This window comes from Tetragenococcus muriaticus DSM 15685, assembly GCF_000423785.1.
GTDB classification, from domain to species: Bacteria; Bacillota; Bacilli; order Lactobacillales; family Enterococcaceae; genus Tetragenococcus; species Tetragenococcus muriaticus.
This window is the reverse complement of the sequence record NZ_KE384091.1, coordinates 1-42,866: the sequence shown is the minus strand read 5'-3', so window position 1 is coordinate 42,866 and position 42,866 is coordinate 1. Positions and strand designations below refer to the sequence as shown.

The 42,866-nt window shown below is 37.6% G+C and carries 35 protein-coding genes and 4 pseudogenes; 7 read left to right on the top strand and 32 right to left on the bottom strand.

Annotated features, from left to right (window positions below; all coding sequences use genetic code 11):
• Positions 1 to 173 precede the first annotated feature (173 nt).
• The 8 genes from iadA to G577_RS0110560 all read right to left on the bottom strand — a co-directional run bounded on the left by iadA (position 174) and on the right by G577_RS0110560 (position 8,799).
• Complete coding sequence (gene iadA / locus G577_RS0110595; RefSeq protein WP_028791135.1) at positions 174 to 1,355, bottom strand: beta-aspartyl-peptidase; 1,182 nt, start codon at positions 1,353 to 1,355, stop codon at positions 174 to 176.
• Between the two features lie 12 nt (positions 1,356 to 1,367).
• Positions 1,368 to 3,092, bottom strand: a complete 1,725-nt coding sequence (yfcC, locus tag G577_RS0110590) for a putative basic amino acid antiporter YfcC (protein ID WP_028791134.1) — start codon at positions 3,090 to 3,092, stop codon at positions 1,368 to 1,370.
• Between the two features lie 216 nt (positions 3,093 to 3,308).
• The gene (locus G577_RS0110585) at positions 3,309 to 4,481 is read right to left on the bottom strand and encodes a hypothetical protein (RefSeq protein WP_028791133.1); all 1,173 of its coding nucleotides are present in this window, start codon (positions 4,479 to 4,481) and stop codon (positions 3,309 to 3,311) included.
• Positions 4,482 to 4,661: 180 nt separating this feature from the next.
• Positions 4,662 to 5,828, bottom strand: a complete 1,167-nt coding sequence (locus G577_RS0110580; RefSeq protein ID WP_028791132.1) for a metal-dependent hydrolase family protein — start codon at positions 5,826 to 5,828, stop codon at positions 4,662 to 4,664.
• A 112-nt stretch (positions 5,829 to 5,940) separates the two neighbouring features.
• Positions 5,941 to 6,507 carry a hypothetical protein gene (locus G577_RS0110575; protein WP_028791131.1) on the bottom strand — a complete coding sequence of 189 codons (567 nt, stop codon included), beginning with the start codon at positions 6,505 to 6,507 and terminating at the stop codon, positions 5,941 to 5,943.
• An 83-nt stretch (positions 6,508 to 6,590) separates the two neighbouring features.
• The gene (rsmA, locus tag G577_RS0110570; RefSeq protein ID WP_028791130.1) at positions 6,591 to 7,472 is read right to left on the bottom strand and encodes a 16S rRNA (adenine(1518)-N(6)/adenine(1519)-N(6))-dimethyltransferase RsmA; all 882 of its coding nucleotides are present in this window, start codon (positions 7,470 to 7,472) and stop codon (positions 6,591 to 6,593) included.
• Complete coding sequence (rnmV, locus tag G577_RS0110565) at positions 7,469 to 8,032, bottom strand: ribonuclease M5 (protein WP_028791129.1); 564 nt, start codon at positions 8,030 to 8,032, stop codon at positions 7,469 to 7,471. The genes rsmA and rnmV overlap by 4 nt, the downstream gene beginning before the upstream one ends.
• The gene (locus G577_RS0110560; RefSeq protein WP_028791128.1) at positions 8,029 to 8,799 is read right to left on the bottom strand and encodes a TatD family hydrolase; all 771 of its coding nucleotides are present in this window, start codon (positions 8,797 to 8,799) and stop codon (positions 8,029 to 8,031) included. The genes rnmV and G577_RS0110560 overlap by 4 nt, the downstream gene beginning before the upstream one ends.
• Positions 8,800 to 9,053: 254 nt before the next feature.
• Here G577_RS0110560 and G577_RS0110550 point away from each other — a divergent pair, with 254 nt between their 5' ends.
• Positions 9,054 to 9,926, top strand: coding sequence for a metallophosphoesterase (locus tag G577_RS0110550; RefSeq protein ID WP_028791127.1), 873 nt, complete (start codon positions 9,054 to 9,056; stop codon positions 9,924 to 9,926).
• Between the two features lie 40 nt (positions 9,927 to 9,966).
• Here the strand turns inward: G577_RS0110550 and G577_RS12610 are convergent, their stop codons facing one another.
• The 4 genes from G577_RS12610 to G577_RS0110525 form a co-directional block, all read right to left on the bottom strand.
• Entirely contained in the window at positions 9,967 to 11,727 is a 1,761-nt protein-coding gene (locus tag G577_RS12610) for a metal ABC transporter permease subunit (RefSeq protein ID WP_081675773.1), read from the bottom strand.
• A complete protein-coding gene (locus G577_RS0110540) occupies positions 11,720 to 12,451 on the bottom strand; it encodes a metal ABC transporter ATP-binding protein (protein ID WP_028791126.1) in 732 nt (243 codons plus the stop codon). The genes G577_RS12610 and G577_RS0110540 overlap by 8 nt, the downstream gene beginning before the upstream one ends.
• 215 nt (positions 12,452 to 12,666) lie before the next feature.
• Positions 12,667 to 13,998: a DUF438 domain-containing protein gene (locus G577_RS0110530; protein ID WP_028791125.1), complete on the bottom strand. Its 1,332-nt coding sequence runs from the start codon at positions 13,996 to 13,998 to the stop codon at positions 12,667 to 12,669.
• A 2-nt stretch (positions 13,999 to 14,000) separates the two neighbouring features.
• Complete coding sequence (locus G577_RS0110525) at positions 14,001 to 14,228, bottom strand: DUF1858 domain-containing protein (protein WP_028791124.1); 228 nt, start codon at positions 14,226 to 14,228, stop codon at positions 14,001 to 14,003.
• A 166-nt stretch (positions 14,229 to 14,394) separates the two neighbouring features.
• Here G577_RS0110525 and G577_RS0110520 point away from each other — a divergent pair.
• A pseudogene (locus tag G577_RS0110520) lies at positions 14,395 to 14,634 on the top strand (FAD-binding protein); the annotation flags it as partial.
• A 388-nt stretch (positions 14,635 to 15,022) separates the two neighbouring features.
• Here G577_RS0110520 and G577_RS0110515 read toward each other — a convergent pair.
• The 3 genes and pseudogenes from G577_RS0110515 to G577_RS11550 all read right to left on the bottom strand — a co-directional run bounded on the left by G577_RS0110515 (position 15,023) and on the right by G577_RS11550 (position 18,134).
• A complete protein-coding gene (locus tag G577_RS0110515; protein WP_028791122.1) occupies positions 15,023 to 15,856 on the bottom strand; it encodes a sugar phosphate isomerase/epimerase family protein in 834 nt (277 codons plus the stop codon).
• A gap of 30 nt (positions 15,857 to 15,886) precedes the next feature.
• Positions 15,887 to 17,203 carry an APC family permease gene (locus G577_RS0110510; RefSeq protein ID WP_028791121.1) on the bottom strand — a complete coding sequence of 439 codons (1,317 nt, stop codon included), beginning with the start codon at positions 17,201 to 17,203 and terminating at the stop codon, positions 15,887 to 15,889.
• Positions 17,204 to 17,300: 97 nt separating this feature from the next.
• A pseudogene (locus G577_RS11550) lies at positions 17,301 to 18,134 on the bottom strand (aldo/keto reductase).
• Between the two features lie 104 nt (positions 18,135 to 18,238).
• On the opposite strand from G577_RS11550, the gene G577_RS0110500 reads away from it, so the two are divergent.
• The 3 genes from G577_RS0110500 to G577_RS0110490 are packed head-to-tail and all read left to right on the top strand — an operon-like array spanning position 18,239 to position 20,722.
• The gene (locus tag G577_RS0110500; RefSeq protein ID WP_028791120.1) at positions 18,239 to 19,105 is read left to right on the top strand and encodes a fructosamine kinase family protein; all 867 of its coding nucleotides are present in this window, start codon (positions 18,239 to 18,241) and stop codon (positions 19,103 to 19,105) included.
• A gap of 20 nt (positions 19,106 to 19,125) precedes the next feature.
• Positions 19,126 to 19,917, top strand: a complete 792-nt coding sequence (locus G577_RS0110495) for an SDR family NAD(P)-dependent oxidoreductase (protein WP_028791119.1) — start codon at positions 19,126 to 19,128, stop codon at positions 19,915 to 19,917.
• Positions 19,918 to 19,939: 22 nt separating this feature from the next.
• The gene (locus G577_RS0110490; protein WP_028791118.1) at positions 19,940 to 20,722 is read left to right on the top strand and encodes a PHP domain-containing protein; all 783 of its coding nucleotides are present in this window, start codon (positions 19,940 to 19,942) and stop codon (positions 20,720 to 20,722) included.
• A gap of 38 nt (positions 20,723 to 20,760) precedes the next feature.
• Here G577_RS0110490 and G577_RS12310 read toward each other — a convergent pair whose 3' ends face one another.
• Entirely contained in the window at positions 20,761 to 20,928 is a 168-nt protein-coding gene (locus G577_RS12310) for a hypothetical protein (protein ID WP_156096338.1), read from the bottom strand.
• Positions 20,929 to 21,062: 134 nt separating this feature from the next.
• Between G577_RS12310 and G577_RS11665 the strand changes: the two genes are divergently transcribed.
• Positions 21,063 to 22,100: a plasmid pRiA4b ORF-3 family protein gene (locus tag G577_RS11665; protein WP_028791117.1), complete on the top strand. Its 1,038-nt coding sequence runs from the start codon at positions 21,063 to 21,065 to the stop codon at positions 22,098 to 22,100.
• A gap of 180 nt (positions 22,101 to 22,280) precedes the next feature.
• Here G577_RS11665 and G577_RS0110475 read toward each other — a convergent pair whose 3' ends face one another.
• The 15 genes and pseudogenes from G577_RS0110475 to G577_RS11540 form a co-directional block, all read right to left on the bottom strand.
• Positions 22,281 to 23,237, bottom strand: a complete 957-nt coding sequence (locus G577_RS0110475; RefSeq protein ID WP_028791116.1) for a DHH family phosphoesterase — start codon at positions 23,235 to 23,237, stop codon at positions 22,281 to 22,283.
• 22 nt (positions 23,238 to 23,259) lie between these two features.
• Positions 23,260 to 24,591 (bottom strand): DRTGG domain-containing protein, encoded by a 1,332-nt coding sequence (locus tag G577_RS0110470; RefSeq protein WP_028791115.1) that lies wholly within the window; start codon positions 24,589 to 24,591, stop codon positions 23,260 to 23,262.
• Positions 24,592 to 24,597: 6 nt separating this feature from the next.
• Entirely contained in the window at positions 24,598 to 25,281 is a 684-nt protein-coding gene (locus G577_RS0110465; RefSeq protein WP_028791114.1) for a metal-dependent hydrolase, read from the bottom strand.
• A 130-nt stretch (positions 25,282 to 25,411) separates the two neighbouring features.
• Positions 25,412 to 26,113, bottom strand: coding sequence for a glucosamine-6-phosphate deaminase (gene nagB, locus G577_RS0110460; RefSeq protein WP_028791113.1), 702 nt, complete (start codon positions 26,111 to 26,113; stop codon positions 25,412 to 25,414).
• Between the two features lie 76 nt (positions 26,114 to 26,189).
• Complete coding sequence (locus tag G577_RS0110455; RefSeq protein ID WP_028791112.1) at positions 26,190 to 27,332, bottom strand: mannitol-1-phosphate 5-dehydrogenase; 1,143 nt, start codon at positions 27,330 to 27,332, stop codon at positions 26,190 to 26,192.
• Entirely contained in the window at positions 27,329 to 27,775 is a 447-nt protein-coding gene (locus tag G577_RS0110450; RefSeq protein ID WP_028791111.1) for a PTS mannitol transporter subunit IIA, read from the bottom strand. Before G577_RS0110450 ends, G577_RS0110455 begins: the two co-directional genes overlap by 4 nt.
• A 3-nt stretch (positions 27,776 to 27,778) precedes the next feature.
• Positions 27,779 to 29,854, bottom strand: coding sequence for a BglG family transcription antiterminator (locus G577_RS0110445; RefSeq protein ID WP_244869468.1), 2,076 nt, complete (start codon positions 29,852 to 29,854; stop codon positions 27,779 to 27,781).
• Positions 29,855 to 30,005: 151 nt separating this feature from the next.
• Positions 30,006 to 31,799, bottom strand: coding sequence for a PTS mannitol transporter subunit IIBC (locus tag G577_RS0110440; RefSeq protein WP_028791109.1), 1,794 nt, complete (start codon positions 31,797 to 31,799; stop codon positions 30,006 to 30,008).
• Between the two features lie 562 nt (positions 31,800 to 32,361).
• On the bottom strand, positions 32,362 to 34,035 hold the full coding sequence (locus tag G577_RS0110435; protein ID WP_425314965.1) for a ribonuclease J: 1,674 nt from the start codon (positions 34,033 to 34,035) through the stop codon (positions 32,362 to 32,364).
• Positions 34,036 to 34,289: 254 nt separating this feature from the next.
• Positions 34,290 to 34,559, bottom strand: a complete 270-nt coding sequence (rpsN, locus tag G577_RS0110430) for a 30S ribosomal protein S14 (protein WP_028791107.1) — start codon at positions 34,557 to 34,559, stop codon at positions 34,290 to 34,292.
• 247 nt (positions 34,560 to 34,806) lie between these two features.
• Positions 34,807 to 35,304 carry a nucleoside 2-deoxyribosyltransferase gene (locus G577_RS0110425; protein WP_028791106.1) on the bottom strand — a complete coding sequence of 166 codons (498 nt, stop codon included), beginning with the start codon at positions 35,302 to 35,304 and terminating at the stop codon, positions 34,807 to 34,809.
• Entirely contained in the window at positions 35,297 to 35,938 is a 642-nt protein-coding gene (locus G577_RS0110420; RefSeq protein WP_028791105.1) for a deoxynucleoside kinase, read from the bottom strand. The genes G577_RS0110425 and G577_RS0110420 overlap by 8 nt, the downstream gene beginning before the upstream one ends.
• 475 nt (positions 35,939 to 36,413) lie before the next feature.
• Complete coding sequence (gene rplS, locus G577_RS0110415) at positions 36,414 to 36,767, bottom strand: 50S ribosomal protein L19 (protein ID WP_028791104.1); 354 nt, start codon at positions 36,765 to 36,767, stop codon at positions 36,414 to 36,416.
• A 129-nt stretch (positions 36,768 to 36,896) separates the two neighbouring features.
• A complete protein-coding gene (locus tag G577_RS0110410; RefSeq protein ID WP_028791103.1) occupies positions 36,897 to 37,949 on the bottom strand; it encodes an aspartate-semialdehyde dehydrogenase in 1,053 nt (350 codons plus the stop codon).
• A 314-nt stretch (positions 37,950 to 38,263) separates the two neighbouring features.
• A pseudogene (locus G577_RS11540) lies at positions 38,264 to 40,024 on the bottom strand (glycoside hydrolase family 13 protein).
• A gap of 240 nt (positions 40,025 to 40,264) precedes the next feature.
• Here G577_RS11540 and G577_RS0110400 point away from each other — a divergent pair.
• A complete protein-coding gene (locus tag G577_RS0110400) occupies positions 40,265 to 42,607 on the top strand; it encodes an ABC transporter ATP-binding protein/permease (protein ID WP_028791102.1) in 2,343 nt (780 codons plus the stop codon).
• Between the two features lie 85 nt (positions 42,608 to 42,692).
• On the opposite strand, the pseudogene G577_RS12670 reads toward G577_RS0110400, so the two are convergent.
• Positions 42,693 to 42,866: pseudogene (locus G577_RS12670) on the bottom strand (group II intron reverse transcriptase/maturase); the annotation flags it as partial.

The window sequence follows — 42,866 nt, the reverse complement described above, 5'->3', positions numbered from 1 at the left end:
AGGACATAGATCCACCTGAGTTATGTCCTGAATTCAGTTTCAGGACATAGGTCCGCCTGAGTTATGTCCTGAGTTCAGTTTCAGGACATAGATCCACTTGAGTTATGTCCTGAATTGAATTTCAGGACATAGATTCGCCTGAGTTATGTCCTGAATTGTAATTCAGTAAAATCTTAACTTTTTTCAAATGTTCCCCATTTGACTGCTTGACCATTTTGAACCATGGTTTCTCCTTTGGCAATGGCACTATCAATGGATAAGTCCTTTTCGTCAAGTAATACTAAATCAGCGTCAAATCCTGCTTGCAAATGTCCTTTGTTAGAAAACTTCAATAGCTTGGCTGGCGTACTAGTAATAGCACGTAAAGCAATTTCTAAAGGAATGTTTTCCTTTTGCACACTTTCTTGTACACCAACTAGAAGTGATTTAGAACTTCCGACGCCCATTTGAACAAAGTTATTATTTTCATCAAAAATTGGTAGACTTCCTTGCCCATCCGAAGTCATAGTGATGCAATCTGGAGCTAGCCCTTCATCAATCACTTGCTTTAAGCACTGGCGAAAAGGAATAGAACCGTCTAATTCATAGGTTTGATCTGGATTTTCACTTCCTGTGATATCAAAAATGCCACCTGCTTTAGCAAAAGCAATCGCTTCGTCCAATAACTCTTGATTTCTCTCGCAATGGGTAGGATAGAAGTTACTGACGGGAATATCGGTTTCTTCTAAAGCTTGTCGAATAAAAGATAGTCGCGCTTTCCCTGGACCTACGTGAATATTGGTCACGCCTGCTTTTCCTGCCAGCAATCCGCCAACACGAGCATCCGCAACTGCATGACTAAATTCAGCAACTGATGGCGCGCCATTACGATGATCGGCAATCGCAATCTCTCCAATACCTATCACTTTATCAATGGCCATGATGTCTTTTATAACAGAATCGGTAATAGTATTCACCGGCAAACGATAACTACCTACATACATATAAGTACTTACCCCTTCGGTTTCCAAAGCGCGTGCTTTACTCAACAAAGCCATATCATCGCGACCAACACTATCTGTGCCTAATACGCCCACAACGGTAGTAACGCCAGCTGTTGTTAACTGGCTTAATTGTACTTCGGGCGTGCGATTGTGAAAGCCATTTTCCCCACCACCACCTAATAGATGAAAGTGGCTATCAATAAAGCCGGGTACCGCGATTTTCCCATGTCCATCCATTTCTTCCATATCAACACCCGTGATTGAAACGTCCAAGTGATCTTCAATAGCAATAATTTTATCATTAATAAGTAAAATATCTTTAATCCCTTGATATTCCGGAGCATAAGTTGGAATTTGTCTAATAACTTTCATTTTCCATCTCCTTTACTGATAACCAATAATAACGGCGCCAATGACAAAGGCACTTCCAATGAGGAATAAAAAGCCTTGCATTTTAATTTGGAATTTTGCCCACTGGCTCCAATCCATGTGAGCTACGCCCAAGACACCAATTAAACTAGCAGAAACTGGGGTAAAGGCATCAACAAAACCAGCGCCTAATTGGAAACATAAAACGGCAACTTGGCGAGTAACTCCAGCTAAATCAGCAAGTGGGGCCATAATTGGCATTGTCAAAGCAGCTTGTCCTGAGTTAGAAGTAACAACTAAGTTAAATAAGCTTTGGAAAATGTACATAAACCAAGCAGCGATCATAGAAGGTACGCCAGATAACAATTCCCCTACACTGTGTAAAATTGTATTTAATGCTGAATAACTGTCCGCATCAGAGCCGCCTAAAACTAACAAAATCCCTTGAGCCATACCTACAACAGCAGCAGTTGGCGCTAAATCAGCAACACCGTCTTGAAACGCGTTAGCAACGTCATTGATACGCATATTATTTACCCGCAAAATCACTGCGATAGCACCTGCACCTAACCCGATCACAAAAAATTGCGAAGCCATTTCCGGAATGGTAAATCCTTGAGCCATGACCCCATACACGATCCAACCCAATCCGATAAGTAGTTCTAACAAAATCACTTTGTGGCCTAAAGTAAAGGGACGTTCTTCTTCTGTTTGATTCGCTAAATTCTCCCGGAAGAAACCATCTGACTTATAGGTGATTGATTTTGTCGGATTTGCTTTAATTTTTCGCGCATAGCGTACAGTGTAACCACAAGAAAGCAATGTAATAACGACCCACATAATTATACGAAATCCAGCGCCTGATAAAGCTGGCAAACCAGCAATTCCTTGGGCAATCGCAATACTAAAAGGACTCATCCAAGACGTGGCGTTTCCGATCTCAGCCGCAGCAATCGTAATAGTAACTGCGGTAATCGAATCATACCCCAAGGCGATGGTAAAGGGAACAATGATAATCGAAAAAGCGATCACTTCCTCAGAGGCTCCAAATGTTGCTCCCATAAAGGAAAAAGCTACAAAGATCAAAGGAATCGCTAAATCCTGCATACCTCGAGCATTACGCAAAAAAGCATAGATGCCAGCGTCGATCGCTCCGGTTTTCATAATAATACCAAAAGCCCCACCGACAACCAAAAGCATCGCCACAATACCGATGGCAGCACTAAAGCGATCGCCTTCGACTAAGCCTTCAAATAAATAATTGAAGACACCAAAGCCATAATGGTCTTCTGTCCCCCATACGTTTGCTGTTTTACTCAAATTTTCTGAAGTATCATAAATACTTTCACCATAAAGGTCATACAGATTTTCTTCAGATAACCCGATTTCAGCTAATTGATTTAGTGAAAGTGTCTGATTTTCATCTAAAACTTGTGTCAGATCCTCTTCTTCCACTTGAAGACTGGCTAGTGTTTCCTCATCTTGTGATAAATCCTCTAGCTCCGTACGTAGCGTTTCTTGTTCTAAGGGATGCATATAACGGAATGAATCTTGTTGTAAAACTTCTTGGGTTTCCGTGCCTCCGTCGCCTGTCTCATACTCTACTTCTTCTGTACTAAATTTCCCAGCTGGTACCACCAGGGTCAAAAGCCAAGCAACCAACACAATGCCAAAAATGATGACATACGTATGCGGCATCTGTAGCCCCTTTTTCTCTTGAGTCTCTACCTCTTCTTGCATAATTATTTACTCCATTTTTTTTTACAACCATATGATACGCTCCTTCCTCCTGATTTTCAATCATTTTTTAATTAAATTTCATGAAAACAATGTATAATCATGTGTTTATATGTATAAATATAATAACAGTCGACATAAAACATCCGCAGAAATTCATTTTAGCTCATAATTTCTGCGGAGAAAGGTTTTTGTTCTATTTTTAAACAAAGCTCTTTATTAAAGTACTCTAAGAAGAATCGAAGCGATCAAGATTGAAGCAATCGATACGGTAGCAAAACCTCCTACCAACATTTTAGGCATCATATGTTCTAATAAATAATTGCGTTGTTTCTCATCGCTTGTCAAATGATGAATCACTTCTGAAGTTAAAATATAATCTGACGGAAAACCGCATAATGCCGTTAAAGAAGTCGCAAAAGCCATAGGCGTACTCATTTTCATCGTTTTTGCTAAAAGTGTTGAAGCACCAAACATTCCTAAAACACCCAAAAGAAGTAAAAGTAGGGCTTGGATAATGATGCCTTGCAAGATCTCAGGTGTTACGGTGTTTAATTGGGAAAAGATATAGGCCATTAAACCATACATTAACCAATTGAAAACTCTGGCTTGATTTAACACATTTTTTTCTAAAAATCCGATTTGATGCGCTATAACACCCAACACTAGCGCACAAATACTCGAGTCGATCGCTTCATTGGTCAACTGTGACAGTCCCATTGCCAGCAAAGCAACAAAAGCAACTTTGGCTAAAACAAAGGCACTTGTTTTGTATTGACTTGAAACTTTGATAAATTTTGGAGACTGCTTCGTTTCTTGTTGACCTTTTTCCTCTACACCCACTTGAACGCTTGGGTCATATGTTTTTAACAAACGTTGTCCTTCTTTTTTTAGCATAAGCGAAGTCAGTGGGTAGCCAACAAAACTTTGCAGGATATACATGGCAACTGGTAAAGCCAAATACATCGTTAACCCTTCTGTTTGCAAGCCTTCTGTCATCAAAGCAGTGGAAACCACGCCCCCGATTAAAGGAGGGATGGTCGCTGCAACTGTATGCCAATCATATAAAATGACCCCGAGAATCATAGTTAAGATAGAAGCCCCCAACGCTCCTGTTAGAGCAATAGCAACAGCTCGCCATTGATCTGCAAGTTGTCTGATATCCATCATTGTTCCCAAATGAACTAATAGTACGGGAACGATAATGGCAATAAACTCATCGCCAAAAGATGCTTGCACTGCAATATCTTCAGGTAAAAATGTCCAAAATCCTATAATAAATAAAATGGCTGAGATAAAAATGGATGGAATGTAGGCTTTTGAAAACGTTGAAACCCATTCTCCAATAAAAATAAATACCATAACAATCAAAAAAGCGATTAGATACTCCATAACATCCCTCCTGTATTTAAAAAATATTAAATCAAATAAACTAAAAAGTAAACCTTTTTTGGAAATTTTCTTAAAATTATCTATATTCTTTTTATTCTGATTTTGAATCAGAAGGATGCTATAAAAAAATCATGCAAGTATTAGCGCTAAAACTAATACTTGCATGATTATAATTCCTATTTATTTTACTTTCTTTCCTTTTTTATACACCGATTTTTCAGCTTGTAAGGCTTTAATATTTTCTAATGGATTATCATCTAAAATAATGAAATCGGCTAGTTTATCGGCCTCGATTGTACCGGTTTGCTTTTCAATTTGTAATAGATTTGCTGCATTGATCGTTGCTGCTTGTAATGCCTGTAAATTCGTCACACCAGCATTGACCATTAATTCCATCTCAATGGAAGAGTTTTGATCAAAATTATTAAACGCAGTGCCCGAATCTGTCCCCATAGCTAACGGAACGCCTGCTTGAGCGGCATTTCCTATGCTTTGGCTATGTGCTTCTGATAATTCTAGCGATTTTCTCACCATAAATTCAGGTAGTTGGTTAGCTTCTTGAATCATAGCCCAAGGCGCCGCTAACGTCGGCACGATATACGTTCCTCTTTGTAAAAACATCGCAATTGTTTCTTCATCTAAATAAACAGCATGTTCAATGGAATCTACACCTGCACGAAGCGCATTCTGTATGCCTTCGGTCCCTTGAGCGTGCGCATTTGCGGTCCGTCCTTTGTGATGAGCTTCTTCTACTGCCGCCTGTAATTCAGACTCTGTTAGTTGTATATCATGAGGGGTCTCTCCATCAAAAGAAACGCCGCCAGTAGCCATTAGTTTGATGTTGCCCACGCCTTTTTTCAATAAAAACCGAGCGTATTTTCTAACTTCGTCGACGCCATCAACTTCATAACTTCCTTCACTAAAATGACCGCCTGTCATTGCTAATGGGTTCCCCGAAGCCATAATTCCTGGTGCAAGGAACTCCCCCTTGCGTTCAAGCGCTGATAATTCAATATCTACCTCGGCTACTGAACCAACATCACGAATATAAGTTACACCATCAGATAATAATTTCTGTAAATTTGTCAATGCTAGAAAAGTCGAGGTAGGTGCTGTCGAATCGGGCGAACCTAACTGAGCAATTTGAGAATAAGGATCCGCCACGATGTGAGTATGCGCGTTAATCATTCCTGGCATTACATATTTACCCGCAAGATCAATGGTTTGATCTACCGCTTCTTCTTGTGTAAAGTTGCCTGTCTGATCGTCTACTACAAAATCGAAAGCCTCGAAACTTTCATTTTTCCCCGTAAATACTTTTGCATTTTTAAATAGTGTCTTTGTCATACCTTTATCAATCTTCTTTCTTTACATTTAAAGAAGTGGTAAACCTAATTTTTCTAAATGTAAAGTTTATTTCGAAATTTTCGAAAAATTACATTTATTTGCAAATAAGCTCTTATTTCCATTCTTTCGCCTTTTTAAATACTGGAATATCATACACTTTACTAAGTGGGTTGGCGACAAAAAAGGCAATATTATAGTCAATGAAGCTATGGATGACACCTCCTACGCCGATAAAACCAAACAAGGCTGTCATCATCGAACCGTCATAACTTACTTGTGCGCTTCCTCCTAAAAGGAAAAAGGCGGCTACTACCAACATTTCAATTGTTGCATGGATAAAGGCGATAACAATATTATACAATTGAAATTTTGGGGGCTGTTTTACAATGTTTGGCCATTTTTGTAAATACCAAGCCCCTAAGACGGCAAAGACTAAGTGGGACAAAGCTCGTAATGCAATAATAAAAGGCGCCGTCAACAAAAAACCAAAGGCCGCTCCTAAAGCCACAACGGTTACCACTCGTGGAGAAAAAAACATCGCAACAAATAAAGGCACATGACTAGCTAAGGTAAAAGACGCCGGACCAATGATAATACTTGGCATGACAACAGGAATTAATACGCCTACAGCAATCAACAAAGCAGAAAGTGTTAGTTGTTGTACAGAATTTCTTTTCATTTACAATCTCCTTTTTGGGGCAAAGTAACTTATATTGAGCTTAGTTTAGCGATAAAAGCACGAGCTGTCAAGACAACTCGTGCTCATTTATTTTCTTCCATTGTATTACTTAATTGAGCAAATTCTTCTAGCGATAATGTTTCCCCACGACGAGAGGGATCGATTTCTGCTTGAGTTAAACTCGTTTGCAACCAAGATTTCATCGCTGGATCTTTGCCATAATGATGTTGTAAGTTATTCCAAAGCGTTTTTCTTCGTAATTGAAAAGCACTCCTGATCAGCTCAAAAAAAGCTTGCTCATTTGATACCCGGACTTTAGGGTAAGAGCGGCGCGTTAATTTTAAGATAGCAGAATCCACATTTGGCTGCGGAACAAAAACGGTTTTAGGTACAATAAAAGAAATCTCTGTTTCCATATAATATTGGACCGCAATAGACAACGAACCGTAAGCTTTTGTCCCCGGCTCAGCATTAATGCGCTCGGCAACTTCTTTTTGGACCATCACAATCATTTCAGCTACGGGCAGTGCTGATTCTAAAAAATGCATCATAATCGGCGTAGTAATATAGTAAGGGAGATTAGCTACCACTTTAATAGGTAGTTGTTGGGTAAAATTCTCTTGGCTTATTTGTACTAAATCCGTCTGCAAAACATCCTGATTGCGTATCATTACATTCGTATATTCCTGTAAGGTATCGGCTAAAATAGGCAACAAACGTCCATCGATCTCAAAAGCCAGCACTTGTGCCGCGTTTTGTACCAAATGTTCGGTTAAAGCACCGATTCCTGGCCCTACTTCAATGACGTTACTCGTTGGTGTGATACCTGCTACTTCCACAATCTTGTGTAAAATATTAGGTTCAGTTAAAAAATTTTGTCCTAGGCTTTTTTTCAAGGTAAAACCATGACGAGCTAAAATTTCTCTTGTTCTTGCCGGTACTGCAATTTCTCTTTTATCTTTCACAAATTTTCCTCCACATGACCCATAGCTTTTTCCAGCGCTTCTGGTGTGATACGAAACATCGCTAAACGTTTTTCCAATTGTTTGCCATTAGTATAGCCAATCCGCAGTTCATCTCCCAGTAGTTCTCGGCGTCTTTTGGCTTGTGAGCCGTAAATCAACCCATAGTTCAGTAACGTTTGCCGAGAGATTTTCGCTAAGTCATTTTCTACAGCAGGAGTCACGACTTGTTCTAAAGCCGTTAATATCGCTTCATCGCTAGCATGTTCAACCCCTAAACTAGCATATTTTTTCTTGCCGCGAGCTTGATGACGCGGTAAAAATGCATGCTTTGCATCCGGCACTTCTTCCATGATGATTTTGCGAATTTTCTCTCCAGAATAATCAGGATCTGTAAAAACGATGACGCCTCGTCTTTCTTGGGCATGAATAATACGTTCGATAATTTCTTCGTTAATGGCCGAACCAATCGTTTCAATCGTATCTACTGACAATACTTCCTGCAAGCGTCGGGTATCTTCTTTGCCTTCAACGACAATAATTTCTTCTACTTTTTCTTTCATTGTTCAATACCAAATAAGCGATGGGCATTTGCTGTCGTTTGTCTAGCAACCTCTTCTACGCTTAGTCCTTTTAACTCCGCAATTTTTTCTACAACATAGCGCGTATATCCCGGTTCGTTTTGCTTTCCACGGTAAGGAACTGGGGCTAGATAAGGTGCGTCCGTCTCTACTAACATCCGATCAAACGGCATTTTTTGCGCAGCTTCTTGCACATCCGTTGTTTTTTTGAAAGTTACAACGCCACTATAAGATAGGTGCATCCCAAGATCCAAAAAGCGTTGTGCCCACTCGTAATCGCCATTAAAACTATGCATAATTCCGCCAATATCATGAATTTTTTCATCTTTTAAAATACGGTAAGTATCTTCCATAGCGTCTCGATTGTGGACACTAAAGGGCAAATTCATTTCACGTGCAATAGCAATTTGGCGACGGAAGATTTTTTCTTGCGTTTCTTTTGGATCGTCCATCCAATGAAAGTCTAATCCCGTTTCTCCTAAAGCGACCACTTTTTCTTTGCTTAATTCGTTTTGTAAATATTTTTCCACTTCTGAAGTATAACTGCCAGCTTCAGTAGGATGCCAGCCGACGATACTATAAATATTGTCATACTCTTGGCTTAGTTGTTGTGTTTTTTCTATTGTAGGGTAATCAAATCCCACAACAGCCATTTCGCTTACGCCCAATTCTTGCGCATGCTTTATGGTTTCTGCTTCTTTATTCGCAAATTCTTCCGCATTTAAATGTGTATGTGTATCAAAAATCACACAGATTTCCTCCTTTTTCGGATAGGCATTTACTATTTCTTTTTTCATAATGTTATTTTCGGATAATCCTTTGGCTTTTTCTTATCCGCTCAAGAGTAAAACTCCTTATACATCCTAGCATATTTTTCCAATTTTTAGAACTCAGAGTTTTCCAACAAAGAAAGTTTTCTCTTTTGTTCGATTGCATTTTTTCCCTAATTCCACTATCATTTTGTATAGTATATCCACGTTAAAAAGTAAAGGTGACCTATTCAATGTACATTATTTTGGGGGCTATTGTCCTCCTTCTTTTTGCTCTACTCTTTTACATGGTCTTGATTGAACCACGTCGTTTAAAAGAAAAGCACTATCTTATCAAAAAAAATAAACAAAAAGTGCTGGACATCTCTCGAGCTTTTGATCTTTATGAAAAAGAAGCTAACCTCGTGATTTGTCATTTAAGTGACTTTCATTTTTCTCGCAGCTTTAAACCACGGCGCATCAATCGGATCATCCGTTCTATTATGAATGTTTCCCCAGACTTAATTGTTTTTACGGGGGATTTAATTGATAATTATGAAAAATGGCCTGCAAAAGAAACGCAACGTCTTATCGAAAAACTTAAAAAAATGACAGCACCTATGGGCAAAATCGCGATTTTGGGGAGTCATGACTACCGAAGTAAAGGGGATAATTTTGTCAAAGCCATTTTAACAGAGAGCGATTTTACCGTTTTAGAAAACGAGGAAATCTTTGGTTCCAATGATGACGTTTCTATCAATATTGCCGGAATGGACGATACCCTAATGGGAAATCCTCAATTTCAATTTGAGCGAACCTTAGCTCAGTGGCATTTACTTTTAGTTCATGAACCAGATAGCGTGTTAAATATGGAAGACGTGCAACATTTTGACTTAGTTTTAGCAGGACATGGCCATGGCGGTCAGGTACGTTTTCCTTTTATTTTTTATAAAATTCGCGGCTCTCTCACGTATACGCATGGTTTATATCTCTTAGCTAAAAAAACATTGCTTTCGATTAGTAATGGCGTTGGTATGTCGATGCTGCCTCTACGTTTCGGTGTGCCACCTGAAGTTATTTATTATCATTTAAATAAACAACCTACAGCAACAAAAGCAAAAAAATAAATTCCATGAGACCCGTACTTCTGATCTCATGGAATTCTTTTTATTCTTGCGTTAATCCTTCATGAATTCTGTCAATATTCCATTTCATCATTGCATAGTAGCTATCTCCTTCTTCACCGGATTCAGCGACCGAATCGGTAAAGATCTCTGAATAGATAGGGATACCAGAATCTTGCGATACACTTTGCATTGAGCTAGGATTGACACTCGTTTCAACAAATAAGGATTGCACATTTGTATCATTGAGTTGATCAACCACTCTTGTTGTTTGTTCTGGCGTTCCTTCTTCTTCGGTATTAATTTCCCAAATGTAAGTGGCAGGAACATCGTAAGCTTGCGAGAAGTATTTAAATGCCCCTTCGCTAGTGACCAGTAGCTTTTCATCTTCAGGAATATCGTTAAATTTGTCTTTAGCTTCTTGGTCCAAATCTTCTAACTCATCTAGATAATTATTTAAGTTTTCTTCATAATAATCCGCGTTTTCTGGATCTTTTTCACTAAGTTGTTCTTCAATATTTTCTGCATACGTCATGCCATTTTCCAGACTCATCCAAGCATGTGGGTCTTGTTGCCCTTCGTCTTCGCCTTCTTCTAGATAAAGCGGATCAACTCCTTGACTTACAGCAAAGTAATCTTCGCCTTCTTCTTTATCTGCATTATCCATCAAGTTATTAAACCAAGCATTCCCGCCTGTTTCTAAATTCAAACCATTATAAAAGACCAGGTCCGCTTCTGTCGATGTTTCAACATCTTCAGGCAAGGGTTCATAATCGTGAGGGTCTCTACCTACAGGAACAATACTGTGTAAGTTAATCCGATCCCCAGCAATTTCTTCTGTCATATCATTGAGAATGGAATTGGTTACCACCACATCTAATTGGTCCTCTTCTTCTCCACTTGATTGCTGTTGCGCGTATAACCCGATACCTCCAGCAAATAAAGCCGCGATTGCAGCAGCGATAAAGTAGCCCTTTTTCCCGTGCTTAAGACGTTGCCTTGGTGATAAGAAGAAACCAATAACAAACATAAAGGTGGCTGTTAATACAATACTCGACCCTGCTGCAATATTAAAGCTATAACCGATAAATAGCCCTATGACTGAGGAAAGACCTCCGAGAATGGCAGAGATCACAATCATTCGTTTCAAGTGCTTCGTGTAAAGATAGGCTGTGGCTGCTGGTGTAACTAAAAGAGCGACAATCAAAATGGTCCCAACACTTTGCATAGCTGTTACAGAAACTAAGGTTAATAGAATCATTAACAAATAATGATAGACTTGCACGCGCATGCCAAAAGCTTTGGCCATATTCACATCAAAGGACGTAATCAGCAATGGACGATAAAAGAGAATAATAAGTGCAATCACTAAAATGGCAATACCAATCGTCAACCATTTATCGACGTCTTGTACAGCCAATACGTTCCCAAATAAAATATGGAATAAATCCGTTGAACTATTGGCAATACCAATTAAAATAACACCCAGTGCCAAAAAGGAACTAAAAGTAATCCCAATAGCAGTATCACTTTTAATGGTACTATTTTGCGAAATATATGTGATTAATATGGAAGCTAAAACCCCAAATACGACTGCCCCAGCAAAATAATGAACCCCCAGAATAAAAGAAAGAGCCACTCCGGGTAATACCGCGTGGGAAATCGCATCTCCCATCAAAGACATGCCTCTTAGAATAATAAAACAACCAATGGCTCCGGCTACAACACCAATAGCAATTGATGTAATCAGCGCATTTTGTAAAAAGTGGTAGTCCGCTAATCCATTAATAAATTCACTAATCATTTAAACGACCCCCTTCAACAAAAATAGCGTCGCCAAAAGCTTTTTGTAAATTCGCTTTGGTAAAAACTTCATCTATAGGGCCTTGAGCGATCAATTGTTTATTCAAGATGACTAGTTCATCAAAATATCTTTCAACTTTGCTTAGGTCATGATGAACAATGAATATTTCTTTGCCTCTTTTTTTAAAATCATCCAGTAAATCCATAATAATTTGTTCGCTCGTTGCATCAATCCCAACAAAGGGTTCATCTAAGAAGATAAGCGAAGCATCTTGTACAAAGGTACGTGCAATTAAAATACGTTGAAATTGCCCGCCAGATAGTTCGCCAATTTGATGATCTCTATAATCTTCCATTTTTACAAGTGACAATGCATGATCTACTTTTTGCCAATCCTCTTTAGTAATTCGTTGGTAAAAACGCTTTTTTGGATACAAGCCCAGCGAGACACATTCACCTACTGTAATTGGAAAAGAGTAATCAATATCATTTTTTTGCTCAACATAAGCGACTTCTTTTTTCTTTTTTTCCAACGGTTGCCCATCGACTGTAGTCGATCCACTGCCTTCCATTAGGTGTAATGCAGCTTTGATAAATGTGGACTTCCCAGCACCATTTGGGCCAATAATGCCGATAATTGCTGGCTCTTCGACAGTAAAACTTACGTCTTCTACCGCTTTATTAACGCCATCATAGCTAGCAGATATTTTATCAAACGATATCATTATATCCTCCCTATGCCCTTTGTTTTAGGTTCGCCTAATTTTATTTTCGAAGCCATTATATTATGTTCTTTTATTTTATGCAATAGAAAAAACTCACTTATCTCCATCACACCTCGTCAGAAAAGGGGGGCTATTTTTTGGCATACCTAGTATTTTTTAAATAAAAAAGTACGTATGAAGCTCTGATAAGAAACTCCTACGTACTATCTTTACATTTAATCTTTCGTAAATCCTTCAAGCAAACGGTTTTGTCCACTAATTTTTTGAATATCTGTGATGTCTTGCGTCACTTCTAAACACCCAAGATATTGATCTTCTGAGTTTTTTAGAGCAAAATAACGAATATAAATTTTACGTTCGTTAATATCAAACCAAAAATCAGCGGTGTCATTGATGCCTGCATGAAAGTCTTCTAATATTTTTTCGACCATATGCATACTTTTGGGTGGGTGACAATTGACTACTTCACGACCAATAATTGATTTCGTTCGGGGGAATACACGATGTTTTCCTTCTGAGAAAAAACGAACGTGATCATTGTGATCGACAAATGTTAGATCTACGGGTAAGACTTCAAAAATAGCTAATAGTTGATCGAGTTGTAAAATTCCGGTAGGTAGCACCACAGAATCTTTTGACTCAATATTTTGCCAATCGTAGCTTTCCTCCATCTCGTACGTCTTTTCATTAGCTAACCCTTCAGCAATCCCTTCTGTCGTTTCTTTTGCTTGTTGGATAGCCTCTTGTCTTTGAGGTTCTCGTTCTTTTTCTTTCGCATAATCGCTTGGTCCAGCTTTCCAAAGCGGCGGTTCTGGAATATAAGCAAAACCGATATCATAGCTGTCTTCTGCGATATTTTCCCAGTCCCTTAGACTAAAAACATCTAAAGTCATAGGAATCATGATCTCTTCTTCTTTAAATATCATTTCTTCAATTTCATTTTTGCTTGCTTCCCATTTTTCAAAAAGTGGATTAAATGCGGCACGTGGATTTTTAATATAAGTCAGTAACTCTTTTATCAGTCCTCGTACCTCATCGTCAACGCCCCACATCACTTGTGGCGGAGCCGTTATTCCATATTTTTCCATATAAGAAAAAATCAATGTTTCTTTACGTGTATAATGCGTGTCAATTTGTTTAAGATCTTCAATAGCAGCAGTTAATCGTGGCTTTTTCTGCCAGTCCCCGTTTTGAATTTTTTTCATCAAATCATCGATTTCATCCGTAACAAGAGACTGTAATACTTGGTTTTCTAGCTTCAAGGTATGTACTGGATGTCCAGACTGTCCGTAAGCTTCTTCTGAGTTGTGGATCTCATTGATCGAACCTTTAAAAACAGAAACATGGATATTGCATAATTTTTGGATTTCTTCTGCTTTTAACCCGCCTTGAATCAAAGACTTCTCCGCAGCAGTAATCTCTGTAACATCTACACCATCAAATTCTTCGTTAAATAATCGCTTAGCCTCTTCAAATGAACCTTCTTCGTGTAGCATAGATAAAATTTCTACAATACGCTGCTTCCGCTCTTCCTTTGTTCGCGCCATGTTTAATCTACTCCTTTAACCTCAAACCCGTGCGCCTCAAACGCTGCAATTACCTTTTCTAACGGGATCTTTTTCATTTTTGCTCCTTTAGGAATTGTCATGTAGCGCCCTGCAGTTTGCAACATTCCGGGTTTATTAATATCTGAAAAGCCTAGTTCTGTCATAATTTCTTTTGTCACAGGATATTCTTTCACTAAACTAGCGACACTTTGGGTCAAATCAATTTCCATTTCACTCACTCCTAATTAAGAATGATTCTCAGTTAATAATATTATACCTTAATTTGTATGATTATTCACTACTTCGATTAATCATTTTTATTTCAAATTTTTTCGTCTCCAAAAAAACAGAAAAAATACAAATTTATATATGTTTTTAACTTGTGATATTTTATACTTTTATGCCATAAAAATTGCCCCAGGAATCCACCATACAATGGGCGGTGTAAAAATTAATACGGATACAGAAGTCCTTGATGAAGATGAACAAGCAGTCTCAGGACTTTATGCTGCTGGTGAATTGACAGGCGGTCTACACGGGAATAATCGTATTGGTGGCAATGCAGTGGCAGATATCATCATCTTTGGTCGACAAGCTGGTACACAAGCAACAAAATTTGCTCAAGAAAATAACTAAAATGAGAAGTCCTTTTTACTGTTGCTACTCAATAGTAACTTTTATTGAGGAAAGGTTTCTTATTTCGTTATTCATTATTTGAATATTGAGGAGAGATTTTCGATTTCGTTATTCAATATTTAAATATTGAGGAATGGATTGCCAATCTTTTCCTCAATACTTTAGAAAATATAACTTATTCTGCTGTTAAATGAACATAAAGCAAGGTTTCGTTCATTTATCCCATGCTATTGAATAAAGATTTCTTATTTCGTTATTCATTATTTGATTATTGAGGAAAGGTAAAGAGAATCTCTATTCAATATAGGCGAAAAAAAATAGCAAGTACAAACCAACATTTTTCCAGAAGAGCTGCCCCCTTGGAATATGTTCTTTGTACTTGCTATTTTTATATTATATCTATCCATTGATTTTCTAATACTTTTGCCGTTTGCTCATAAGTGTAATTAGCTGTCGTTTCGATTCCCTCATTCAATAACTCATCGTTTACGACTTCAATGCCAATAAGTGCTGGTTGTACGTCTGCTTTTCTCACCATCGTGATAAAAGTTGCTAAATCAATCGCACCATCGCCAGGCGCTAATCGGTCATGCATAGCCTCATCGCGTAAAATGGCAGAAGCGTAGGGACGTTGGTAAGCGTCATTAAGTTGTATTGCAACGATATATCGCGCGTCTTCTGCGGTTAGTTCGGAGAAAGTTTGACTAGCTCTAAACCAATGCCAAGCGTCTAGTAAAATCCCTACATTTGATGCTTGCGATTGTTGGATTAATTCTTTCGCTGTAGCAAAGTCAGGAATTCCGCTGTAAGGCATAGGTTCGACGGCTATTATCAAGTCTTGCGCTCTAGCACACAACTGCGCAAGTTTTTCGGCAATTACAGTCAGAGGATCCACTTCCATCAATGCCACATTTACATGTTCTACGCCAAATAAATGACACATATGAAAACAGATTTGCTCTTTAAATTTTTCTTCATAAGAGCGCTCCTCTGCCGCCCAAGCTTGAATACACTCGACTTCTGTCACTTTTATTTGATATTTTTCTAATAGTTGTAAAAAATCTTCATCTGTCAGGCCGGTAGCTAAGGCGTCAGCGTAGGCCTCTGCTGTAAGGCCTACTCCTTCATAGCCCGCATTAGCTGCCGCGCTTATCCTTTCTTCAAATGAACAATTAGCACCTAATGTTAAAGAACTAATCGTTAATGGGATTTCTGTTGACATGAAATCGCTCCTTTTGTTTAAGCAAACCAACTACTTTTTCTTTTTCATGTAAAAATAAATCGGAACACCTATCGCTGTGACACCAATTCCTGTAAAGGCTAAACCTGGTGTAGTAATTAAAGTCATGATTAAAATAAAACCGCCGCCTAGCATCGCAATTAATGGAACGATGGGATACAAAGGGACTTTATAAGGACGTGGCATATCTGGCGCTCGTTTTCGTAAAATAAAAACAGCCAAGAAAAGTAACATGCTAAAGGACCACATCACAAAAATTAACATGTCTGTTAGTACATCAAAGGTTCCTAAAGTCATCATGATACAAGCAATGACTAATTGGACAATGACAGAAATATACGGAATTTTGGTTTTATTAGAGATTTTCTTAAAGTATTTACTAAAAGGAAATTCATCATTTAATGCTAAAGCAAATGACACCCGACTTCCGGTCATTGTATATCCGTTTAAGGCACCATAAACAGAAATTAAAATCCCCAGTGTCACAATTTTACCGCCCATATTTCCAAATAAATTATAAGCTACATCCGAAGAAGCATTTAAATTTCCGGCAATTTGTTCGGCAGGTAAAGTTTTTAAATAAACAAAATTAATCACCCAGTAAACCACTGTGACCGAACCTAAGCCTAAGATGATGGCTTTGGGTAAATCTTTTTCCGGATGTTTCATTTCTCCAGCGATATTGCCGACATTTAGCCAACCATCATAAGCAAATAAAGTAGCTAGTAGTGCCGCGCTAAATCCTTGTGCCCAAGAATTATCCCCACCGATACTTAAATCTGTAATTCCAACTTCCACTTGACCTGGTTGAATGAGACCTGCAACCACGATGACCAATATAGGTAAAAGTTTGATAAATAAGGTAAGAGATTGCACATTTGAAGCAATTTTAGTTCCCAATAAATTAATCCCTGTCACACTGACCGCGGTAATCATAGCCAGTGGCACTAAGATTCGGTCATTTAGTTGAAAAAGATGAGTGAACTGCGTCGCAAAGATAATGCTTAGTGCTGCAATATTGGCTGGAAAATAAATGATCGTTTGTGCCCAACCTAGCAAAAAAGAAGGCAATTTCCCATACGTTTCTTCAATATAACGTATAGGGCCGCCTGTTTTAGGGATAGCTGTCGCAAGTTCAGCGACAGTTAGTCCTCCACAAATGGTTAAAAAACCAGCGAATAGCCACGCAAATAAAGTCAGTCCTGCTGATTGGGTATGAGATACGACTGCAGCTGCCTTAAAAAAGACCCCTGCGCCAATGACAGTCCCCATAACTGTGGATAAAGCTCCGGAAAAGGATATTTCTTTTTTCAATGAATTATCAGCCAAATAAACGCTCCTTTATTATGTATTTTGAGAATTGTCGCTTCTCATTATAATTATTCACAGCAAAAAAGAAAGAGAAAAAACTCTTTCTTTTGCTTACTTAAAATTCTTCATATACCGCTGGATCCTGATCATTGGTGCGCCCATTTTCTTTGGTTAAACCATTGATTATTTCCATATCTTCTTTACTTAACTCAAAATCAAATATAGCAAAATTATCGAGTTGTCGCAAGTAATGTGAAGCTTTTGGAATTGGTAATACACCTAGTTGTACTTGCCAACGTAAAATCACTTGGGCAATGCTTCTATGATGTTTATCGGCGATTTTTTGTATGGTTTCATTTTGCAAAATTTGCGAAGCACGGCCTAGCGGGCTCCACGCTTGTGTAAGAATGCCTTTAGAACGATCAAATTCTCGTTGTTTTTGTTGATTAAATTCCGGATGCAATTCCACTTGATTGATCACAGGTAAAACGCCCGTTTCCTTTTCCAACTGATCAATATGTTCAGGTAAAAAGTTACTAACACCAATGGAGCGAACTAAACCTGTTTTTTGCGCATCAACAAGTGCTTGCCAAGCTTCAACGTATTGTCCTTGTTTAGGATTAGGTCAATGAATTAAATATAAATCAATATAGTCTAAATTTAAGCGAGCGACCGATTCTTCAATGGTTCTAAGGGCTGATTGGTAAGAATGATAGCGACCTGGAAGCTTAGAAGCCACTGTAATTTGGTCGCGCGGCACACTACTATTTTTAATTGCTCGTCCTACAGCTCCTTCATTTTCATAATTAAAAGCTGTATCAAGCAAACGATAACCAACATGTAAAGCTTGTTCCATCAAGCGAGTGCCTTGAGCCCCGTTTAATTTATAAGTACCAAAACCGATTTTGGGAATGCTAAACCCATCGGATAATTCATAAATTTCGTTCATATCTATTCCTCCTCAATAAAAGGATACCATATTTTTCAAGCAGGTGGTTTTTATTCGCATTCTTTTCCAACTCCTTGTTATAATAAAAAGTGGAGGTGGACAAAATGTTAAATAAACAATGGGCAGAAGAGTTGCCAGTCGATGGTATTCAAAAAATTCGCCCCGTAGCCGGTGGCGATGTCAATCAAGCTTATCAAGTGCAAACCTCAGAGGGTCCGTATTTTTTGTTAACACAACCGAACCGTTCCGCTGATTTTTATCAAGGTGAAATCGCTGGTTTAGAAGCTTTGGAAAACGCTGGTGTGACTGCACCACGCGTTATTGGAAGTGGTCAAATTGATGGCGATGCTTATCTTTTAATCACCTTTTTACATCAAGGCAGAGGTAGCGGCAGCCAAAGGGATTTGGGAAAATTAGTTGCGAACATGCACCAACATTACAGTCCAAATGGCAAATTTGGCTTTGATAAACCTTCAACTAGCTCTGATATCACCTATAGTAATGAGTGGAGTGATACTTGGCGTGAATTATTTGTCGATGAAAGAATGGACGAATTAGCTGATAAGTTGATACAAAATGGTTCATGGAACAAAAAAGACGAAGAGCAATATCAAAATGTGCGAGAAATAATGAATGAAGAACTAAAGAACCATCAAAGCAAGCCTTCCTTACTTCATGGAGACTTATGGGGAGGAAATCATATGTTTTTAACCGATGGAACTCCAGCTTTATTTGACCCGAACGCACTTTATGGAGATCGTGAGTTTGACTTAGGCTGCAGTTTGGTATTTCACGCATTTAGTGATGAATTCTATCGAGCTTATCAAGAGGCTTATCCGCTTGATCCAGGGTATGAAAAAAGGTTAAACTTCTACAGTTTATATCTTCTAATGATTCATCAATATAAGTTTGGTCCTATCTACGCAGGTGGCGTCAACCGTACAATGAATGAAATCATAGCAAATGCATAATCAAGAAAGGATGATAAAACATGGATCTAAATTTAGCAAATAAAACCGTTCTCATCACAGGTGGCGGTTCTGGCATCGGTTTAGCTACTGCTAAAGCATTAAATGAAGAAGAAGCAACCACTGTATTATTTGATAAAAAATTCGATCAATTTCATGAAGCAGAATTTACTAACCCACAACTCGTAAAAACAGTGACAGGCGATGTGCGTCAACCAGATGAGCTTGCCCAATTACATCAAGAACTAAAAGAGCAACAACTAACTTTTGATATTTTAATTCATTGCGCTGGAATTACTGGTACACAAGGTGACTTTTCCGACATTTCACTAGAGGATTGGCAAGAAGTATTTGATATCAATCTTTTCGGTGCGGTGAATACAACAAAAGAATTCCTTAGTGACTTACGTGAAAATCATTGGGGTCGCGTTCTCTTTTTATCTTCTGAAGATGCATTACAACCTTACGATGACGAAATTCCTTATTGTGCTACGAAAGCAGGTTTGTTAGCCTTATCTAAAGGACTAGCTAAAACACTGGGGCCAGAAGGAATTACTGCAAATGCGGTTTCTCCTGCTTTTATCAATACACCAATGACCGATAAAATGATGCAAAATCGAGCAGATGAGTTAAATGTTTCTTTTGACGAAGCTATTCAATCTTTCTTAAAAGAAAGAAGACCTTTTATGACTAGTTCTCGTCGCGGCTATCCAGAAGAAGTGGCTAATGTTATTACCTTTTTATGCTCAGAAAAAGCCAATTTTGTCAATGGCGCTAATTACCGGGTAGACCACAATTCAGTAGGCACCATTTAATTGTAACTAGGAGGAACTTACGATGAAGTATTATGACCAGCACTTACACACTTTTTTATCTTTTGATTCACAGGAAATTTTCGAAAATTATTTATTAAACAATCCGGCTTATTTTGTAGCGACCGACCATTTCGACTTGCATAACCCAGGCGACAATTTTCAAGATGACATCCCTGACTATGAAAAATTAACACAAAAAATTAACGAACTAAAAGCCAATTACCCTACAACATTTTTAAAGGGCGTGGAAATTGGCGTTGTTCCTGGTCAAGAAAAACAAATCAATGATTATCTCGCCCAAAACCCCTATGACTTAAAATTGTTAAGTATCCATCAAAATGGAAAATTTGATTATATAGATGATGTGGTTCTAAAAAAAGATAAATATGATGTGGCAAAAATGTATTTTGATGAAATGTCAAAAGTTCTAGGTACTTTTGACAACGCGCAAATCTTAACTCATTTTGAATATGGCTTACGCCGTCTTGATTTTACTCCCCAAGAGCTAGAAGAACATTTTGAAAAAGAGCTTACTCAGATTCTTAAAAAAGTCATTCAAAAAGAAATGGCACTAGAATTGAATGCTAAAAGTTTCGGTTATTATCAAAATGCCAATCTTTATCGTTATGTTATTCCTTTGTATAAAAGTCTTGGCGGGAAATTTTTCACTCTTGGTTCTGACGCTCACCAATCAGAAGACTATCAGGCCCTCTTTCCTGAAATGGCAGGTCTTTTAAAAGAGTTCGGCGTGAATTTTTTGGTTACCTTCCAAAAAAACGACCGCTTTCTTACCGAATTGCCTTAAAGTTAATAAAAGCAGGAAGTCGAAACTTCCTGCTTTTTTTATTTATCTTCTATTTTTTCCTCGTCGATTTTTTCAGGGTCAACTATGTCTTTTTCTGCAGCTTCTTTTTGTGCTTCTTTGAATACTTTTTCTTTTTCGTCCTTATACTCACTTTGACGTTGGGCATAGACTTCTTCTTTTGTTTGTTCTTTCTTATCCTCTGCCATGAAAATCCCTCCTCCTTTTAATTTGGGGACTAACTCTATCTTTACTATAAAGAATTTTTCTCCATTTGTAAATTATGACAACTTAAAAGCATTATCTGTTATAATAAAAGAAATTCTGAAAGGATGTGTCCTTAATGGCTAAAATCGATGATCTAATTGATAAGTACTTTCAAACCAAACAGGATGAACTTAACGACTATACTGAAAATATTGATAACCCCGCTGAACTGGTTAAGATGTTATTAGAATTTACTGATAGCATGGAAAAACCTCAAGATTTTGCGGATCTTAAACTACTGGAACAATTTTATTTAAAACATTTACCCGCCGAAACTTTAGTTTTTGCCGATGAAGTATTAGCGATTCATGAGGTTATTCTAGATTTTTATCAATTTATGCAAGAAAATAATTTCTTAACTAAAAAAGACTATCTTAATGCATTATCCTTTTTACAAAAGAATAAACATACTTTTCTTAGTAAAATGATGGATGAACAAGTTTGGTCAAGAGAAAAAAAGAAACGAATGGACGAAATGAACCAAGAAATGATAGATTCATTGCCACCTGAAATGAACGATTTTTTTCAAGGGTTAAATAATATGTTTAATCAAGAAGAGGAGAAACAATCAACTGATAATGTGATCGATTTTCCTTCAGATTACCAAGAGCCCAAGTCTTACGCTATCCAATTGCGTGTCGATTTAACTGGTTATAAGCCACCTATCTGGCGACGTGTCCTCGTTCCTTTTGATTATACTTTAGATGATTTACATGAGGTCATTCAAAATAGTTTTGAGTGGGAAAATGAACATTTATATCAATTTATGATTAAGGGCCAATTTTATCAGCCTGACACGGGCTTCATAGATGATTTTGGGGAATTTCCTCCTCAAGATACAGCTTCTATGACACTCGGCGAAGTTTTTATTTTCAATAAATCTATCGATTATATCTATGATTTTGGCGATGATTGGCAACATAAAGTGAAACTAGAAAAAGTGATTCCTTATAATGAGTTATCAAGTGCTTCGTCAAAATTAACAGGACCTGAACAATTACCCATTTGTCTTACCGGTCGACAAGATGCACCCTTGGAAGATTCCAGAGGAGAGGAAGCTTTCGCGTCTTTTGATTTAGACAAAATTAATAAACGATTATCAGAGTTAAGCTAAGAAAATAGCTGAGCGGGATGCTCAGCTATTTTTAGCTTTATAATTTTCTAGCGTTACTTTGTTAATCCAACTCTAGTTTTGTTACTTTCTAGAGCTTCTTTGTACGGCTTCCCTTCTTTTTAACATTCAGTACAAAAAATCCTGTATCCCTTACGATCAAATAAGGATACAGGTTTTTTGTTAATTATTTGCAGGAAAATCAATGCAGGCTTTTTGAATTTCTTCATAAAGCTTTTGCGCTTCTTCTAAATCTCTTACATTAGCGCCACTAGCTAAATCGTGGCCACCACCATGATAACGTTTAGCAATACCGTTAATTGCGGGGCCTTTAGAACGCATACGTACACGATAATATCCTTCAGGTTGTTGAACAAAAATTGCCCATGCCAATACATTTTCAATAGTGCCTGGCAAAGGAACGACTCCTGATGTTTGGGCATCAGAAACACCATAGTTTTCTAACATCTCTGTACTAAATGTTACATAAGCAGCTCCCGAAGGATCGATTTGCAAGTTTTCATAAACATAGCCAGATAGGCGCGCTACATTTCTTGAAATTTGTTCAATTTGTCGATTTAAAGCAGCATAGTCAAAGCCAAAGTCGATCAAATCAGCAGCAATTCGTAAGGTATGAGGCGAAGACGCCGGATACAAAAAACGTCCTGTATCTCCTACAATGCCAGCATATAACAAACGGGCCGCTTCTTTGGTCATATGTAACTCCTCAGGGAATAACTGCCAAAATTCTGCAATGATTTCACTGCAACTTGAAGCGGCAGCTTGTACCCACATTAAGTCTCCATAAGGCTCTTCATTCGGATGATGATCAATCTTAATTAATTTATCCCCCATTGCAAATCGCTCATCACTAATACGAGGAGCATTTGCTGTATCTGTCACAATTACTAAAGCTCCTTGATAAGTTGCATCGTCCACTTCTTGCATATGTGCTAAATAACCAAGACCTTCAGTGGCTCCACCAACTTGATAAATATTTTTTTCGGGAAAGCTAGCACGTAAAAGCTCAGCTAAGCCAACTTGTGAGCCAATAGCATCTGGGTCAGGCCGTTGATGGCGGTGGATAATAATTGTTTCATAAGCCTTAATTTCAGCTAAAATATTTGCTTGTACACTCATCTAGGTTCTCCTCTTTATTAAATTATGGACGTTCCATCACTTGGCAAACCACAATGGCCTTAGCTACCAAGGAATTTTCGATAAATACATTCACGTCTAATTTAGCGGAACGTCTACCCAATTCTAAAATTTGTGGCTGCAATTGTAATTGACTTTCAAGTTGGATCAAATGGAAATAATGTAAGTTCACTTGTTCAATCCAAGCATTGCGTCGATTATTTGCCACCATCACACGTTTCGTCACATTGGCGATGACTTCATTTAAAACGCCAAAAGAAATTGTGCCGAGTTCGTCCACCATTTGTGGAGTAACACTAAACGAAAATTGCGGAGCCGCTAATTTATTTCCTTCGAAATCTTGTTCAGCAGATTGAATTTCTCCTGTAATTTGATCAGAAATCGTGTCTGTTACTTGCGGCTGACGCTGAACTAATTGCATAGCTTTCATCACGTCTTGTCTGGTAACAATTCCTAGTAAAGACAAATCATCAGCCACAACAGGCATGACCTCCAAGCCATCCCAAATCATTTGATGACTAGCAGAAGCCACGCTCATTTCTTTTTTTACTCTCCGAGGTTCTCTGGTCATGACTCGTTCAATTAACTGGGTATCCGGTTTTCCCAGCACATCTTTAGCGGTAACAATCCCTACGACACGTCTATTTTTATTGACTACAGGATAACGTGAATGTTGACTTGCTTCAGAAAGTGCGCGATAATCTTTGATACTGTCTGCCGTTGTTAAGTAACGTGTTTTTTCTAGCGACATATAAATATCGCCTACTAATAAAATATCTTTTTTGATGAGTTGATCGCTCATCGCCCGGTTAATCATGCTAGCTACTGTAAACGTATCGTAACTCGTACGCAAAATAGGTAATTCTAACTGATCGGCTAATTCTTCATTGGCTTGTGAAGTATCAAAGCCGCCAGTAAGTAATACGGCGGCTCCAGCTTTTAAAGCCAACTCTTGTGCATCTAAACGATTACCTACAATCATCAAAGAACCCGGTGTCACATAACGTTGCATCGCTTCTAGCGTCATGGCGCCGATCACAAATTTATTTAGATCTTTTTGTAAACCATTTGCGCCGCCTAAAACATCGCCATCGATAATACGAACTACTTCTGCAAATGTTAACCGCTCAATGTTCTTTCTTAATTTCCGTTCAATGCGAATAGTACCCACTCGTTGAATCGTGGAAACAAGGCCCGTATTTTCGGCATCTTTAATTGCTCGATAAGCTGTTCCTTCGCTGACATCCAAAGTTTTGGCAATACCGCGAACCGAAATTTTTTCTCCAACTTGCAAACTTTCGATATGGGCCAAAATCAAATCATGTTTGGTCGCCATTATTTTCTACACCTCAATTGTCTCTCCGCTATCCATCACTTGTCCAACTCCCGGCAGTTCAGCGACAAATTTTTGCGGATCTTGTTTAATTTGTGGGAAGGTATTGTAATGAATAGGAACCACGGTTTTGGCTTTCAAACGATTGGCAGCACGAAGCGCATCCTTAGGTCCCATGGTAAAATTATCGCCAATAGGTAAAAATGCCACATCGATATCGTATTGTTCGCCCAATAAGGATAAATCACTATAATCAGCCGTGTCGCCTGCATGATAGATTGTTTTACCATCTGCTTGTAGTAAAATACCAGCAGGTTCTCCCATATAAATCATTTGGCCATCTTCTTCTTCATAACCAGAACTATGTTGAGCGTGGGTAAGCGTTACGCGACCAAATGGAAAGTCAAAACCACCTCCGATGTTCATCGGATGAATATTTTCAATTCCTTTTTTAGCTGCATACTTACAAACCTCAGCAATTCCAATAATCGTCGCGTTATTCTGCTTAGCAATCGGAATCATATCACTAATATGATCATCATGACCGTGAGTAACTAAAATATAATCTGGGTTGATTTCCTCTGCACTCACATCAGCCAACGGGTTTTGTGTAATATACGGGTCAAATAGCAAACGAGTTCCATCTTCCAATACAACAGAAAGAACAGCATGTCCATGATACGTAATCTTCATTCCAATACCCCTTTCTTTCAAATTTGTTTATTAAAAAATATAACAGTATACACTTTATATTGTAACAGATAATGCCCAATAAAAAAACGTGCAAGCATTGCCTACACGTTTTTGCTTTTCTATTACTTTTTTATAATTGACTTGCAGCTTCTTCATCGATGATTACGGCAACATCATTATGGTTTTGCAACACGCTAGCAGGCAGGTCTTCAGTAACTTCACCTTCAAGCATTCCCTTTACAGCATCTGCTTTTGCTTTTCCAAAAGCCATAAGAATAATTTTTTTACTTTGCATAATAGAGCGAATCCCCATAGTCAGTGCTCGAGTTGGCACATCTTCAACTTTATCAAAGTAACGTTTGTTCGCATTTACTGTTGATTCGGTAAGTTCTACCACATGAGTTGTAGCGTCAAATGAAGTTCCCGGCTCATTGAAACCGATATGCCCGTTTTGACCGATCCCTAAGACTTGAATATCGATCGGATTATCTGCAATAACGTCGTCATATCGTTTGCATTCGGCATCTAGATCTTCGGCTTTGCCATCAGGTACATAAGTTTTTTTAAATGGCTTATGGTTAAATAAATGTTGATTCATAAAATAGCGATAACTTTGCTCATCATTACCATCTAAACCAACATATTCATCCAAGTTCACCGATACTTTATCCGAAAAATCCATATCGCTTGAAACCATATAACTATACATTGTTTCCGGGGTGCTACCTGTTGCTAAACCGAACGTATCTGCGCCATTAGCAATTCCATCTTTTATGATTTCAAAAGCTTTTTGGCCACCTTCGTCGGCATTTTTCACGCGTATAATGTCCATGAAAAAATCTCCCTTACAAGTTTTTGGTATATACCAATACTAGCATGATTTTTCACAAAATGCAAAACCATATCTGTTAGTTACTGCCTGCTTTTTCAACAATTTCTTCTATAATTGTGTCGTCTGTTAAACCAGTGACGTCTTGGATAACTTCTGTTAAGTCTTTTTCTTTAAGCATTTCTTGTAAACGTACACTTTCTTCATCGCTAGGTTCGTCGTATTGTAAAATCATCGCTACCACATCTACTAACGCTTGATAAGAAAGGCCATATGTTTTGGCTTCTCTAATAGGACGAATAAAGCGTTCGTTATATCCTAACTTTCGAATCGGTGTCCGTGCCACACGAGAGACATCATCTGAAATATATGGGTTTTTAAAACGTTCCACGATTTTTTCAATATATTGTTCATGTTTTTTTCGAGGAAAGTCCCATTTGTTTATTAATAAATCGCCTGTTTCTTTTAAAACAGCTCTTAACTGATTTAATACTCGTTCATCTGCGACAGCTTCGCCGATCGTTTGATAATTGTAGTGAGCGCCTGTATAAGCAGTCGTTGCATGTCCTGTATTGACCGAAAAAAGTTTACGTTCGATATAAGGTGCTAGATCGGAAACATAACCTACATTATCTAAACGGATTTGCTTTGCTTTACTTTGTGTGTCATCAACTAACCATTCACAAAATGGTTCAACTGAAACAAACAAAGGATCCTCATGCTGTTGAATTGGGACGATCCGATCTACCGCTGCATTAGGAAAACCGACTGTATTTTCTACATAAGTAAGATCTTCTTCAGTTAAATACGTGCGAACTTTTTCTAGTAATATTTGGCTGCCACCAATCATGTTCTCACAAGCAATTACGTCAATAGGTGTTTGATTGCCCTCTTGACGACGTTTTTGAATCCCTTTAGCAATTAATTCGGCAATAATAGGTAATACATTGGGGCCAATTGCGGTGGTAATAATATCACTTGTCGCTACCGAATCAATAACTGCATCCGGTTCTTTTTGGTTATTAAGCCCTGTTACTTGATCTACTGTGATATGTGTTTTCTCTTGAGCAGCCAATTCAATTTCATAACTATTTCTTTTTCTTAAAGCATCAATGATGGTTTCATTGATATCGACAAAATCAATCGCAAAACCATTTTCATGCAAAATTTCTCCAATAAATCCACGACCGATATTACCGGCGCCAAAATGTGTTGCTTTCATGCTGTTACCTCCCCAAGTAATGAAATAACTTCTTCTGCTGAATCAGCATCGGCTAATTTGACCACATTTTGTACATCTGAACAAAATACCGCGATTTTTTGCAAAATATCTAAGTGTTCATTGTTGACACCCGCGATGCCAAAAATCACTGTGGCTAGCTTTTCTTCCTTTTCATCCGCTGTAGAAAAATCGATTCCCTTTGGAACCTGTACAATGGAGATGCCACTTTCTTTGACATATTCTTTTGCTTCATCTGTGCCATGAGGTATAGCAATAAAATTGCCCATATAAGTAGAGACCATTTTCTCACGTTCAAGCATAGCATCGACATAGGCACTTTCCACACAACCTGCATCGACTAATAATTGCCCGCTTTTTTTGATCACTTCTTCTGGAGTTGCGTCTGTCTGATTTAATAAAATCATATCTTTTTGTAATTCCATTGATTATTCCTCCTCTGAATCTTTAATTTCTGTAATAAACAAAGAACTAATACGTTCGTAAATCGCTTCTTCGTCTCCATATTGATACGTTTGTATATTAACATCACTTTCAATCACAGAGTTACTGATTCTTCCTAAAAGCCGCTCTTCTGTTGTCGACATATTATCTGGTGCTAACATTAATAATAAGCGCGTTAATTCCATCGGTTTTCTATCCATTCCTAAAATAGGAACTGAACGTGATAAGTCGAAAATAGCAAAATAGGGTTTTTTTACATAAGTATTGGCACTATGAAATAATGCAAAATGTGTATTGGGAATTCCAATAGGCGCTGTTTTGTGGCGATGGATCAATAACTCACGTACCTTTTGCGGGTCCTCAACGACAACACCTTCCAACTCATCTAAAATAACATCCAAAGTCTTTTCTAATGTTTGCCGCGTACTCACTTCTGTTACAGAAAATTGCGTTAAAAGCTCATTGGCTACTTTCATTTGTTCATACACTTGTTCAAAATCATTGGGTGTCTCTTTGTTTATATGCGTAGCCACAGGCCGACTAGAAAATTGTTTACCTTGTAACTCTTGCTTGATCTCACGAATTTCGTCATCTAATAATAAAGGAGATATTACCTTATAAGGTAAAGAAAACTCAGGCAAAAAAATGGTCGAAAGAATTAAATCGAATTCTTTAAAATCAATATGACCCATCTGTGAAATCTTAGCAATTTCAATTCGTTCAATTTCCGGGATATATTTATTCAAGCGGCTTTCCAATATTTTAGCTGTGCCAATTCCGCTAGAACACAGCACAAGGGCGGAAATTTCCTTTTGTACAGGGTTTCTTTCCAAAGAAGCCGCAAAATGGATCACGATGTAAGCTAGTTCGTCTTGTAAAAATGCGCGGTGATCCGTAAATATCTCTTTTAAATCATCTTGAATGATTTTCGTTAACCTTGGATATTCAGTTAAAATTTTTTCTAACAAAGGGTTTCCTGCCAATTGCGCTTGATTATCAATTCGCTTAAAGGCTGCTGCTAAATGAGTTAACAAATCATAAAATAATGTGTCGTCTTTGCGAAAGTCCTTTTGTGTTTGTTGAGAAACCAGCCGGATTAATTCTCTTACTTGATAAGAAAGCTCAGCATCAAAATTATCTAAAAAGATATTTTGTGGCTTTTTATAATTTACCCCTTCGAGTTGTTTCGTAAAAAATAGCACTTCATTATCAGTAATCTCTAATTCTGTTTGCTTTTTTATTTCTCCCATGATTTGTTCGGCTAAACTTTGAACTGCTGGGGAGATCGTATCCTCTGTTATTTCATCAATAATCCAATGGTTATGTTCAATTCGCTCAAGCGTTAATGCTAAACTCGTAATGACTTGTTGCAATTGATTATCTGTTACCTCAATAAAAAGGTTATTTGTTTTTTCTAACACGGCATTTTTAGCAAAATAAAGCCAACGTGGCGTAATAAAATTCAAAAAGAAATTATTGGATGTAAAATTTTTATCAGGAGTTGTCAATTCTGCCAGATAAGAAAAAAATTCATATTCATTCACATCACTATAAATGATATTACTCAAAATTTGTCGTCTTTTTTCTTCTGGACCGACAACTAGAATTCCTCGCGCTTTTTTTCGATATAAAGATAATCCGTACGCAGCTAAACTTTTTTCCACTTGTTGTAAGTCATTATGAATTGTCGTTGGACTTACAGCAAAGTCTACGGCCAAACTTTCAACAATTTCTTCTTTTTCTGCCAATAATAAATTTGCCACAAGTGCGCTTTGACGCTGCACATTATCAAACACAATTTCCTGGCTTTTTTCTACCTCTTGTCTTATTTTGTCTAGCGTTTCTTTACTTCCGACTAAGCGATAGCCCATTTTTCGTTCATTTATAATTTGAGCATTTTCCGGTTTAATTGTTTCTTCAATACTTGAAATTTCACGATACAATGTACGTTTGCTAATTTGTAAAAGTTCTTGTAAGTTTTGTGCCGGAATTCCTGCTGTATTTTCAAGTAATAATTTTAGCAATTTCTTTTCCCGGCTGGAAAAATACACCACTCTCACCTCCAATACAAAGCAAAGATAAGGCCTTTCTTTGCAAGCACGACAACTATCTAGAAAAATCTTGCTGTAGTCGCTTATAAAGAAGCTGCCTTATCTTTTTGTTAGCTTATATTCCTCTTTTCAAATCGAACCTTTTATTTCCTATCGAACTTTATGACTGTTTTTCCATTCGGTCCACAATTTCTTCATAAACTTCTGTGTCCATAAAGTTATCTACCGTTACAAATTGCGCTGAAGGAGATTGTTGATGCGCACGATCATACAATTCTTTTTGGGTAATCACTAGTGCTTGGCCATCGTCATCTAATTGGTTAATTTCTATATTTGTAACATCGACATTCAGTTCTGTCTTTTTCAGCATATTTCTTAAAACAGAAGCACCCATCGCACTAGAGCCCATTCCTGCATCACAAGCAAAGACAATATGTTTTACATTTTCTAACGTTAATCCTTCGATATCTGTTGTTTCATTCGTATCTGTAGAAGTTGTTTCTTGTTCTTGTGTTTGTGTTGTTTCATTTTTCATTCGTTCAACAATTTCTCCGTAACGAGGACTGTCCATGAAGTTTTCCACGGAAACAAATTCAGCTGATGGCGCTTTTTGCACTGCACGATTATGCAGTTCATTTTGCGTAATCACTAATTTATTCGCATCATCTTCTAGTTTACCAATGGAAATATTTGTCACGGGTATATCGATACCTGCTTCTTTCATTTTCTTTCGTAAAACGGAAGCGCCCATCGCACTAGAGCCCATTCCTGCATCACAGGCAAATACCACTTGATTCACTTTGTGTAATTCAGCATTTTCAACATTACCGCTAGCTGTAGCTTCTGTTTCTTGATCTTGGCCTTTACTTTCTTGTTTAGCAGATTGTACGGCTGCTTGTTGTTCAGCAAGATCTTCTTCGGTAGCTTCTGAATGATCAGATTTAATAATGACCATTGCCACTAAGAAAGAAACAATCGTTGCAACGATGACTCCTGCAATAATTGCCACATAGCTGTTTGGTGGTGCCATTCCAAAAATGGCTATAATAGACCCCGGGGAAGCAGCGGCTCGTAACCCGGCATCTAGTAACTGGAAGGTAAAAGTACCAGAAACCCCACCAGCGATCACAGCCAAAAATAGCAGTGGTTTCATCATAACATATGGGAAGTAAATTTCATGAATTCCACCTACAAATTGAATTAAAATAGCTCCTGGAGCAGAAGACCTAGCTGCTCCTCTACCAAATACAGTGAAAGCTAACAATACGCCTAAACCTGGTCCAGGATTTGCTTCAAGTAAGAACAAAATAGATTTACCTGTTTCAATCGATTGCTCCGTTCCTAAAGGCGTCAAGATTCCGTGGTTAATTGCATTATTTAAAAACAAAATTTTAGCTGGTTCAATAAAGATATTTGCTAATGGTAACAAGCTTGCGCGAATGATTGCCGCAACGCCTAATCCTAACCATTCAGTCAATATTGAAACCAAAGGCCCTATAGCAAAATAGCCGATGATAGCTAAAGCAAAACCGATCAAACCTGAAGAAAAGTTATTGACCAACATTTCAAATCCAGCACGAATTTTATCACTAAATTTTTCATCAAATTTCTTTATACACCAACCGCCTAAAGGTCCCATAATCATAGCACCAATAAACATCGGAACATCAGAACCAACAATAACCCCCATAGTGGCAATAGCTCCTACGACCGCTCCTCGCTGATCGTGTAGCATACTCCCGCCAGTATAACCAATTAATAACGGCAATAAGTAAGTAATCATCGGGTCAGTCATTGAAGCGAGTTGCTCGTTTGGTAAGAAACCATCCGGAATAAATAAAGCGGTAATAACTCCCCAAGCAATGAACGCTCCAATATTAGGCATGACCATACTACTTAGGTTACTACCTAATTGTTGTATCTTGGCTTTAATCCCTTTATTTCCTTGTGCCATTTTTTCTTCTCCTCTCAAAAGTTGTTTTTCCTATAACTTTAGTTTAAACAGATTTGACAAGGCTTTCAATTAAAACTAGTAAAAGATTTGGCACAAAAAAAGATGACAAAACTTTAGTCACGATTTCGTTAAAACATGACTATTTTATAAATTTTCACTCTAAAGCTGAACGAATATTCATTTTTGTAGTAAATGTTTAAATTAAGCACATAAGTTTTGTATTCTTATGTGCTTAAAAGAATTTAACCCCACTACTTTGGTATTCTTATGTGCTTATTCGCTGATAACCACACTAGTTTTACGATCTTATGTGCTTATTTAGAGAAATAACCCATTTTTGTAATAAATACTTAAATTAAGCACATAAGTTTTGTATTCTTATGTGCTTAAAAGAATTTAACCCCACTACTTTGGTATTCTTATGTGCTTATTTGCTGGTAACCACACTAGTTTTTCGTTCTTATGTGCTTATTTTGGAAAATAAAGAACATACCTTTAGCAAATAATTTTTTATAAAAAACCGACCTCTAAGAAAATACTTTTTCACTAGAGGTCGATACTTTTATGCTTTCTTCTTTTTATGTTTTTGGCTTGATTCCATAATTACGGGTAAAATTACAGGACGTCTTTTGGTTTGCTCAAAGAGATAACGACTCAACTTTTCGCGAATTTCTTGTTTTAATTTACTCCATTCAAAATCATTGCTGTGTAAATGCTTATCAACAATTTCTTCCACAATCTCGCCGCCTTCTCTTAAAAGATCTCGGCTTGTTTTTACGTAGACAAATCCACGTGAAGTAATTTGTGGTTTAGATACGATCTGTTTTTTCCGACGATTAATTGTCACTACTGCAACAAAGACGCCTTCTTCTGATAAAACTTTCCGATCTTTTAGTACAATATTACCAATATCTCCAACGCCAATGCCGTCTACCATGACATTGTCTGAAGGAATCGTGCCACTAAGACTCATTTCGCCTTTATTATTATATTCTAAAATGTCTCCGGGAACAGTGATAAATATGTGATCTTTAGATATGCCTACTGATTGTGCTAAATCAGCGTTCGCTACTAATAGTCGATATTCACCTTGTACTGGGACGAAGTATTGTGGCTTAAGTAAATTCATCATCAGTTGTAGATCTTCTGGGTTAGCATGACCGGAAACTCGCAAATTATCAGAAATACTTTTGACAGTGCCGCCAGCTCTATAAATCATGTCTTCGGTTTTAGCCACATAAGTCTCCATATCAATCGTCGGCGTGGTTGTTATATAAACCAAATCACCTTCTTTGATACGAAAAGTTCGATGGGCGCCACTCGCCATTTTTTGTAGTGCCTTGATCGGTTCACCCATACGGCCCGTTTCTAAAATAATCAATTGATCATCACTATATTTTTTCATGGCTTTTTGCGGAATCAATATGTCTTCGTCAGGCAATTCCAATTTTCCTAATTTCATCGCTGTACGAATAATACGACCAAAATCTTGCCCTGTTAAAACAATCTTTCTACCTGAACGATAAGCGGCATCAATTAATTGTTGCACACGTTGTAAGTTACTAGCCACACATGCAACAATGATACGTCCTTCCCAAAAGCCAATATTATCGTAAACTTCTTCACCAATTTGTTTTTCCGAAGCGACCGTTGCTGGATTTTCAGCATTACTGGAGGTACTCAAAAGAGCTAAAACCCCTTCTTTACCCATTTCAGCAAGACGACCAAAGTCCGTACGATAAGAAGAAGCAGCAGATTGGTCAAACTTAAAGTCCCCAGTATAAACAATATTTCCTTCAGGCGTCTTCAAAGAAACCCCAACAGAATCAGGAATTGTATGTGTTGTAGCAAAAAAGCTTACAACTGCTGAATTAAATTCGATCTCTGTCTTTTCATCAATAACATGAAATTCCTTAAATTGCTTCGTTGGTTCATAACGATGAACGGACAACTTAGCTAATTCAATCGTCAATTTAGTGCCGAACACCGGCGCTTCGATTTTTTCTAAAAAGTACGGCAGTGCTCCTATAGCATCTGCGTGTCCATGTGTTACAAAAATTCCGGCTACACGATCGGCGTTTTCTTCTAAATACGTGAAATCAGGAATGACCGTATCAATTCCTAATAACTCGTTTTCCGGGTAGCGTAAGCCGCAATCTAACACAAAAATATCTTCTCCTACTTCAACGATGTACAAATTTTTGCCATTTTCACGTACACCGCTAAGAGGAATCATTCTTATTTGTGCCAAATTTTTCACCTCTTCATTATTTATATAAATTTTATATTTGTTTAACGTTTTTCCTTAAGCGAAGGGAAAAAGCAACATTGATTTTTCGACCCAAAAACATCCTATAATAGTATAACATAAAATAGTTAGACAATACATTTTTACAAACTAAACATATAAAAAAGCTCAAACAAACTTTTGAAAAAAGTTTCATTTGAGCTTTTATTCAACAAATTTTATTAAAGTATTTCTTGAATACTTTACCAGCTAGCCTTTTTGACTCCAGGAATCTTTCCTTGATGAGCTAATTGACGAAACTTAATCCGTGACATCCCAAATTTTCGCATATAAGCACGTGGTCGACCATCAATTAAGTCACGATTTTTATAATGGTTGGGGTTAGAATCTTTAGGCAATTTCGCTAATGCTTTGTAATCCCCAGCCTGTTTAAGCTCTTGTCTTAAATCTGCATACTTTTCAATTAATTCTCGTTGCTTCTTAGCTTTAGCTATTTTTGATTTTTTAGCCATATCATTTTCCTTTCTCTATTGATTTATAAAACGTAATTGTTACGATTTGTAAAAATTATACTACCATGCTTCCATTTGGCTGTCAAGACAAAGCCTTGTTAGAAGTTTTTTATAAAAAAAGATCCGAACTATAGCAGGAGGCTTTGCCGCAAAAACGACAATAAATTAGCTCCATTGCATATCGTTCGGATATTTTGTCTTATTTTCACTTTTATCTCAGTTTTTTTCTTTTTTATACAAAAACCTACTAAAACACATCAATAGGCGCTTGAGGTTCGCTGGGAAAGTGATTAAAATCATACTGACTTAACTCTGCAAATGATGCAATAAAACTAGTGGTGCCACGAGCAATCATCAAGTTCAATTGTTTTTGCTCTAAATTTTTGCTAAAGGGTAAGACAAGTACAGGCTTGTGCATGGCACGCATAAACCCTATTTCAAAAGCAGAACCATCATCAATTTGATCTAAATCATACAAAAAGACCCCGCAATCGGAAGTACTCATAGCTGACAAATCATTTTGGTAGGTGGCATTTTGCCAAGAAATTGTCCCAAATACTTCTTTGGGATCATCAAAGGTAGCTCCTTGATATTGAAAATCAAATGGAAAATGAACAATAGCCACCGTCTCATTTTTTTCAAGGGCTTCTTTCGCTTCTTCCACCCGTTGTCTTTGTTCTTCGTTAAAATAAGGAGTTCCTAAATAAATTTTAGTGAGAGCTTTTTTCTGGAGATCTTTAGCCAATCATAATTTCCTTCCCATTAAGTTTTGCCTGAATTTGATCGAATACATTTTGCCAGTCTTTTTCGTTATTTACATCATAACGGTCAGCATCAATTCGCAATTTAGGGCCGTGGTTATACTGTTCAAACCAATCGCCATAAGCCGTGTGTAGTTGTTTATAATAACTTAACAGACCATTTTCTTCGGTAGGTTGCTCAAAAGATCTTCCGCGCTTTTGAATATTTGAAAGAATGTGGTCAAAACTAGCGTCTAAATAAATCATTAAATCGGGTGCTTTTTTGGGCAGTGTCGATAATTCTTCCATCATATTATCTAATAGTGCTAAATAAAGTTGGTACTCTTCTACGCTAATATTTCCGTTATCCACATTGATTTTGGTAAACAAAGCATCTTCATAAATGGAACGGTCCAGCACATTATTTTGATCAAAGAAAGCTTCTTTAATACTTTTGAAACGTTTATTTAAAAAATAAATTTGCAGAGCAAAACCATATTTTTCTGGATTTTCATAGTATTTATTTAAAATAGGATTTTCATCCACTGCTTCATAAAAAGGTTGGGTTTGTAGTTCTTCTGCTATTTTTGTTGTATAGGTCGTTTTTCCTGCGCCAATCATTCCTGCCATCACAATCACGATTTCAATCGCCTTCCTTAATCTAATTTACGAAAACTCTATATATAGTGCTTTGCCATTCTTACTTTCCTACATATAGTGTTTATAGCCAATTAAAATTTTACGATAAATAAGTAGAAATGTGAAGAGTGATTTCAAAAATAAATTGAACTATTTTTACAAAACCTAACGCTAGTTCCTTTTTAACATCGAAGTACCTGCTATGGTATTTTTTCAATCTTATCATTCCGAACTCCAATTTTTGATAAATTCGGTCATCGTTTTGGTATTTTCCAGATCCATAAAGTAGTCAACTGACTACTTCTTTTTTGCCTTATTTTGACTACCTAGGTAGTCAAAATGGGATAATCCAGGAAAATTCAGGACAAAATCGACGACTTTTTGTTTCTTTTTTAAAATTGGCAAACAAAAAAACCCTTGATATACAAGGGTTTTCGCGCGTCTATACAACTCTAGACAATCCAGAAAAGAATTTTTAGCGTTTTTTTCTTCTTTCTGGGATACGTGCAGATTTTCCGTGACGATTACGTAGGTAATACAATTTCGCACGACGTACAAGTCCTTGACGCATAACTTCTATTTTGTCCACACGAGGAGTATGGAGCGGGAAAGTACGTTCTACGCCGACACCCGTTGAAATCTTACGTACGGTATATGTTTCGCTGATACCAGTACCGCGTCGTTTAATCACTACACCCTCAAATACTTGGATACGTTCACGTGAACCTTCCACAACTTTAGCGTGAACACGTACCGTATCTCCCGGGCGAAAATCCGGAATATCTGTACGTAATTGGTCCTTAGTTATTTCTTGAATTAATGGATCCATTTTGACATTCTCCTTATTTCCAAATACTCTTGAGAAGCTTCTCTCAGCGGAATATCGTAATAGTTGAGCAAATTACTCACTGAAGTATACTACCATACCCAGCTATGAATGTAAAGAATTTTTTCGCTTTCACACATGGACTAAGTCCATTTCATGCAACGTTTCTGCGATCTGTACAGAATTCCAAGCAGCACCTTTTATTAAGTTATCTGAAACCACCCACAAATGGTAGCCATCTTCGATATCTAAATCTTGGCGAAGGCGTCCTACAAAAGTTTCTTTCTTTCCAACACTATTGAGTGCTTGTGGGTAAACTTGCTGGCTAGGATCATCTTCAACGACGACTCCAGGAGCTTTTTCTAAGCTATCACGTATTTGGGCTACTGTTGTTTTTTCTTTTGTTTCAATATAAATCGACTCAGAATGGCTTGTTATCACAGGTACGCGAACACAAGTGGCTGAGATTTTGATCTGAGAATCTTCCATGATTTTTTTGGTTTCGTTCGCCATTTTCCATTCTTCTTTAGTGTAGTCTTCTTCCGCAAACTTATCGATCTGTGCTAGAGCATTAAACGCTAATGGATAATGTTTTTTATCACTAGCTACAGGCAAAATTTCTGCGGTTAAGTTTTCTGGCAATTCGCCATCCAACATTTCTCGGCTTTGTTGTTTGATTTCTTCGACCGCTCGAGCTCCAGCTCCTGAAACTGCTTGATAAGTTGATGTGATAATTCGATCAATACCAGCCAACTCTTTAATAGGTTTGAGAGCCACCATCATTTGAATAGTCGAGCAATTGGGATTCGCAATAATTCCTTGATGTTGTTTTAACGCTTCTTTATTCACCTCAGGTACCACTAAAGGCGTGTCTTTGTCCATACGAAACTGACTCGTATTGTCTACAACAACTGTCCCTCGTTTGACCGCTTCAGAAGCAAATGCTTGTGAAGTGCTTCCTCCAGCACTAAAAAAAGCAATATCCACATCATCAAACGATTCTGCTGTAAGTTCTTCAACGAAAATCTCTGAACCTTTAAAAAAGAGTTTCCGTCCTGCTGATCGCTCAGAAGCAAGCAGTTTAACATTTTTTAGAGGTAAATTCGTCTGTTCTAACATTTCAATCAATTTTGTTCCGACAGCACCCGTGGCTCCTACCACTGCTACATTATATCCATCGCTCATCTAAAACCGCTCCCTTTGCGCTTTTTTATTTTCACCATTTTAACATATAGGAAATCAAATGTTACTAACTATTCCGGAAAAATTTCTGAAATAATAAAACATAATCCCCCCGAAAGTCTTCTATTGAAATAAAAAAATTTCTTTTAGAGTATTTTATTTGTTATCCCCCCCTTACTTCGGATATAATTACACTAGAAGGATTTTGGGGAAGATCCTTCGCAATGTGTATGAGGTTTTTATATCCTCTATCCAAGTGAAAAAGACACGGGCCCCCTTTTATACATAAAAGGGGGCCCGTGTCTTTTTTGCTTTTTTTATACCTTTAAAACCATAAACCCTTTTTCTTGGATATAAAGATTGGTTTCATTTACCTTTCCTCGATTTGCTAAAAGTACTTCACCATTTTTGTCCAAAATTATTTCTGCTTTGCCTGTATTAAATACCGCTTGTAGTTTATGATCAGCTAACCTACGTTCCAAAATCAGTTGTCCATTTTGTTCGTTCACTACGGTCCATTCCATACTTCCCTGACTAAGTACTTTTTGCCAACTTTTGCGTAAAGCAATCAGTTTTTTAACAAATTGTAATAAATCTTGGTCTTGCTCTTTTTCTTCCCAGATCATACATTTACGACATTCAGGATCCATCCCTCCTGTCATACCTATCTCATCTCCGTAATACAAACAAGGAACGCCCGGTTGCAAGTAAGTAAACGCGAGGACTTGTTTCATTAAATTTTTATCTTCTTTCGTTTCTGTCAGCAAACGAGGGGTATCATGCGAATCTAACACATTAAATTGCATTTGGTTGGTCTGATCGCGATATAACATCAATTGTTGATTTATCGTCGCCACCATTGTTTGTAAAGATAGCTGGTTTTTAACAAAATAACCCATAATCGCATCCGTATAAGCATAATTCATCACACCGTGAAATTCATCCCCTGATAACCAGGCTTGAGATGAATGCCAAACTTCTCCTAAAATATAAAAATCTTTTTTACTTTCATCACATACTTGGCGAAATTTTTTCCAAAAACTATGGTCTACTTCATTCGCAACGTCTAAACGCCATGCATCAATATCAAAATGCTCAATCCAATATTTAGCAGTCTCTAATAAATAATTTTGTACCTCGGAATTTGCGGTATTCAACTTAGGCATATGCGGTGTAAAAGCAAACGTCTCATAAGTCATATCGTATGCTTCTTCAAAATTATCACTTGCTTTAAAACTTGGCGGAAACTCATGGATATGAAATCAATCTGCATACTTTGATTCTTTCCCCTTAGCTAAAACATCTTGCCACTGGGGAGATTGATCGCCCATATGATTAAAAACCGCATCCAGCATCACTTTGATTCCGTTTTGATGACACTTTTCTACTAAACGTTTAAACACTTTTTCATCACCAAATGCCGGATCAATTTGTTTATAATCAATGGTGTCATATTTATGGTTGGAATACGCTTTAAAAATAGGACACAAGTAAATGCCATTAATACCTAGATCGACTAAATAATCCAAATGATCTATAATTCCTTGCAGGTCTCCTCCAAAAAAGTCTTGCCGTCCCGGCGTTTTTGAACCCCAAGGCAAGGTATTTTCAGGATCGTTCCTTTTATCTCCATTGGCGAACCGCTCTGGAAAGATTTGATACCAAACGGTCCCTTTTACCCAGGAAGGCGCCTTAAAACGATCGATTTCATGAAAATATGGAAAGCGAAAATAGAGATTAGCAGATGACTGTAATTCTTCAGAAAAGAGAAATAATCCCTGATCTCCATAAAAAACTTGCAGTTGGTCCGTGGCTGTAATGGCAAAAGCATAAGATAAACGATGAAAAGGTGCTTTAAGTGATACAAACCAATAATCAAAAAGTTCAGTCGATAATCCTTTAACCATTGTCTTGGTTTCTGTCTTTTGCTTTTTTTCTATTAAATAAGGATCTTGCCAAATAAGTTGCACGCACGAAACGTCGCCTTTAGCTGTACGTAAGCGCAGATGCAGGACATCTTTTTCATATAAATAAGCAAATTCACTACTCGGACGATGATAAATGGCGGCTGTATTCATAAATTTCCTCCTCAAAAAATTCTAGCAAAAAATAACGCTTACATAATTAATTATACACGAAAGCTTTACTTTCTAAAAACGAATTCTTGATTTTCTTTCTTCCCTTTGCCAAACTTTATTGAAAAAGCCTTAAAAAAACCTAGGCACACCTGGCAAAGATTGAATTCCGAAAAAAGTTATGCTACGCTTTGCAAATGAATGAAAACAATTTTTCATTATTCTCAATAAAGGAGAAAAAGCATGCTCGAACTAAAAAATATAAAAAAGCAATATAAAGTGGGCAATACCGTTACTAAAGCCTTAGACGGCGTCTCCGTTGCTTTACGCCAACAAGAATTCGTAGCCATTCTTGGCGAGAGCGGTTCTGGAAAAACAACGCTTTTAAATGTTATTGGCGGGCTTGACCAGTACGATTCAGGCGATATGATCATCAACGGTAAGTCTACCAAAGATTTTAAAGATAAAGACTGGGATGCTTATCGTAACAACTCGATTGGTTTTATTTTCCAAAGTTATAACCTTATTAGCCACCAAGGGATTATCGACAACGTCGAACTAGGCATGACACTAAGTGGGGTTTCGAAAAAAGAACGACGAAAAAAAGCAGAAGAAGCTCTAGAACGTGTAGGGTTAAAAGAGCATATACATAAAAAACCGAGTCAATTATCTGGCGGACAAATGCAGCGAGTCGCCATTGCAAGGGCCTTAGCCAACGATCCGGATATTTTACTTTGTGATGAACCTACTGGTGCACTAGATTCCGAAACAAGCGCGCAAATCATGAGCCTCATTCAAGAAGTGGCCCAAGACAAACTTGTGGTAATGGTGACCCATAACGCTGATATTGCTAACGAATACGCTGATCGGATCATTAGTTTTACCGATGGGCAAGTAACCGATGATTCCAATCCACATATCGAAGGAAAAAAGAAAGAACCTTTTGATTTAAAACATACCAAAATGACCTTTCTCACAGCTCTTCGTCTTTCTTTTAATAATATTCGTACCAAAAAAGGACGCACTTTTTTAACCGCCTTTGCCTCCAGTATCGGAATTATTAGTATTGCGATTGTTTTATCTTTATCTACTGGCTTTCAAAAACAAATCGACCAGACGCAATCCGAAACTTTAGCTCAATTTCCAGTGACCATTTCGCGTGAAACAACAGAACAGGACCCAGAAAATTTTGAAGATCGCTCAGAGGAAGGAAGTTTTCCTGAAGATGATGAAGTCACCGCTAAAATCAGTGAAGAAGATCGCGCCCAACGAACTAATGATATTGATCAAGATTTTATCGACTACGTGGATGACATCAATCCTGCGTTAAGTAATAATATTGGGTATACGCGTTTAGTCAATATGAACTTATTACGTGAAATTGACGGAGAGCCCGAAACCGTACAATTTTCAAACGGAGCAGAAGATGAATCTCAAGCTGAATCGATGATGTCTATGATGGCTGCTCAAACCGGCGTTGGCGTTTCCTCTTTTCCTAAACAACTTGATGATTCCCAAGGCAACTTTTTAGAAGATAATTACCGACTACTAGAAGGCTCCTACCCAGAAGATCCTAATGATGTTGTATTAGTCGTAGATGAAAATAACGAAACAAATATTAACGCCTTAAATAACTTAGGGTTCGATTTAGAAGACGGCGATCAAGTCCATTTTGATGACATCGTAGGAACAAACATACAATTAGCTTATAATAATGCTTTTTATGAAGAACTACCTACAGGAAACTTTATTCCTAGTCAAGATTTAGATGAAGTTTATAATGACGATGATAATGAAGAGTTAACCATTTCTGGTGTCATACGTAACAAAAGTTCGTCTACTATGGATCTTTTAGCTCCTGGAATTGCCTATAGTGACGCACTTGCCCAAAAAGTCATTGATCATAATGAGGACTCTGATATTGTAAATGCCCAAGAAGATAGTGACGAAAACGTTATGACAGGCGAAGAGATCGACGGCACAGCAAGAGAAAACCTTCTTGATGCTCTAGGCGCTAGTGAAATTCCTTATAGTGTGATGATCTATCCAAATAATTTTGAGGACAAAGAACAAATATTAGATTATTTGGACGCTTATAACGAAGGAAAAGACGATGAAGATAAAATTGTATATAGTGATTTAGCAGGAACAATGACTGACTTAACGGGTGGTATTATGGACGCGATCACTTATGTCTTAGTTGCTTTTGCTGGTATATCTCTTTTTACAAGTATGATTATGATTGGTATTATCACATACACCTCTGTCTTAGAACGAACAAAAGAAATTGGCGTATTAAAGGCTCTAGGGGCAAGGAAAAAAGATATTACGCGCGTATTTGACGCAGAAACTGCTATCTTAGGCGTAGCTTCAGGCACTTTAGGTGTTGTTATTGCTTATTTAGCAACATTTCCAATTAATACCGTCTTATTAAATTTGACAGATTTAGAAAATGTGGCGCAACTAGACCCAGTGCACGCCGTTACTTTAATTATTATAAGTACCGTCTTAACGATGATTGGTGGACACATTCCTGCTCGTATGGCAGCTAAAAAAGACGCCGCTATTGCCCTTCGCGCTGAATAAATAGGGTAGAGGGGAAATAAATTTCCGCCCCTCCCGTCGCACCGTACGTACGGTCCTCGTATACGGCGCTACATTTGTACTGTTTTCACGCTTTATTTAGATAGTAGGATAAAGGATCAACCAATCCAGGTCGATCCTTTTTCTTTATGGCTAAAACTTTCGGACTTAACGTAAAGTTGACAACGTCCATCCCGCATTTCCTATACCAACCTAATCTAGAATTAGCGACCTTATAAATGTCTTCTTTCTTGAAATGACA

Coding starts and splice junctions, on each gene's coding strand:
- iadA (WP_028791135.1), bottom strand. CDS start 1,355: ATGAAAGTTATTAGACAAATTCCAACTTATGCTCCGGAATATCAAGGG.
- yfcC (WP_028791134.1), bottom strand. CDS start 3,092: ATGCAAGAAGAGGTAGAGACTCAAGAGAAAAAGGGGCTACAGATGCCG.
- G577_RS0110585 (WP_028791133.1), bottom strand. CDS start 4,481: ATGGAGTATCTAATCGCTTTTTTGATTGTTATGGTATTTATTTTTATT.
- G577_RS0110580 (WP_028791132.1), bottom strand. CDS start 5,828: ATGACAAAGACACTATTTAAAAATGCAAAAGTATTTACGGGGAAAAAT.
- G577_RS0110575 (WP_028791131.1), bottom strand. CDS start 6,507: ATGAAAAGAAATTCTGTACAACAACTAACACTTTCTGCTTTGTTGATT.
- rnmV (WP_028791129.1), bottom strand. CDS start 8,032: ATGAAAGAAAAAGTAGAAGAAATTATTGTCGTTGAAGGCAAAGAAGAT.
- G577_RS0110550 (WP_028791127.1), top strand. CDS start 9,054: ATGTACATTATTTTGGGGGCTATTGTCCTCCTTCTTTTTGCTCTACTC.
- G577_RS12610 (WP_081675773.1), bottom strand. CDS start 11,727: ATGATTAGTGAATTTATTAATGGATTAGCGGACTACCACTTTTTACAA.
- G577_RS0110540 (WP_028791126.1), bottom strand. CDS start 12,451: ATGATATCGTTTGATAAAATATCTGCTAGCTATGATGGCGTTAATAAA.
- G577_RS0110530 (WP_028791125.1), bottom strand. CDS start 13,998: ATGGCGCGAACAAAGGAAGAGCGGAAGCAGCGTATTGTAGAAATTTTA.
- G577_RS0110525 (WP_028791124.1), bottom strand. CDS start 14,228: ATGGAAATTGATTTGACCCAAAGTGTCGCTAGTTTAGTGAAAGAATAT.
- G577_RS0110515 (WP_028791122.1), bottom strand. CDS start 15,856: ATGTCAACAGAAATCCCATTAACGATTAGTTCTTTAACATTAGGTGCT.
- G577_RS0110500 (WP_028791120.1), top strand. CDS start 18,239: ATGTTAAATAAACAATGGGCAGAAGAGTTGCCAGTCGATGGTATTCAA.
- G577_RS0110495 (WP_028791119.1), top strand. CDS start 19,126: ATGGATCTAAATTTAGCAAATAAAACCGTTCTCATCACAGGTGGCGGT.
- G577_RS0110490 (WP_028791118.1), top strand. CDS start 19,940: ATGAAGTATTATGACCAGCACTTACACACTTTTTTATCTTTTGATTCA.
- G577_RS12310 (WP_156096338.1), bottom strand. CDS start 20,928: ATGGCAGAGGATAAGAAAGAACAAACAAAAGAAGAAGTCTATGCCCAA.
- G577_RS11665 (WP_028791117.1), top strand. CDS start 21,063: ATGGCTAAAATCGATGATCTAATTGATAAGTACTTTCAAACCAAACAG.
- G577_RS0110475 (WP_028791116.1), bottom strand. CDS start 23,237: ATGAGTGTACAAGCAAATATTTTAGCTGAAATTAAGGCTTATGAAACA.
- G577_RS0110470 (WP_028791115.1), bottom strand. CDS start 24,591: ATGGCGACCAAACATGATTTGATTTTGGCCCATATCGAAAGTTTGCAA.
- G577_RS0110465 (WP_028791114.1), bottom strand. CDS start 25,281: ATGAAGATTACGTATCATGGACATGCTGTTCTTTCTGTTGTATTGGAA.
- nagB (WP_028791113.1), bottom strand. CDS start 26,113: ATGGACATTATACGCGTGAAAAATGCCGACGAAGGTGGCCAAAAAGCT.
- G577_RS0110455 (WP_028791112.1), bottom strand. CDS start 27,332: ATGAAAGCAACACATTTTGGCGCCGGTAATATCGGTCGTGGATTTATT.
- G577_RS0110450 (WP_028791111.1), bottom strand. CDS start 27,775: ATGGAATTACAAAAAGATATGATTTTATTAAATCAGACAGACGCAACT.
- G577_RS0110440 (WP_028791109.1), bottom strand. CDS start 31,799: ATGGCACAAGGAAATAAAGGGATTAAAGCCAAGATACAACAATTAGGT.
- G577_RS0110435 (WP_425314965.1), bottom strand. CDS start 34,035: ATGATTCCTCTTAGCGGTGTACGTGAAAATGGCAAAAATTTGTACATC.
- rpsN (WP_028791107.1), bottom strand. CDS start 34,559: ATGGCTAAAAAATCAAAAATAGCTAAAGCTAAGAAGCAACGAGAATTA.
- rplS (WP_028791104.1), bottom strand. CDS start 36,767: ATGGATCCATTAATTCAAGAAATAACTAAGGACCAATTACGTACAGAT.
- G577_RS0110410 (WP_028791103.1), bottom strand. CDS start 37,949: ATGAGCGATGGATATAATGTAGCAGTGGTAGGAGCCACGGGTGCTGTC.
- G577_RS0110400 (WP_028791102.1), top strand. CDS start 40,265: ATGCTCGAACTAAAAAATATAAAAAAGCAATATAAAGTGGGCAATACC.